Below are 57,269 nucleotides of genomic sequence, written 5' to 3'. Positions count from 1 at the left end.
CAGCTGATCAAGAAGCGGCCCAGAAAGATCCGCGCACAGATCCGCGACGGCATTCTCGATGCGCGGCCAGACGTCGTGCTTTGCAACATCGACCAGCCGCTGGCCGTGCAGGGTGAGGCAGACAATCCTGCGCCGCTGGTCATCATCCGATGGACTGACCTCGACCAGTCCCAATTCGGCCAGAAGCGACACGCTCCGCGTTACACCCGGCTGCGCGACCCCGAGGGATTGCGCCAGTTCCCCGACTGGCAGCGGGCCCAGCCTGTCGAGCGCAGCCAGCAGCGGGTACTGGCTCGACTGAACCGGCACATCGAGGCAGTCGAGCAGGCGCTGCGTATCCGCCTGCAATTGCTCGCCAATACGCTTCAGCCTGCTGCCCAGGCACAGGAAGCCAAGGGACCTTACGACGTCTTCCATAATCAACCTGCCAGCCAATTGATAACACGATATATAACATTATATGGAAATCAAGCGCCGCCATCGCACGGCCGCTTTCAAGCGTCGTCACCAGATTTGGTCGTCTTGGGTCGGGAACATCGCTCGGATGCTGGCGCTGCGTCGCCTGGGCAGGCCGTTCGGTCAGTTCCGAAGCCGATAGCCGGTCCTGAAAATCCACGCGACGATCGCTATGCAGATAAGCAGGAAAACCACGGTCATGCCGAGGCTGATGCCGATCGAGACGTCGGACTTGCCGTAGAAACTCCAGCGAAAGCCGCTGACCAGATAAAGGACAGGGTTGAACAGCGTCACCGTGCGCCAGGTGCCGGGCAGCATGTCGATCGAATAGAAGCTGCCGCCAAGGAAGGTAAGCGGCGTGATGATCAGCAGCGGCACCAGCTGCAGCTGCTCGAAGCTCTTTGCCCAGATGCCGATGATGAACCCGAACAGGCTGAAGGTCACCGACGTCAGCACCAGGAAGGAGAGCATCCAGAACGGATGCTCGATGGTCAGCGGCACGAACAGCGACGCGGTCCCCAGGATGATCAGGCCGAGTATGATCGACTTGGTCGCCGCACCCCCGACATAGGCGATGATGATCTCCAGATAGGACACCGGCGCCGACAGCAGCTCGTAGATCGAGCCGACGAATTTCGGGAAATAGATGGCGAACGAGGCGTTGGAGATCGACTGCGTCAGCAGCGACAGCATGATCAGCCCCGGCACGATAAAGGCGCCGTAGCTGATGCCGTCGATCTCGGTGATGCGCGAGCCGATGGCCGAGCCGAAGACGACGAAATAGAGCGATGTCGAGATGACCGGCGAGACAATGCTCTGCAGCACGGTCCGAAAAGCGCGCGCCATCTCCATCTTGTAGATCGCCCAGACTGCTCGCGGGTTCATGCGCCCTTCCTCACCAGGTTGACGAAGATCTCCTCGAGCGAGCTGTTTTGCGTGTCGATATCGCGGAACTGGACGCCGGCCGTCTCAAGGTCGCGCAGCAGCGAGGCGACGCCCGGCCGCTCGCTCTGGTTGTCATAGGTGTAAGTCAGTCGATCACCGTCCGGCGAAAGCTCCAGCGCGTAGCGCGACAATTTCTCGGGTATGGTGGCGAGCGGACTGCGCAATTCCAGCAACAGCCGTTTGCGGCCGAGCGTGCGCATCAGTTGCACCTTGTCCTCAACCAGCACGATCTCACCGCGATTGATGACGCCGACGCGGTCGGCCATCGCCTCGGCCTCCTCGATATAGTGCGTGGTCAGGATGATGGTGACGCCATCCTCGCGCAGCCGGCGCACCATCGCCCACATGTCCTGACGCAGCTCGACGTCGACGCCGGCTGTCGGCTCGTCGAGGAACAGCACCCTCGGTTCGTGCGACAGCGCCTTGGCGATCATCAGCCGCCGCTTCATGCCGCCGGACAGGGTGATCGCCTTGGCGTCCTTCTTGTCCCACAACGACAGGTCGCGCAGCACTTTCTCGACAAAGGCGTGATTGGCCGGCTTGCCGAACAGGCCGCGGCTGTAGTTGACCGTCGCCCACACGCTCTCGAACGCGTCGATGGTCAGTTCCTGCGGCACCAGCCCGATGAGGCTGCGTGCGGCGCGATAATCCCGGCTGATGTCGTGGCCGTCGACGCTGACCGTGCCCGACGAGCGGTTGACGATACCGCAGACGATCGAGATCAGCGTCGTCTTGCCGGCGCCGTTCGGCCCGAGCAGCGCAAAAATCTCGCCGCGCTCGATATCGAGGTTGATCTCCTTCAGCGCTTTGAAACCGGTGGCGTAGGTCTTGGTGACCCCGGAAATGGAAATGATCGATGGCATGGTTGAAAAACGGCTGCTTGAAAGGAGGTCTGTTGATTTTAGTCCGCTGAATGTCGGTGCGCGCGGCCGGAAGTCAATGGCACTCCTGACATTCTGGACATCGGCGCATCCACCGCTGCGCGGTCCTGCGGCGTTCCGCCTCGCGTGACGCCACGCCGCTTTGACCGCCTGGCGCATCCGGCCTATCTTCCCTGACATAGCAGCAGCCGGAGCCCGCCATGGACCCGCTCATCCTTTCGCGCATCCAGTTCGGCGCCAACATCTCGTTCCATATCCTGTTTCCGGCTATCACCATCGCGCTTGGCTGGATGCTGCTGTTCTTCAAGCTTCGCTACAACGCCACCGGCGATACCGCCTGGATGCGCGCCTATTTCACCTGGGTGAAGGTGTTCGCGCTGTCCTTTGCCATGGGCGTGGTTTCGGGCGTCACCATGAGCTTCCAGTTCGGCACCAACTGGCCGGGCTACATGGAAATCGTCGGCAACATCGCCGGCCCGCTGCTCGCCTATGAGATACTCACCGCCTTCTTCCTCGAGGCGGCGTTCCTCGGCATCATGCTGTTCGGCTTCCGCCGCGTTTCCAACCGCATCCACACGCTGGCAACCGTGCTGGTGGCCGGCGGCACCACCCTGTCCGCCTTCTGGATCATCGCGCTCAATTCATGGATGCAGACGCCGGTCGGCTTCGAGATGCGCGACGGCGTAGCCCACGCTACCGACTGGTGGACGATCGTCTTCAACCCGTCCATGCCCTACCGGCTCGTCCACATGCTGCTTGCCTCCGGCCTGACGGTTTCGTTCCTGATCGCCGGCGTGTCGGCGCTGCGCTATCTCTATGGCGACCGTTCGGAATCGATGTGGAAGGCCTTGCGCACCGGTGTTTTCACCGCGGCGATCCTGATCCCCATCCAGATCTTCGCCGGCGACCAGCATGGCCTCAACACGCTCGAGCATCAGCCGCAGAAGATCGCCGCCATGGAGGCCAACTGGAACACCGGCCCCAACGTGCCGCTGGTCCTTTTCGCGCTTCCCGACGAGGCGGCAAGGGAGAACAAATACGAGATCACCATCCCCGATGGCGCCAGCCTCATCCTCAGGCACAGCGCCAGCGGTGTCGTGCCGGGGCTGAACGACTATGCCGGCAACCACCCGCCGGTGTTCCCGGTGTTCTGGGCTTTTCGCATCATGGTCGGCACCGGCGTCCTGATGCTGGTCGTCTCCTGGTCGGCCGCCTTTTTCCTCAAGCGCCGGCACAGCCTGCCGAGACCGCTGGCGCTGGTGATGGTGCCGATGGCGCTGTCCGGCTGGCTGGCGACACTGGCCGGCTGGTACACCACCGAGATCGGCCGCCAACCGTGGCTGGTCACCGGCGTGCTGAAAACTGTCGATGCCGTCGGCCCGGTCGCCGGCAGCCAGGTCGCGCTGTCGCTCGCGGTTTATCTCATCCTCTATGCGCTGCTTCTGATCGCCTATCTCGGCGTGCTGGTCTATCTGGCGCTGAAGGCGGCGAAGGACGGCGATGCCTCGCCGCTGCCGGGCGTTCTCGACGCGCCGCTGTCGCAGCCGGCGGCGAAATAGCAGAACGGCGATGACCCTCGATTGGCCGACATTGCTCCCCCTCATCTTCGCCGGCCTGATGGGCCTTGCCATCCTGATCTACGTCATCCTCGACGGCTTTGATCTCGGTATCGGCATCCTGTTCGCAGCCGCCGGGGACGCCGAGCAGGACACGATGATCGCCGCAATAGGCCCGTTCTGGGACGCCAACGAGACCTGGCTGGTGCTGGCCGTCGGCCTGCTGCTGGTCGCCTTCCCGCTGGCGCACGGCACCATCCTCACCGCGCTCTACATTCCGGTCTTCCTGCTCCTTGTCGGCCTGATCCTGCGCGGCGTTGCCTTCGATTTCCGGGCCAAGGTGCCGGCCGGTCACAAGCATCGCTGGAACCGCATCTTCTTCCTGGGCTCGGTCATCGCTTCGCTGGCGCAGGGCTACATGCTGGGGATCTATGTGCTGGGCCTTGATGTCGGCCCCGGCGGCATGGCCTTCGGCGCGCTGGTGGCGCTCTGCCTTGCCGCCGCCTATGCGGCGATGGGCGCGGCCTGGGTCATCTACAAGACGGAAGGCGAATTGCAGAAGAAGGCGGTGCTATGGCTGCGCCGGGCGCTGGTGCTGACCGCGCTCGGCATGGTCGCCGTGTCGCTGGCCACGCCGCTCGCCAGTCCGCGCATCTTCGACAAATGGTTCGTCTGGCCGGCCATGCTCTATTTGTCGCCGCTGCCGGTCCTGTCGGCGGTGCTGTTCGCATGGCTGTGGCGGCAGACCTTCCATCTGCCCAAGGCCGGCGACCGCCATGCGCTGACGCCGTTCCTGACGCTGGCCGCCATCTTCACGCTGGGCTTTGCCGGCCTCGCCTGGTCGTTCTATCCCTTCGTCGTGCCCGACAGGCTGACCATCTGGCAGGCGGCGTCCGCGCCGGAAAGCCTCGCCATCATCCTGGCCGGCACGGTGGTGGTGCTGCCGATCATCATTTTCTATTCGTTTTATGCCTACCGCGTCTTCGGCGGCAAGGCGACGGATCTGACCTACGACTGACTGGCAAACCGCCGAACTGCACAATATTTAGGCAGTCGATTGCTCGGGCGGCAGCGGCTCGTGAAGACTGCCTTGCCAATCCCACCTTGCCAATCCCGCCGGGAAAGTCCGATTCGCAGCGATTTCGATGGTTTGGCATGTCTGTTGCTTTGCCCTGGCGACCAATTGGTTTTGTCCAGTCAAAGGGAAAGATAATGAACCGTCGCAATGTCTGCATGCTGGCCTTCGCCGCCGCCGTTGGAACGGCCATGGCTTCGTCTCCGCAGGCGCGGGCCGACGCCTTGAGCGACATCGCGGCGCGCGGCACCGTCCGCATCGCCGTTCCACAGGATTTCCCGCCCTTCGGCAGTGTCGGCGCCGACATGACGCCGCAAGGCTACGACGTCGACATCGCCAATCTGATTGGCGAAAAGCTCGGCGCCAAGGTCGAGATCGTCCCGGTCACCAGCGCCAACCGCATTCCCTATCTCCAGACCAACAAAGTCGACCTGGTCATTTCCAGCCTCGGCAAGAATCCCGATCGCGAGAAGGTCATCGACTTTTCCGAAGCCTATGCTCCGTTCTACAACGGCGTGTTCGCTCCGGCAGACGTCACCGTCGCAAAAACGGAAGACCTCGCCGGCAAGACCGTTGGCGTCACCCGCGGCGCGATCGAAGATCTCGAACTGACCAAGGTTGTGCCCGCGAGCGTCGAGATCAAGCGCTACGAGGACAATAACGGCACTATTTCGGCTTTCCTTTCGGGCCAGGTCGAGGTGATCGCGACCGGGAATGTCGTCGCCGCCGCCATCCTCGAAAAGAACCCGCCCAAGCGGCCGGAGCTCAAGTTCCTGATCAAGAACTCGCCCTGCTACATCGGCATGAACAAGGAGCAGCCGGCGTTGATGGCCAAGATCAACGGGATCATCGCCGCCGCCAGGTCCGATGGCGCCCTTAACGCGATTTCGCAAAAATGGCTGAAGGTGGACCTGCCGGCTGAGCTGTGATCGCCCCCGCCGCGTGTGGCTGAGGTCGGAGTGCAAGCCATGACCTATCAGTTCGATTTCGGCTGGCTGATCGGATCTCTGCCGGTGCTGCTCAAGGGCATTCGGATCACCGTGCAGCTCATCCTGATCGGCGCGGTGTTCGGCGTGGCATTGGGCATTGCCTGCGCCTGGGTGCGGGCGCTGGGGCCGAAATGGCTAAAACCCGTCGTCGCGACCTATGTCGAGCTGATCCGCAACACGCCCTTCCTCATCCAGCTGTTCTTCATCTTCTTCGGCCTGCCGTCGCTTGGCATCAGGATGTCGGAACTGACCGCCGCCAACCTCGCCATGATCGTCAACCTCGGCGCCTACAGCTGCGAGATCATCCGCGCCGGCATCCAGGCCACGCCACGCGGCCAGTTCGAGGCCGGCGCCAGCCTCGCCATGACCCCGTTCCAGACCTTCTGGCACGTGGTTCTGGTCCCGGCGCTGCAGCGCATCTGGCCTGCGCTGTCGTCGCAGATCGTCATCGTCATGCTGGGTTCGGCCGTCGTTTCGCAGATTGCCGCCGAGGACCTGACCTTCGCCGCCAACTTTATCCAGTCGCGCAATTTCAGGGCCTTCGAAACCTACATCGTCTCCGCCCTGATCTACCTGGCGCTCGCCATCCTGCTGCGCCAGCTGCTGGCCGGCCTGGGCTGGATGCTGTTCCCGAGGAAGGCGCCGCGATGAGACAGGCGCCATGACCGAGTTCAGCTTCTGGGACATCCTGCGCAACCTGCTTCTGGCCGCCCGCTGGACCGTTGTCCTCTCGCTGGTCTCCTTCATCGGTGGCGGCATCGTCGGCGCGGCCCTGCTTTTCTTGCGCATCGGCGGCCGGCGTGGGATGCAGTTTCTGTCACGCGGCTACATCCAGCTGTTTCAGGGCACGCCGCTGCTGATGCAGCTCTTTCTGGCTTTCTTAGGGCTTGGCCTGTTTGGCATCGACGTTCCCGCCTGGCTTGCCGCCTGTGTCGCGCTCATCCTGTGGACCGCAGCCTTCCTCGCCGAAATCTGGCGTGGCTGCGTCGAGAGCATTGCCAAGGGCCAATGGGAGGCGTCAGCCAGCCTCGGCATGGGTTATCTCCAGCAGATGCACTACGTCATCCTGCCGCAGGCACTGAAAGTGGCGGTGCCGCCGACCGTCGGCTTCTCGGTGCAGGTGGTGAAGGGCACCGCGCTCACCTCGATCATCGGCTTCGTCGAACTGTCGAAGGCCGGTTCGATCGTCACCAACGCGACGTTCCAGCCGTTCACCGTCTATGGCCTGGTCGCGCTCATCTATTTTGCTTTGTGCTGGCCGCTGTCGAAATCCAGCCAGCTCCTGGAAAGGAAGCTCAATGCCGCTCATCGCAATCACTGAGGTGAAGAAGCGCTTCGGCGACAACGAGGTGCTGAAGGGGATTTCCATCGACGTCGCGCCGGGCGAGGTCGTCGCCATCATCGGCAAGAGCGGTTCGGGCAAGTCGACGCTGCTGCGCTGCATCAACGGGCTGGAGACCATCGATGAAGGCTCGATCGTCGTCGCCGGCGCCCAGTTCCTGCCCGACGAGGTGCATCTCAAGGCGCTGCGCCTGAAGGTCGGCATGATTTTTCAGCAATTCAACCTGTTCCCGCATCTCACCGCCGGTGGCAATGTCATGCTGTCGCAGATGGTGGTGAAGAAGACGCCGAAGAAGGACGCCGAGGCGGTCGCGCGAAAAATGCTCGACCGCGTCGGTCTCGCCCACAAGTTCGATGCGTTGCCGGACGAATTGTCCGGCGGCCAGCAGCAGCGCGTGGCGATCGCCCGGGCGCTCGCCATGCAGCCCATCGCGCTGCTATGCGACGAGATCACCTCGGCGCTCGATCCCGAGCTCGTCGCCGAGGTGCTGGCCGTCGTCAAGGAATTGGCGGCGGAAGGCATGACGCTGGTGATGGTCACCCACGAGATGCGCTTTGCCCGCGACGTCTGCTCGCGCGTCGTCTTCATGCATCAGGGCCGCGTCCACGAGATCGGCGCCCCCGAGGACGTTTTTTCCAATCCCAGGACGCCGGAGCTCCGGCAGTTTCTGGGCGTGCAATAAGCTGTGTTGATATTCAGCCGGCCTGCAACCGGCGCTACTCGCGTACCCGAAAGTACGCTCCGTTCCGGATCTCGGAATCCACCATTTTCGGCGCGGCCTGACCTGGTACCTCACCACACTTGACGCCGACATGCGTCCATTAGGACGCACCAAGTACACACTGGCAAAAGATCAGCTCTTGTTGCCGGCCAGCACCAGCACCGGTTTTTCGCTGTAAAGATCCGGGAATAGCGTCTTCAAATTCTCGACCTTGGGCAGGTCGTTGTAGACGATATAGGGATAGGTCGGGTTCAGCGTCAAAAAGTCCTGATGATAGTCTTCGGCCGGATAGAACGTCTTTCCGGTCTCCAGCGCGGTCACGATCGGCTCTGGAAACACCTTGGCCTTGTCAAGCTGGGCGATGTAGCTCTCGGCGATCTTCTTCTGCCCGTCGGTTTCGGCAAAGATCGTCGAACGGTATTGGGGGCCGCGGTCCGGACCCTGGTAGTTCAGCTGTGTCGGGTTGTGCGCGACCGAGAAATACACCTGCAGCAACTGGCCGTAAGTGACTTTGGATGGCTCGTAGGTGATCTCGACGGCTTCGGCGTGCCCGGTCCGGCCGGTGCCGACCGTCTCGTAGACGGCGGTGTCCTCGGTCCCGCCGGCATAGCCGGAGACGGCGCTGGTCACGCCGTTGACGTGCTGGAACACGCCTTGCACGCCCCAGAAGCAGCCGCCGGCGAAGACCGCCTTGGCGGTGCCGGCGGCGGGTTTCTCGTCCATCGCCGGCGGCGGGATCACCACCGCCTCCTCGGCCGAAATTGCCGGCGTCTGCCACAAGGCGGCGCCGGCCGCCGCGAGCATCAGCGCCGCAAGCGCGCCCCTGGCGAAGTTCATCGACCGTTTCGCGGCGGTTTTTTCAATGCCGGTCATCTCTGCTCTCCCATGCGTGAGTTTACGATTATACGACAGATAGGTCCGTCGCGGTCTCACATTGCCGTGCGGGCGCGTGCATTCGGCCGCGCCCCGTTCGCGGACGCGGGCCTACTTGGCCGTCCCCATCGCGTCGCAGGCCTTGGTCGCCTCGTCCTTTTTCATCGCGTCGGTTTCCATGGCAGCCTTGTCCATGCAGTCCTTCATCTTTTCGGCCGCCATCGGATCCGCCGGCTTCATCGCGTCGGTCGCCGGCTTCATGGCGTCGGTCGCCATCGCATCGGCCGGCTTCATCGCATCTTCGGCGCGCGCAATGCCGCCAGCGAAAAGCGCCGTCGAGCACAGTGCGAAGGCAAGTGCCGGCAAGGTCAGGCGGGTGAGGTTGGTCATGATGGTCTCCAGGTTGGTGGCGCGCCGGAATGGCGATCACATCAGCTCTTCGCCGCCGCCTGGGCTTTCGTTACAGCCATCACCGCTTCGTGATCGGAAGGCTCGTTGTTTTTGCAACGCTGGATATTGGCGAAAGCGGGTGCGACATCCAATCTCCCTCCTTGTGGGGGAGATGTCCGGCAGGACAGAGGGGGGCGACGTAAAGCGCGGCGAGGCAGCCCTTGCGTGCAGTGGCCTCGCTCCCTAACGCCAGGTTAATGCATCGATAACCGGAGAGGCGGTCGAATCTCCTGGCAACAGGGGTGGATCACGGCGGCGGGATTTTCGATCTTGGCAAGGCCGCGGGACAGCGCCCCCCTCTGGCCTGCCGGCCATCTCCCCCACAAGGGGGGGGAGATTGGCAGCTCAGGCGCCTGCCCCTATTGCGTAAGCACTGTTTGCGAAGGCCGCTGATTGAAGTCGCACTTGCCGGTCACGGTGTAGAAGAAGTCGGCGTTGGACACCGGAGCCGGTACGGGATTGCCGCCGTCTTCCCAGGCCTGCTGGCTGGGTTGGCCGCACGGCACGGCGGTGAAGATGTCCACCAGTTTGCCGTTCGCGACTTCAACGCCGTCGATGTACAACCGGTTCGATGTGTTTGCGTCATTCGACTTGAGCTTGGGTGTTTGGGCCGATGGCACATCCATCTGCAGATACAGCACATCCATCAGGCTGACGTCGATCACCGCGCCGGCGCCGTTCGCGGGGTACATAGTGTTGGTGCAGGTGGTCAGGTATTTCTTGTTGCCGCTCGTCTGGGTAATCGCCCCGGTAGGCAGGCCGTTAAAATTCTGCACCGTCTTGGTCGTGCATTTCTGTTCCTGGACCTTCGTGCTCGTCGCTCCGTTGACCGTATACACTGCCGACGTGCCGTAGCCTTTCGGATCACCAAAATTGTTGTAGACATAAGTGATCTTCATCAGCGGATTGATCGCCGTCTCGGTGAATTTCGTGCCGTAGAGCGTCATTGTCTTGTTCCAATGGCCCGAAACCTTGTCGACCTTGAACGTGGTCTGCACCAGCGCCGGCCGCTTGCGCACTGCCGACGCGACGCCGATCTGCACCGTGTCGACGTGGGCGATCTGCATGAAGTTCGTCGGCATGGCAAACTTGGCCGAAGCATCGATGCTGGCGGTGCCGTCGGCGGCGACGACGAAGCTATCGAGCTTGGCGGTGCCTTGCCCGCTATTGGACGTAAACGACTCCTGCAGTTTCACCTGACGGTCCGCCAGTGACGTGCTGGTTGGCAGCGTCGTGATCGACAGCGTCGCGGCATCGAGCGCATTCTGCATCGATCCCTTGGTCGCAACGGCTGAGTTGTAGTCGATTGAAAAGCCCAGAGCGGCACACATCGGGATAAGCATGATGGCGAGTATCGGCGCGAGGGAGCCGCTCTCGGAATTGAGAAAATGACGTCCAGATTGTGGCATTGCTTGGCCCCCCAAACCGTGACAGCTCGTGGCCTGTCACGCAGGGCGCGAACTATGCCCTAATCTGATGGACCAAAGTTTAACGGCTTTGCGTCCGCTGGCGGCTTATGCGCCGCGCCCGCCGCCGCTTGCCCGGGCAAGCTGCCCCTGCTAAAGCGCGCGACATGACCACGCCGATCAAGAACATCCGCAATTTCTCCATCGTCGCCCATATCGACCATGGCAAATCCACGCTTGCCGACCGGCTGATCCAGTCCACCGGCGGGCTGGAGCTGCGCGACATGAAGGAGCAGGTGCTGGACTCGATGGATATCGAGCGCGAGCGCGGCATCACCATCAAGGCGCAGACGGTGCGATTGAAATACCGCGCCAACAATGGCGAGGATTTTATCCTCAATTTGATCGACACGCCCGGCCATGTCGACTTCGCCTACGAAGTGTCGCGGTCGCTCGCCGCCTGCGAGGGCTCGCTGCTGGTTGTCGACGCCAGCCAAGGCGTCGAGGCGCAGACGCTGGCCAATGTCTACCAGGCCATCGACAACAACCACGAGATCGTCGTGGTGCTGAACAAGGTCGACCTGCCGGCCGCCGAGCCCGAGCGCATTCGCGAGCAGGTCGAGGAGGTGATCGGCATCGACGCCTCCAACGCCGTGCTGATCTCGGCCAAGACCGGCCTCGGCATCCCCGACGTGCTGGAGGCGATCGTCAACGAGCTGCCGCCGCCGCGCGAAGGCGACATCACGGCCCCGCTGAAGGCGATGCTGGTCGACAGCTGGTACGACGCCTATCTCGGCGTCATCGTGCTGGTCCGCATCATCGACGGCGTGCTGAAGAAGGGCCAGACCATCCGCATGATGGGCACCGGCGCCAAGTATCTGGTCGAGCGCACCGGCGTCTTCACGCCGGCCCGCATCAATGTCGACGAGCTCGGCCCAGGCGAATTCGGCTTCTTCACCGGCTCGATCAAAGAAGTCGCCGACACCCGCGTCGGCGACACCATTACCGAGGACAAGCGCCAGACGGCGCAGGCCCTGCCCGGCTTCAAGCCGGCGCAGCCGGTGGTGTTTTGCGGCCTGTTCCCCGTCGACGCCGCCGATTTCGAGGATCTGCGCGCCGCGGTCGGCAAACTGCGCCTCAACGACGCTTCTTTCTCCTATGAAATGGAAACCAGCGCGGCGCTCGGCTTCGGCTATCGCTGCGGCTTCCTTGGCCTGCTGCATCTGGAAATCATCCAGGAGCGGCTGGAGCGCGAGTTCAACCTCGACCTCATCGCCACCGCGCCCTCGGTCGTCTATCGCTTGGCTCTGACCGACGGCACGACGAAGGAACTGCACAACCCGGCCGACATGCCCGACGTGGTCAAGATCCAGGCGATCGAGGAGCCGTGGATCCGCGCCACCATCCTCACCCCGGACGAATATCTCGGCGGCATCCTGAAACTCTGCCAGGATCGGCGCGGCATCCAGGCCGATCTCTCCTATGTCGGCAAACGCGCCATGCTGACCTACGATCTGCCGCTCAACGAGGTCGTCTTCGACTTCTATGATCGGCTAAAATCGATCTCCAAGGGCTACGCCTCCTTCGACTATCACCTGACCGACTACAAGGAAGGCGACCTGGTGAAGATGTCGATCCTGGTCAACGAGGAGCCCGTCGACGCGCTGTCGATGCTGGTCCACCGCACGGCGGCGGAAAAGCGCGGCCGCCAGATGTGCGAGAAGCTGAAGGAACTGATCCCGAACCATCTGTTCAAGATCCCGATCCAGGCGGCAATCGGCGGCAAGGTCATCGCCCGCGAGACGATCTCGGCCCTGCGCAAGGACGTCACGGCCAAATGCTACGGCGGCGACGTCTCGCGCAAGCGCAAGCTGCTCGACAAGCAGAAAGAGGGCAAGAAGCGGATGCGCCAGTTCGGCAAGGTCGACATCCCGCAGGAGGCGTTTATCCAGGCGCTGAAGATGGGCGATTGAGAAGCCGTCCGCGCGCAGCTGAGGGGGATCAGGCTTCGTGGCCCAGCGCTCGCGGCTTTATCAGCCGGCGCGTATCGGCTAAGGGCGGGGAGCAAAATCCCGGATTCGCCAATGACCGCCAAATCCTCCCCCCTGTTCCTCGGCATCGACACCGGCGGCACCTATACCGATGCCGTGCTGTGGTCGGAAGCCGGTGGCGCTAACGGAAAGGTTCTGGCCAAGGCCAAGGCGCTGACCACCCGCCACGATCTGGCGGTCGGCATTTCGGGCGCGGTCGATGCGGTGCTGCAAAAAGCCGCCACCGATCCGGCAGCAATAAAACTGGTGTCGATGTCGACGACGCTTGCCACCAACGCGCTGGTCGAGGGTCAGGGCGGCCGCGTCGCGCTGGTGATGATCGGCTTTTCCGAGGGCGACCTTGCCCGCGACGGGCTGAAGGCCGCGCTCGGCACCGACCCTGTGGTGTTCTGCCCGGGCGGCCACGATGTCCATGGCAATGCGGCAAAACTCGATCTGTCCGGGCTGGAGGCAGCGCTGCCGGAACTCGGCGCCTCGGTGTCCGGCTTTGCCGTCTGCGCCTATTTCGCCACTCGCAACCCGGCGCATGAGCTAAGCGCGCGGAACCTGATCCGCGGCATAACAGGCCTGCCGGTCACCGCCAGCCACGAGCTTTCGGCCAAGCTCGGCGGCCCGCGCCGGGCGCTGACGACGCTGCTCAACGCCAGGCTGATCTCGATGATCGACCGGCTGGTGGCGGCGACCGAGGGCTTTCTTGCCGCGCGCGGCATCGCCGCCCCGCTGATGGTGGTGCGCGGCGACGGCGCGCTGGTTTCCGCCGCCTTCGCCCGCCAGCGGCCGATCGAGACGATTCTTTCAGGCCCGGCCGCCAGCCTTGTCGGCGCTCGCCACATGACCGGCCTCGACAATGCAGTCGTCTCCGACATTGGCGGCACCACCACCGACGTTGCCGTGCTCGACCAGGGCCGTCCCAGGCTTGACCCGGAAGGCGCCACCGTCGGCGGCTTCCGCACCATGGTCGAGGCGGTCGCCATGCGCACCTTTGGGCTCGGCGGCGATTCCGAAGTGACGCTGGAGGACGGCGCGCTCAACCCAAGAATCCTGCTCGGGCCGCGCCGCCTGGTGCCGCTGGCGCTGGCCGGCATGATGCATGGCGAAGCGGTGACCGTCGAACTGGAACGCCAGATGCGCGCGGCCAACCCCAGCCGCATGGATGGCCGGCTGGCGGTCAGGACCGGCGTGCCGGAGCGGCTGGCTGCCGGCCTGACCGGCGCCGAGGCCAAGCTTTATGAGCTGATCGGCTCGACGCCTCTCGCCGTCGACAGGCTTTTGACATCAAACGCCCAGAACGCCACCTTGAACCGGTTGGTGTCGCGCGGGCTGGTGCATGTCGCCGGCTTCACGCCGTCGGACGCCGCCCATGTGCTGGGCAAGCAGGCCAACTGGGATGCCGCCACGGCTCGGCTCGGCGCCGAGCTGTTCGCCCGCAAGCGCGACGGCCGCGGACAGGCGATCGCCGCCACGCCGGAGGCGATCTCGGAACGGGTGCTGACCACGCTGACCCGGCTGTCGGCGGAAGTCATCCTCGAAACCGCCTTTGCCGAGGACGGGCTGGATGGCGCGGCGACCGTGGCGCACGCGCTGGTGCAGCGCGCCGTCGATTCCCATCCCGGCATCGCACGGCTGAGCGTCGCGCTCGACCGCCCGGTCATCGGCCTCGGCGCCTCGGCGCCGCTGCATTATGCCGGGCTGCCACCGCTGGTCGGCCATGACTGCGTGGTGCCCGAAGATACCGATGTCGCCAATGCGCTCGGCGCCGTCGTCGGCCAGGTCAGGGTTTCGGCGGAGGCGCGCGTCAGCCAGCCCCAGGAAGGGCTGTTTCGCGTCGCCTCAGGCGAAAGCGTGCGCGACTTCAATGACGAGGCGGCGGCGATCGCGGCAGCGGAAACCGATGTCCGCGCCATTGCCGCCGGGCGGGCCAGGGACGCCGGCACCGACAGCGCCGAAATCGAGATCGCCAGCGAATTCCGCGTCTCGACCGTCGAGGGCCAGCGCATGTTTATCGAGGCGCATGTGGTGGCCGTGGCGTCGGGCAGGCCAAGGATCGCGGTTTGAGGGAGAGCGCAATCTCCCCCACAAGGGGGAGATTGGCGGCTTTGGCCGGCGGCGAAAATGCCCTACCTTCACCCTAAGCTGAATTGACCCTGCCACCCTGACATGTCAAAGGCCCGGCCAAAGCCCTTCGTCTGGAGAAGCCCCGATGACCGATCGCGTCGAAATCGCCGGATTGCGGATTGCCCGCGAGCTTTATGATTTCGTCGTGAACGAGGCGCTGCGGGCCACCGGCATTGCAGCCGACGCCTTCTGGACCGGCTTCTCGGCCATTGTGCATGATTTGGCGCCGAGGAACCGGGCTCTGCTCGCAAAACGCGACGCGCTGCAGGGCCAGATCGACCACTGGTATCGCGACAATGGCGCGCCCGCCGACATGGAAGCCTACAAGGATTTCCTGAGGGAAATCGGCTATCTCGCGCCGGAAGGGCCGGCCTTCTCCGTCGCGACGGACAATGTCGACCCCGAGATCTCGGTGGTTGCAGGGCCGCAATTGGTAGTGCCGGTGATGAACGCGCGTTACGCGCTGAATGCCGCCAATGCGCGCTGGGGCTCGCTCTATGATGCGCTCTACGGCACCGACGCCATTCCCGAGACCGACGGCGCCGAGAGGGGCGCCAGGTTCAATCCCGTGCGCGGCGCCAAGGTCATTGCCTGGGCGAAGGGTTTTCTCGACGAATCGGTCCCGCTGACGACCGGCAAATGGGCAGGGGTGAACGGGCTTGCCGTGGCCAACGGCATGCTGCGGCTGAGCGAGGGCGCCGGCGCCACCACGCTCGCCGATCCCAAACAGTTTGCCGGCTATCGCGGCGACGCCGATAATCCCGAAGCCGTCCTGCTCACCGGCAATGGCCTGCATATCGAGATTGTGATCGACCGCAGCAACCAGATCGGCAAGACCGATCCGGCCGGCATTGCCGATGTCGTGCTGGAATCGGCGCTGACGACCATCCAGGACTGCGAGGATTCGGTAGCGGCGGTCGATGCGCAGGACAAGGTTTTGGTCTACCGCAACTGGCTCGGCCTGATGAAGGGCGACCTTGCCGAGGAGATCACCAAGGCCGGCAGCACGTTTACGCGTAAACTCAATCCCGACCGGTCGTACACCGCGCCTGATGGTGGCGCCCTGTCCCTGCCCGGCCGCTCGCTGATGCTGATCCGCAACGTCGGCCACCTCATGACCAATCCGGCGATAATGGATCGCGACGGCAACGAAGTGCCGGAAGGCATCATGGATGCGGCGATGACGGCGCTGATCGCGCTGCACGATGTCGGCCCGAACGGACGACGCGCCAATTCCCGCGCGGGCTCGATGTATGTCGTAAAGCCCAAGATGCACGGGCCGGAGGAAGTCGCCTTCGCCGTCGAGATATTCGACCGTGTCGAGGCGCTGCTCGGCATGGTGAAAAACACCATCAAGATGGGCATTATGGACGAGGAGCGGCGCACCACCGTCAACCTCAAGGAGGCGATCCGCGCCGCCAAAGATCGCGTCGTCTTCATCAACACCGGTTTCCTCGACCGCACCGGCGACGAGATCCACACCTCGATGGAAGCCGGCCCGATGATCCGCAAGGGCGAAATGAAGCAGGCCGTCTGGATTGCCGCCTACGAAGCCTGGAACGTCGACACCGGGCTGGAATGCGGGCTGGCCGGCCGCGCCCAGATCGGCAAGGGCATGTGGGCGATGCCCGATCTGATGGCGGCGATGCTGGCGGAAAAGATCGCCCATCCCAGGGCCGGCGCCAACACCGCCTGGGTGCCGTCGCCGACAGCGGCGACGCTGCACGCCACCCACTACCACAAGGTCGACGTCCACGCTGTGCAGGCGGCGCTGAAGAGCCGCCCCAAGGCAAAGCTCGACGACATCTTGTCGGTGCCGGTAGCGGTGCGGCCGAACTGGTCGCTGGAGGAGGTCCAGAACGAGCTCGACAACAACGCGCAAGGCATTCTGGGCTATGTCGTGCGTTGGATCGACCAGGGCGTCGGCTGCTCGAAGGTGCCTGACATCAATGACATAGGCCTGATGGAGGACCGCGCCACGCTGCGTATCTCCTCGCAGCACATCGCCAACTGGCTGCATCACGGCGTGTGCACCTCAGACCAGGTGATGGAGACGATGAAGCGCATGGCCGGCGTCGTCGACCGCCAGAATGCAGGCGATCCGCTCTACCGGCCGATGGCCCCTGACTTCGACAAGTCGATCGCCTTCCTCGCCGCCTGCGACCTCGTATTCAAGGGCCGGGTCCAGCCCAACGGCTACACCGAGCCGGTGCTGCACGCGCGGCGGCTGGAGCTGAAGGCGAAGGAAAGACCCTCGATAGCGCGCACAGTGTTTTAGTATAACTCGACGGATATTAGGCATCGCTAAAGCGTCATTGTCCCGGTGCATGCGATCTGCTACGACTTTATCACCGACAAACGGCTCTGGGAGGCCGTGCGTCCGACATCATGTACAAGATCAACTCAAAACCGGAGAACGGCCATGAAACGGCTTCTGACGGTCGCTGCCCTTTTGGCGGCGGGCAGTTTGTTTGCGATGCAAGGCGCAGCCGCCGATGACGCTGCGATGATCAAGAGCGCTGAGTCCGCCGCACCCCCCGCTGTGGCAAGCGGCGCTGCGATCCACGCCATGGATGACAAGGGCGCAATGCGCACGCTGCGCGAGGGTACAAACGGCTTCTGGTGCATGCCGGACCACCCGGCCACGCCTGGCCCGGATCCAATGTGTGGCGATGCCAACTCGATGGAATGGGCAATGGCGTGGATGCAAAAGAAGGAACCGCCCAAGGGCAAGGTCGGCTTCATGTATATGCTGGCCGGCGGCAGCGACGGCAGCAACACCGATCCTTTTGCGACGAAGCCCGAGGAAGGCAACAATTGGATAGAGACCGGCCCGCACGTGATGGTCGTCAATGCAATGGACATGATGCAGGGCTATCCGGCGGACCCCAAGCCTGACACGTCCAGGCCATATGTGATGTGGGCGGGCACTCCCTACGCACATCTCATGATCCCGGTTAAGTAGCTGCCGCCGAAATGACTGGCGATAGCGATCAGGCTGCGTAGCAATTCTGACGATGTGCCTTGAGATAAGGGTCATCGCAACGCCCCCGCACCCCGGTCGGTTTTGAATGTGGCAGGCCGAGCGTCTCCTCGGCGACCCCTCCCGGCCGCTTCGCGGCCACCCTCCCCTCAAGGGCCCTCAAGGGGGAGGGGAACGTCACGCCGCCTGCGCCATTCGCTCCGAACTCATGCGGTACGAAATCGCCTCGGCCACATGGATGCGGCCGACAGTCTCGCTGGCCTCGAGATCGGCCAGCGTCCGCGCCACTTTCAGCACCCGGTGATAGGCCCGCGCCGAAAAGCCGAGCTTTTCGCTGGCATCCCTGAGCAGTGACAGGCCTGATGCATCCGGCATCGCGATCTCCTCGATGACCGAGGGTGAGCAGTGCGCGTTGGTGGTGACGGAGGTCGCGCCGAGCCGCTCGAAACGTTCGCGCTGGGTTGTCCGCGCGCGGGCCACGCGCAGCGCCACATCGGCACTTTTCTCCGCCCGGTCCGGCCGGATCAGATCGCTGGCCGAGACCGCCGGCACCTCGATCCGGAGATCGATGCGGTCGAGCAGTGGGCCGGAAATGCGCGCCTGGTAGTCGGTGCGGCAGCGGTCGCCGCGCAGGCAGCGATAGCCCGGCTCGCCGGCCATGCCGCAGCGGCACGGGTTCATCGCCGCGACCAGCTGGATGCGCGCCGGATAGGTGACGCGATGATTGGCGCGGGCGATCATGCAGTCGCCGGTCTCCAGCGGCTGGCGCAGCGCGTCGAGCGCCTGCGGCGAGAATTCGGGAAACTCGTCGAGGAACAGCACGCCGTGATGGGCCAGCGAGGCCTCGCCTGGCCGCACGCGCAGGCCGCCGCCGACCAGCGCCGCCATCGAGGCCGAATGGTGTGGCGCGCGGAACGGCCGCCGGTCGGTCAGCTTGCCTTCGCCAAGCTCGCCGGCCACCGAGGCGATCATCGAGACTTCGAGCAATTCCCGCGGCGCCAGCGGCGGCAGGATCGACGGCAGCCGCTGCGCCAGCATCGATTTTCCCGATCCTGGCGGACCGATCATCAGCAGATTGTGGCCGCCGGCCGCCGCCACTTCGAGTGCCCGCTTGGCGGTCTCCTGGCCCTTGATGTCGGCAAGATCCGGCAGGTCGCGCGCCGAGGCATGAATACCGGCCTCCGGCCGCGACAGCACCTGCGTGCCGCGAAAATGATTGGCGATGGCGATCAGGCTGCGCGGCGCCAGAATGTCGAAATCCTTGCCGGCCCACGCCGCTTCCGGGCCGCAGGCGAAAGGGCAGATCAGGCCCTTGCCTTCGGCATTGGCGCCGATCGCCGCCGGCAGCGCGCCGGCCACCGCGGCGATGGTGCCGTCGAGCGACAGTTCGCCAAGCACGACGTAGCCGGCCAGCATGTCGCCTGGAATGGCGCCAAGCGCCGCCATCAGGCCAAGCGCGATCGGCAAATCGTAATGGCTGCCTTCCTTGGGCAGGTCGGCAGGCGCCAGATTGACGGTGACCTTCTTCGACGGCATCGACAGGCCCGATGCGTGCAGCGCCGCCTGCACCCGCTCCCGGCTTTCGGCCACCGCCTTGTCGCCGAGGCCGACGATGTGCATGTTGACCTTGCCCGGCGCGATCATCACCTGCACGTCGACCGGCACGGCCTCGATGCCCTGGAAAGCGACCGTGCGGACCCGCGCAACCATTTTTCTGCCCCCGGACATGGGCTCGCCCGAAGCCCATGCGATCATGCCGCGAACGGCGTCATCTGAGACAACCACAGATTTTGCGCAAAGGCAAGAACATTACGGGAACAATCGAACGTTGTGCCTTGATGGCGCCGCATCGGCTACGGATCGGAAAGCCGCTGTTCCGCCAAGCATGGACGCTACTTGCGCTTGTCCTCAACCGCATCCCAGAACAGGCTGGCGATATCGGCGCCACCAAAACGCTGCACCTCGCGCACGCCGGTCGGCGACGTCACGTTGATCTCGGTCATGTAGTCACCGATCACGTCGATGCCGACGAGGATAAAACCGCGCTCTTTCAGCGACGGGCCGATGCGGGCGCAGATCTCGCGTTCGCGCTCCGTTAGTTCCGTTTTTTCGGCGCGGCCGCCGACATGCATGTTGGAGCGGGAATCAGTCTCGGCCGGCACCCGGTTGATGGCGCCGACCGGCTCGCCGTCGATCAGGATGATGCGCTTGTCGCCGGCTCGCACCTCCTTCAGATAACGCTGAACGATGTAGGGCTCGCGGAACATCTGGCCGAACATTTCGAGCAGCGAGGCGAGGTTGCGATCGGCCTCGTGAAGGTGGAAGATGCCGGCGCCGCCATTGCCGTAGAGCGGCTTGACGATGATGTCGCCGAACTCCCTGCGGAAGGCGGCAACCTCCTGGCTGTCCTTGGTGATCAGCGTTTCCGGCATCAGGTCGGGAAACTCGGCGACGAAGATCTTTTCCGGGCTGTTGCGCACCCAGGCCGGGTCGTTGACCACCAGCGTCCTGGGATGGATGCACTCGAGCATATGCGTCGTGGTGATGTAGTTCATGTCGAACGGCGGGTCCTGCCTGAGCAGGACGACGTCCATCTCCGACAGGTCGGTCCGCACTTTCTCGCCGAGCGAATAGTGATTGCCCTTCTCGTCGCGGACCTGCATTTCCTCGACGCCGGCAAACACCTTGCCGTCGCGCAGCGACAGCCGGTCGGGCGTATAATGGAACAGCTGGTGGCCGCGCCGCTGCGCTTCCAGCGACAGCGCAAACGACGTGTCGCCGGCAATCGAGACGGTGGAAATGTGGTCCATCTGGACAGCGATTTTCAGGGGCATGGCGGATCTCCGGCGGATCGGATGGGCTGCTTGCCCTTACAACCTCCCCGGTCATCTGCCAATCGCGACATTTTGAGCATTGCCTGCTGGGCCTCGATGAGGCGCAGGCGGAGCGCCTTGTCAGTTCGGCTGCGCCGGCGGCAACGATTCCCGTTTCGGCGGGGCGGTCGGGTTTCGATGCCACGCTCGGCTAGAAATTCCCTCCGTGGCACCTTGCGCGTCAAGGCGATCTGACGAGCGACTTGTCAGACATAAGCCCGCGAATTTGTTTTTTCTCCCTTGCTCCCCCGACCGGGCTGGCTAGGATGCGCGCCGACCGAGCCTACAGCGCCGCGCGTCCTTTTGGACGCGCAAACGACGCTGTAGCACTTTGATTTTGCGCATGATCCTTTCCGTAAATCGCAACTGATTTTCGGGGTCATGCGCAGGGAGAAAAAAATGATGCCATCGGCGCGCTTTGCCGACCTTGAGGACGCTTCGGTGCTGATCACCGGCGGCGGCTCCGGAATTGGCGCGGCGCTGACCGAGGGTTTTGCCCGCCAGGGGGCAAAGGTCGCCTTCATCGACATCGCCGACGCCCCGAGCCTGGCGCTGACCGACCGCATCGAAAAGGATCTCGGCCGCCGCCCCCTCTATCTCAAGACCGACATACGCGACGTCGAGGCGCTGCGGGCTTCGGCCGCCAGGGCGGCAGAGGCGCATGGCGACGTCACCGTGCTGGTCAACAATGCAGCACTTGACGATCGCCACGCGGTGGAAGACGTCACCGTGGAGTTCTGGGACAACAACCAGGCGGTCAACCTGCGTCCGCATTTCTTCTCCGCACAGGCGGTGGCGCCGGGCATGAAGCGCGCCGGCGGCGGCTCGATCATCAACTTCACGTCGACGTCATTCCTAATCAATCACCCCGACATGCCGGCCTATACCGCCGCCAAGGCCGGGATCGTCGGCCTGACCAAGGGGCTTGCCGGCAAGCTCGGCGCCGACGGCATTCGCGTCAATGCGATCGCACCCGGCTGGGTGATCACCGAGCGGCAGAAGCAGCTCTGGGTCACCGAACAGGCGCTCGCCGCCCACGTGGCCAAGCAATGCATCAAGCAGGTGATGCAGCCGGAAGACGTCGTCGGCACGGTGCTGTTCCTGGCGTCGGACGCTTCGCGCATGCTGACCGCGCAGATGCTGATCGTCGACGGGGGCTTCCTGTGAACTCAGCGAGCAACGTGCCTTCTGTGGCCGCCGTCGATTGGGGCACCACCCGTCTCAGGGTCTGGCTGGTCGATGAGGCCGGAAACGTCCTTGCCGAGCGTCGCGGCGACGACGGGCTGATCACCGCGCAGGCGGCCGGGTTTTCGACCATCCTCGAAGGACATCTGGCGGCGATGGGCGCGCCGGAAGCGATGCCCGTGATCATCTGCGGCATGGCCGGCTCTCGCCAAGGCTGGCTGGAGGCGCCCTATGTCAGCGTGCCGGCGCCGATCGGCGCCATCCTTGCCGGTGCTGCGCGCGTTCCCGGCCAGCGCCGCGACATCCGCATCGTGCCGGGCCTTGCCCAGCGCCAGGCCGACGCGCCCGACGTCATGCGCGGCGAGGAAACGCAGCTTGCCGGCGCCGGTTTGCCGGCAACAAGCCGCCATCTCGTCTGCATGCCCGGCACCCACTCCAAATGGGTGCTGGTCGAGGACGGCGCCGTTGCCGGTTTTGGCACCTGGCCGACCGGCGAGCTGTTTTCGGTGCTGGCGGCGCATTCGATCCTGCGCCATTCGCTGGGCGAGCAGCCCAAGCCGGTTGCACCAGGCAATCCGTTTTTCCAGCGCTGGTGCGAGATCGCGCTGGCCGAGGGCGGCGATGTCACATCGAGGCTGTTCTCGATCCGCGCTGCGGGCCTATTGCAGGACCTGAAACCCGACGATGCCGCTGCTTGCCTGTCCGGCCTGCTGATCGGCGGCGAGATCGCCTCGGCCAGCCGCCGCTATCGAAAAGGCGCGGCGTCGATCGTGCTGGTCGCATCCGGCGCGCTCGGCACCCTCTACACTGAGGCGCTCGGTCTTGCCGGGCTTGCGGTGAGAGCCGTCGATGCCGACGAGGCGGTGCGTGCCGGCCTCATCGAGGCGGCGCGCAAAAATGGCATGATTACTGGAAGCGGAGTTGCCGCATGACCGAGACCGCATCGTTTCCGAAGCTCGAGCGCGGGCTTGTCGCCATCCTGCGCGGCCTCAAGCCGGACGAGGCGGTGGCCGTCGGCCGGGCGATCTTCGAGGCCGGCATCGAAGCGATCGAAGTGCCGCTCAATTCGCCGGATCCGTTTGTCTCCATCGCGAGAATTGTTGAGGCGCTGCCGGCGACGGCATTGGTCGGCGCGGGGACTGTGTTGACCGCAGCCGATGTCGACGGACTGAACAAGGCCGGCGGGCGGCTGCTGGTCAGCCCCAACATCGATACGGAGGTCATGGGTCGCGCCATGAATTACGGGATGGTGACGATGCCGGGCGTATTCACGCCGACCGAAGCCTTCCAAGCCATCCGGCTCGGCGCCTCGGCGCTGAAATTCTTCCCGGCCAGCGTGCTCGGCGCGGCCGGGATCGCGGCGATGCGCGCCGTTTTGCCGGCTGAGACGCTGGTCGGCGCGGTCGGCGGCGTGTCGGAGAAGGACTTGGCCGGCTACAAGGCGGCCGGTGTCAGCGTCTTCGGCCTCGGCTCCAGCCTGTTCAAGCCTGGTATGAGCGTCGACGAGGTGGCAACGCGGGCGCAGGCCGCAGTCGCGGCCTGGGATGCAGCGTTTGGAGCAGCGCCATGAGCGAAGCCATCGTTTCGGTTTTTTCCGACCATGTCTGTCAACTCGGCGAAGGCCCGAGCTATGACCCCGCCACCGAAACGCTCTACTGGTTCGACATCGTCAACGGCCAACTTCTGGAAAAGCCCCTGTCCGGCGGTGCCGTCAAAATCCACGAGCTTGGCCAAATGGCCAGCGCGATCGCCGTCGTCGACGACAAAAGACAGTTGATCGCCACCGAAACCGGCCTGCATGTCCGCGACGTGGCGACCGGCAAAATGACGCTGCATACGGCCATCGAGGCCGACAATCCGGCGACGCGCTCGAACGATTCGCGCGTCCATCCCTGCGGCGCCTTTTGGGTCGGCACGATGGGCAAGGGCGAGGCAAAGGCCGCTGGCTCGATCTACTGGTTCTTCAGAGGTGAATTGCGCCGGCTCTATTCAGGCATCACGGTGTCGAACTCGATCTGTTTTTCCGAAGACGGAACCGTTGCCCATTACACCGATACCAGCACCGGCCTGTTGATGCGCGTCGGCTGCGATCCGGCGACCGGCCTGCCGGCTGGCGAGCCAAAAATCTTCGTCGATCACCGCAAGGCCAAGGGCTATATCGACGGTTCGGTGCTCGATCGCGACGGTGTCCTGTGGAACGCCTGCTGGGGCGGCAGCGTCGTTGAAGCCTACGGGCCTGACGGCAAGCTCATCCGTTCGGTCGCGATGCCGGTGACGCAGCCGTCCTGCCCGGCCTTTGTCGGCAGGAATGCCGACCGGCTGGCGGTCACCTCCGCCTGGTCGGGCAAGGATGAGAAACAGCGCCTGCTGGATCCGCAAGCCGGCATGACGTTTCTGCTCGACATTCCGGTCAACGGCCGCTTCGAGCCGCGCGTGCTGATCGCCTAGGCTGACGTCGATTTCGCGAAAGCCTGATACATCCGCCATGCGATGGTAGGCAGTCGCACTGCCAGGCCCGTTCATCGCCAGGAATCGTTAATGCCATGTCAAGCCGCGGGCCGAAGCTGATCCTAGTCTACGAGCCGGAAAACGCCTGCTTCGAGCGGCTGGTTGCCGATGGCCACGTGCCGGGGCGCGCCGCCGAAATCGCCTCCTATCTGGCGCAATCGACCGACATCGCCCCTGAGTTCGACGCGCTGGCCGCAGCCTGCCAGACGCGCGGCCTGTCCTTCGCGCCGGTGGCGCTCGACGATGCCGCAAATCTGCTTGCCGGTGAGGATCCGAAGACGACGCTGGTGTGGACGCTGACTGACGGCATCGCCTATTTCCGTGGCGGTGCGGCGCCGGCGCTGGCAAGGCTGAACGGCCTGAAGCTGCTCGGCGCCGATGATGCGCTGTTTGCGCTCTGCCAGGACAAGTTCCGCTCCGGCGCCGTGCTCGGCGCACTTGGCCTGCCGGTGCCGCAATCCGGTTTGGCACGCGACGGACGCTGGCTGGTCGAGCCACCGGCTTCGCCAGCCGGCTGGTTCGTCAAGCCGAGCCGGCTCGGCGCCAAGATTGGCATCTGGCCGGATTCGCGCAGCAGAGATCTCGGCCACGCGCTTGAGCTTAGCCGGCGCGTCTTCGCTGCCTATCGCGACGATGTCGTCGTGCAGCCTTACGTCACCGGGCGCAATGCGCGCGCCAGTTTTCTCGGTCTGAAGCCGGACACCGGCGTCGAAGCGCTCGGCATCGTCTTTGTCGAGTCGGGAAGTGATTTCCAGACAATGGAAGACAGCCTGGCGCTCTACGGCGACACCGGCGAGGCTGCCAGGGCGGCGGGAACATATGCCGAGCCGGTGCTGCTGCCGGTTGCCGCCAGCCAGCCGCGAGCCGATGCAAGGATCCGACGGATCGCGCAAAGCCTGATCGCCGGGCTTGGCCTGCGGGATGTGTTTTCCGTCGATTTCCGGATCGAAGCCGACGATAGCATCCACCTCATCGAGTTCGAGGTCTGCCCGGGCCTGCCTTGCTTCGATTTCCGCGCCTATTGCCGCACGCAATGGCAGATGGGCCTCGCCGATGCGATGGCCGCGACCGCCGCGAGCCGTTTTTTCGCCTCGCCCACGAAATGAGCAGCGCCCGCGTACGCAGCCGCGCCGACGGGCCAGGACCGTGCCTCGACAAACGGCTTGCGTTCCGACATTTCACTTAATAGGGTGTTAAGTGAAGGAGGCACTCGGTGAAAGTCGACCCTGCGACATTCCCGGAGGTAGCCGCGCTGGCGACGACGGAAGCGGGCAAGGCCAAGCATGTCGGCGGCCGGATCAAGGCCATTCGCATGGCCCGACGCATTTCGCTTCGCCAGCTGGCTGACATGGTCGGCACGACGGCGAGCTTCATCAGCCAGCTCGAGCGCAATCTGAGCGGCGCCAGTGCCAGCACCTTGATGCGGATCGCGGCAGCCCTGGATCTCGGCATCAACGAGCTGTTCGAGCAGACTGAAGGTGGGTTCCACAAGGTGCTTACCAGAGCCGACCGCCCCCTGCTGCCGATCAGCCACGGTTGCCGAAAGACGCTGCTGTCGCGTCGGCCGATCCATGAATTCGAGGTTTATTCGGGGGAGTTCGACGTCGGCGGCTCGACCGGCGACGAAGCTTACACGCATGGCGGCAAGCACGAGATGTTCGTCGTCCTGAAGGGCACTGTCGAGCTGACGCTGGCAGACGAGCGCTTCGTCATGAACGAAGGCGACAGCATCGAATACGCCACCTCGACGCCGCATCGTACAGAGAATATCGGCAAGACGCCGGCGCAGGTGCTCTGGATCATAGCCCCTCCGACCAGTGGCGCGGCGGAACTCAATCGATACACGCCCGGACAAGGCTCGCAGCCGGGCGGACCGAAGTAATGCGGGTGCACATAAATGGGAGATAAAACATGAAGACCAAGATCGGACAGGTGGCCGCGCTCGGGCTGCTGATGATCACCACAGCAGCGCTTGCGCAGAGCAAGCCGGTGGCGGGCGAGGTGGCAGAGGGCTCGCTGAAGGGCAAGACGCTTACCTTCGTCTCGTATGGAGGCATTTATCAGGATGGTCAGATCGCCGCGCTGAAAGAGTTCGTCGACAAATCAGGCGTGACGCTGCTCAGCGACGGGCCAACCGAGATCTCGAAATTGCAGGCGCAGGTCGAGTCCGGCAATGTCACCTGGGACGTTGTCGATACCGGCGATTTCCCACCCTATGTCTATTGCGGCAAGCTGTTCCAGAAGCTGGACTTCTCAAAGATCGATACGTCCAACATTCCGGAGGGCCAGACCAGCGAATGCAGCGTGCCGGCCATGAACTATGGCGTGGTGCTGATGTACAACACCGAAAAGTACAAGGATAACCCGCCCAAGAGCTGGAAGGATTTCTTCGACATCGAGAAATTCCCGGGCTCGCGCGCCCTGGAGGGCAGCGGCGATCTGTCCGGCGGCATGATCGAGCAGGCACTGCTCGCCGCCGGCGGGTCGGTCGAAAACATGACGGTGGCCGATATCGACAAGGCTATCGAGAAGGTGAAATCGCTTGGCCCGGACACGATCTTCTGGAAGACCGGCGCCGATTCCCAGCAGCTCGCCGAATCCGGCGAAGCCGACATGATCGCGATGTGGACCGGACGTGCCATGACCGCGGTGAAGAACGGCGCGAAGTACACGCCGGCGTGGCAGGACTGGCTGGTGGTGATGGATCAGATGACCATTCCGATGGGCGTCAAGGACCCCGACGCGGCGCATGCGCTGATCAACGCCTATCTTGGCAAGAGCGCGCAGGAGACGCTTGCAAAAACCACCTCGTATACCCCGATCCACAAGGACGCGAAGCCCGAAGTGGACGAGATCACCGCGGCGTTCATGACCAACACGCCGGACAAGCTGAAGCTTGGCTATCAGCAGAACATCAAGTTCTGGGTGGAGAACTTCGAGGTGGCGAACGAAAAGTGGAATGGGTTGATGGCCGGCAATTAGGTCCGCCGCCGTGGCAACGAGAGCAATCGACAGCCGGGACACTGTTCCGGCTGTCGCGGCAGACGACCGGCGGCGCTGGTTTCGTGGACAGGCTTTCTGGCTCGTCGCGCCGGCGCTGCTGCTGCTCGTCATCTGCCTGGGCCTGCCGCTCGCCATCGTCACCTTGCGCAGCTTTTCCGAGCCGCAATGGGGATGGCAGAACTATGCCTGGTTCTTCGGCACACCGGTCAATCTGACCGTGCTTCAGCGGACCTTCGCGATCTCCGCCTGGGTGACGCTGGTATGTCTCATTGCCGGCTATCCCTATGCCTATGTGATGACCGCGGTCGGACCCAGGATGCGGCTCATCCTCATCCTGTGCGTGCTGGTGCCGTTCTGGGTGAGCGGCGTCGTGCGCACTCTGGCATGGGTCATCCTGCTGCAGGATTCCGGCGTGATCAACTCCGTCATCAGGGCAGTCGGCCTCAGCCCGGTCAAGCTGATCCGCACGCAGACAGGCGTGGTGATCGGCATGGCGCAGGTGCTGTTGCCGTTCATGATCCTGCCGCTCTATTCGGTGATGAAGACGATCGACCTGCGGCTCATGCAGGCGGCACGGAGCCTCGGCGCGAGCCCGGCGCGCGCCTTTGCCCAAGTCTATCTGCCGCTCTCGCTTCCGGGCGTCTACGCGGGCGCCATCATTGTCTTCATTCTTGCACTCGGGTTCTACATCACCCCGGCGCTGCTCGGTGGTCCGCGGTCGACCATGCTCTCGACCCTGATCCAGAACCAGGTGCTCAGCCTGCTCAACTGGGGCCGCGGCGGTGCGATGGGTGTGGTGCTGTTGATCGCCACCTTCGTCCTGCTCGCGCTCGCAGCACCGCTGTCGCGTCAACCGCACAAGATGGGCTCGAGACGCTGATGAAACAGCCCGGTCGAATCCTGCTCGGTCTGTACTGCCTGCTGGTCGCGGTCTGGCTGGTCGCACCGACAATCGTCGTCGTGCCAATGTCGTTCAACGACAAGAAGTCGCTGGCCTTTCCGCCATCCGGCTTTTCCTGGCAGTGGTACCAGAACTTTTTCACCAACCCCGAATGGTCGGCGAGCCTGGTCGGCTCGCTCAAGGTCGCCGTCGTCACGGCGCTGTTCGCCACCGTCATCGGCACGCTGGCGGCATTCGGCCTCGATCGCATGAAAAGTCGCGTCAGCGGCGTGCTGCGCGCGCTGCTGATCACGCCAATGGTCGTGCCGGGGGTGGTGCTCGCCGTCGGAATCTACGCGGTCTATCTCGATACGCGGTTGGTCGGCACCATGACCGGCTTCGTGCTGGCCCACACGATGCTCGCCGTTCCTTTCGTCATCATCGCCGTCTCCGCCAGCCTGGAAGTCTTCGACAAACGGCTGGAGACTGCTGCGGCCAGCCTCGGCGCGACCCGGCTGACGGCGTTCAGGACGGTGACCTTGCCGCTGATCGCGCCGGGCATCCTGTCGGGACTGCTGTTTGCGTTCGTGACCTCATTCGACGAGATCATCGTCGCGCTGTTCATCACCAGCCCGTATCTGAAGACACTGCCGGTCCAGATATTCTCGAGCATCACCCGGGACGCCGACCCCACCGTTGCGGCAGTGGGCACGCTGCTCTTCATCGTGACGTCGCTGGTGATCGGGGCGGGGCTGCTGATCGGTTCGAGACAGGGGAAACGTTGACATGGCCTCACCATCGACCCGCGGCGCAGCCATAGATCTCAAATCCGTCAGCAAACACTATGGCAGCTTCATCGCCCTCGACAAGGTCTCGCTGCGCATCGAGCCGGGGGAGTTCATGACGCTGCTCGGACCCAGCGGTTCGGGCAAGACGACCACACTCAACGTCATCGCCGGCTTCACCGAAGTCAGCTCGGGTTCGCTTGATGTCGGCGGCAAAAGCGTCATCGGCGTACCGGCGCACAAACGCAATATCGGCGTCGTCTTCCAGCACTACGCGCTGTTCCCGCATATGACGGTGAGCAGGAACGTCGCATATCCGCTGACCCTGCGCGGCATCGCCAATCCCGATCGCGCGGCCCGGGTGCGCAAGGCGCTGGACATGGTGAGGATGGCCGATTTCGGCCACCGCTTCCCCAGCGAGCTCTCCGGCGGACAGCAGCAGCGCGTCGCGCTGGCCCGTGCCATCGTATTCGACCCGCCGCTGCTCCTGATGGACGAGCCGCTCGGCGCACTCGACAAGAAGCTGCGTGAATGGCTGCAGCTCGAGATCAAACGGATCCACAGGGAATTGGGCACCACCTTCGTCTACGTCACGCACGATCAGGAGGAGGCCCTGGTCCTCTCGGACCGCATCGCCGTGTTCAACCAGGGACGCATCGAGCAGATCGGCACCGGTCGCCAACTCTACGACGAGCCCGAGACGTTGTTCGTCGGAAAGTTCGTCGGCGACTCGACGATACTGCGTGGTGCAGCCTCCACCTCCGGCAACGAGACCGCCATCGACGTAGCCGGACGGAAAGTGGCCGCCGCCAAACGCCTTGCCGACGGCGCCAAGCCGGTGATGCTGCTGCGGCCGGAGAAGCTGAGCCTCGCCAGGCGGGGAAAGGGCGGACAAGATCGAAACACCCTGCCCGGGCGCATCGGCGAGGCCATCTATCTCGGATCTGGCTCCAAATACGAGGTCGTGCTGGCCGACACCTCGAAGGCGATCGTGCGCTCGACGCTGGAGGCCGAAACCTTCGCCATCGGCGACGAGGTCGACCTCGTATTCGCGGGCAACGACGTGAAGCTGCTGGCCGACGACGAGAATGCCGATTTCACGCTGACCTAAAATCCTGTCTGGGAAAAATCGCGACAATGGACGTGAAGAAGAACGGCGACGTTTCATTCTGGTATGCCGACATCGGCGGCGTGCCCGGCTATCGGCCGCCGCTGCAGGGCGATATCGTGGCCGACGTCTGTATCGTCGGGGCCGGCTACACCGGCCTTTGGACCGCCTATTATCTGAAGCAGGCAGCCCCGCATCTCAATATTGTCGTCATCGAGAAGGAGTTCGCCGGCTTCGGTGCTTCGGGGCGCAATGGCGGCTGGCTGTCCGGCGGCTTCTCATGGTCGCGCGAAAAATATGAGGAGGCAACCTCGCGCGCTGGAGTCATCGCCATGCAGGCGGCAATGACGGGCACAGTGAACGAGGTCATATCGGTTGCGGAAGCTGAAGGCATCGACGCCGACATTCGTCGCACCGACGAACTGCTGGTCGCAACCAACGAGGCGCAGGAGCAGCGCGCCAAGGCGATGTATGCCCATGCCAGATCCTGGGCGCTGACCGACGAGCGCGTCGGGTATATCGATGCAGCCGAGATGCGTCGGCGCATAGCGGTACACAACGCCCGCGGCGCCTTCGTCATCAAGAAGGTTGCGCGGATTCAGCCCGCAAAGCTGGTGCAGGGGCTCGCCAGGGCAGTGGAGCGGCTCGGCATCCCGATCTACGAACAGACGACCGTGCTGTCGATCGAGAGCGGCAAGGTCGCAACCAACCGGGGCGTGGTGCGGGCCGAAAAGATCGTGCGGGCGACCGAGGGTTTTACCGCGGGAATCGCCGGCCACGAAAGACTGTGGTTGGCGCTCAACAGCGCCATCGTGGTCACCGAGCCGCTTTCCGACAAGCTGTGGAGCGAAATCGGCTGGGATTGCTACGAGGTGCTCGGCGACGCCGCGCACACTTACTGCTACGCCCAGCGCACCCGGGAAGGACGCATTGCCATGGGCGGGCGCGGGGTGCCCTATCGGTTCGGCTCGAAGACCGACGTTCGAGGCGTCACCCAGCAGGCGACGATCGACAATCTGCATAAAATCCTGACGACGCTTCTGCCGCAGACCAAGGGGCTCAAGCTCGACCATGCGTGGTGTGGAACGCTGGGCGTGCCGCGCGACTGGTGCACGACGGTGGGCTTTGACAGGCAGACCGGAATAGGCTGGGCCGGCGGTTATGTCGGCCTCGGCGTTTCCACCTCGAACCTCTCGGGGCGCACTCTGCGCGATCTGCTGCTGGGCAACGACACCGAGTTGACGCGGCTTCCCTGGGTCAATCGAACCGTGCGCAAGTGGGAGCCAGAGCCGCTGCGCTGGCTTGGCGTCCATTCGATGTATCAGCTCTATCGAATTGCCGACGAGCGGGAAGCAAAGGGGCTGCCGCGCACGTCGCGGCTGGCCGCCCTGGCCGATCGCATCACCGGGCACTGACCCGCATCACTTCGAGGATTTAGCAATGATCGACTTCAAGACCTTCGCCCACCTGGCGCATATCGACCTCGGTGAGCCCCAGCCGAAGCCCACCTCGCTGGAAGGCGATCAGATGGAAGCATCCAACACGCTTTGGACTTCCGAGGATGGCAAGATCGAAGTCGGTGTCTGGGAATGTTCGCAAGGCCGGTTCACCGCGCGCCGTGACACGAATTCCGAGATTTGCCACATCGTGTCCGGCCGCGTGACGCTGCACGGTCCTGGTGGCGCAGCCAAAGATGTCGGACCCGGCGAATTGCTCGTCCTGCCGCTTGGCTGGGAGGGCGAATGGACCATCCATGAGAAAACGCGCAAGCTTTACATCCTGCATTCGATCTGAACGCCGCGGGCACGTTCGCGACGGTACGGCAGTGGCCGCTGAACTAAACTAGACCCCTTCGACCAGCACGATCTCGCCGTCGGCCACCCTCTGCCGGATCGCGACGGCGCGCTGGTATTCGGGCGAGCGATAGCAATCGTGCGCCGCAGCCAATGACGGAAACTCGATGATCACGTTGCGGTCGCGGCCCGGCCCTTCTGCTTTTTCATGCGCACCGCCTCGTGCCAGGAAAACCGCGCCGAAACGATCGAAAGCCGGTTTGGCGGCAGTGACATAGTCCTTGTAGCCTTCCGCATCGCGCACATCGACGCGGGCGATCCAGTATCCCTTCGGCATGCTTGTTCTCCGAATTGTTAGGCCGAGCGCATTTCGTCAAGAATTGCTTCCGCGACCGCTCGCCTGTCGGCGGCGCTGACGATCGGCCGGCCGACGACGAGATGGCTGGAGCCGTTGCGGATCGCCTGCGCCGGCGTGACGACGCGTTTCTGGTCGCCATGGTCGCTGCCCTTGGGCCGTATCCCCGGCGTGACGACGGCCATGTTGGGGCCGACGATCCGGCGCACCGCCTCCGCTTCCTCGGCCGAGCAGACGATGCCGCCCATGCCGGCATGCAGCGCCTGCTCGGAGCGCCTCAGCACCAGCGTATGCGGGTCATGCTCATAACCGGCGTCGATCACGTCCCGCTCGTCCATCGAGGTCAGCACGGTGACGCCAAGCAGGCAGAGATCGCTGCCCCTGGCGGCCGCGACCGCTGCCTTCATCGTCTTCGGATAGGCGTGCAGCGTCAGCATGGTCATGCCCATCCTGGCAATGGCCTCGACGCCCTTGGCTACCGTGTTGTCGATGTCGAGCAGCTTCATGTCGAGGAAGATCCTGGTGCCGCCGCTGGCGAGCTCGCGGGCGAAGTCGAGGCCGCCGGCGAAGGCGAGCTGATAGCCGATCTTGTAGAAGGAGACGACCCCGTCGAGCTCGCGCACCACCGTCTCGGCGTCCTTCAGCGTCGGCACGTCGAGGCCGACGATCAGCCTGTCTTGCATGGTGCTGGCGCGCTTCCGGATCACGCCTCGATCCGCGTCGACAGCAGGCGCGAGGTTTCGATCAGCGTGCGGCATAGGTGCTCCATCGATCTGTGCAGTCGCTCGTCCCTGAAATTCCCGTCCTCGTCGAAGGCGTTGCCGCCCTCCGGGACAGAGCACTCCGGCGTCACCACCTCCATCTGGCAGCGCACCAGCACGGCGCGCAGGTGGTTGATGCAGCGTACCCCGGCGAAATGTCCTTTGGAAGACGAACAAAGGCCGGCGGGCTTGCCGGTGAACGGCCTGAACGACCGCCCGCCATCCGTGCGCACCCGGCTCACCCAGTCGATGGTATTCTTGAGCAGCGGCGGGATCGAGCCGTTATATTCGGGCGTCGCGATCAGCAACCCGTCATGGGCGACGATTTGCCGGGCAAGCCTGATGGCGTTCTCGGGAATGCCTTTCTCCTTTTCCAGATCCTCGTCGAGGATCGGCAGCGGATAGTCGGCAAGCGAGATGCGGGTCACCTCGGCGCCCTGCAGGGCGAGTTCCTTCTGCGCCACATCGGCGGTCCTGCCGCTGTAGGCGCCAGAGCGAATCGAACCGGCGAAGACGAGAATTTTCGCGATCACTGCCATCGGCCCCTTGTTCCCGGACAGGTACAGCCAGGGATCTGTCAAATCAACGCACCGGCGCAAAAATCGAAAAGGGATCTTGGGGGCACATGAGTGAAGGGTGTGTTGAGATTCAGGTCAGGCCGAGCCGAAAATGGTTGGTTCCGAGAACCGGAGCGGAGCGTACTTGAAGTACGTGAGCACCGGAAGCGCAGGAAGCTGCCATTTGCAGGCCGGTCTCACCTGAATATCGGCACACCCTAATGCGCCCCGCGCCGGTAGATCCAAAGCTGCGTTGGCGGGATGTTGCGGATGACGAAATGGAAATGCTCGACCGTGTAGTCGCCGCGGCCGGGCGGGATCGGCGACAGCGGGCCGTAGGTCAGCTGCACGACCGGGCGGCCTGTCGGGATGCGGTCGAGAAGGCTTTCGACGTAGGCGACGCGCTGTTCGACCGGGAAATTGAGCAATGGCACGCCGGAGATGACAGAATCGAAGGTCAGGCCGCTCTTGTCGCCGAGCGTCGCATCGAGATTGAAGGCATCGCCCTCAATGACGTTGACGCCGGGATAGAGCTGGCGCAGATGGCGCACGAAATCGGGGGAGTATTCGACTGCGTAGAGATTTTCAGGCTTTACGCCGTGGGCGAGGATGGCTCGGGTGATGACACCGGTGCCGGGCCCGACTTCGAGCACCGGCAGGCCCGACATCGGGTTGACGACGGAGGCCATCTTGCGGGCCGTGATGGAACTGGTCGGCACGATCGAACCGACCGCCTTCGGCTTGTCGATCCAGCCCTTGAAGAACTTCAGTTCGTCGTCGAACTTCTCTGCCAGCGTCTTTCGCAGTCCGGGACCATGTGCCATGCAAGTTCTCCTGAACGGTCCCCCGAGTGGCTACTTAGCAGCTACGGGCTTCAAGGCAAGGCGGACGCCGGTATAAGGTGTTGATGACGCTAGGGGAGCTTCCGCTCGGTTGTATTCTACATCCGATTGGCGAGAGTCGCCATCAGCGCTCGCTGAAGGTCTCGAAAAAGTCCTTCATGCGGGCGAAAAAGCCGCTCGACTGCGGCGAATTATCCTTCGAGGAAAGCTGCTCGAACTCCTCCAGCAGCTCGCGCTGGCGGCGGGATAGGTTCTGCGGCGTCTCGACCGCGGTCTGGATGTAGAGATCGCCGACATTGTGCTGGCGCAGCACCGGCATGCCCTTGCCCTTGAGGCGGAACTGGCGGCCGTTCTGGGTGCCTTCCGGCACCTTGACCTTCGTCTGGGTGCCGTCCAGCGTCGTCACCTCGAAGGAACCGCCAAGGGCAGCCGTCGTCATTGAGATCGGCACCTTGCAGTAGAGATCGGCGCCGTCGCGCTGGAAGAATTCGTGCGGCTTGACCGCCAGGAAAATATAAAGATCGCCCGACGGGCCGCCGCGCAGGCCGGCCTCGCCCTCATTGGCAAGGCGGATGCGGGTGCCGTCCTCAATGCCGGCCGGGATGTTGACCGACAGCGAGCGCTCCTCGGTGACGCGGCCCTGGCCGGCGCATTTCGCGCACGGCTCCTTGATGGTCTGGCCACGTCCCTGGCATTGCGGGCAGGTGCGCTCGATCGAGAAGAAGCCTTGCGTGGCGCGCACCTTGCCGTGGCCGTTGCACATCGAGCAGGTGACGGGCTGGGTGCCGGGCTTGGCGCCGCTGCCGGAGCATTCCATGCAGGAGATCGAGGCCGGCACGTGGATCTGCGCCGTCTTGCCGGCAAACGCCTCCTCCAGCGTGATTTCCATATTGTAGCGCAGGTCTGCACCGCGCTCGCGTCCGCCTGACGAGCGGCGCTGGCGCCCGCCCATCATGTCGCCGAAAATATCCTCGAAGATGTCGGCGAAACCGCCGGCGCCGAAGCCGTGTGCGCCGCCGTTCATGCCGCCCTGTTCGAAGGCGGCGTGGCCGAAACGGTCGTAGGCCGCCCGCTTCTGCGGATCCTTCAACGTCTCGTAGGCTTCGTTGATTTCCTTGAACTTGTGCTCGCAGGCATGATCGCCGGGATTGCGATCGGGGTGGAACTGCATGGCCAGCTTGCGGAAAGCGCTCTTGAGCTCCTTCTCGTCGGCCCCCTTTTGCACGCCCAGCGTTTCGTAGAAATCAGCTTTCATCTTTTCCCGCAGTCCGGATATTCAACGTCTTGAAGCACTTTGCGTCGTTCGCCGGCACGCTGTTCCGATTTAGGTGCGATGGAGCCGGGATGCCAGTGTTGACACGGGCTTGCCCGCACTTTTTCGATCAGGCACGCACTTTTTCGGCCAGAGTGGCAAAAAAGCCCGGCTTTACGCCGGGCTTTACTACAGCGCCGCGCGTCCTGTTGGACACGCAAAGGACGCTATAGCACTTTGATTTTTGCGCATGATCCTTTCCGGAAATCGATTCCGATTTCGGGGTCATGCGCCTAAACCTGCCGGCAGGCCGCTTAGGCCGACTTCTTCTCGTCGTCGTCCTCGTTGATTTCCTCGAAGTCGGCGTCGACCACGTCGCTGTCCTTGGCGGCGTCCGCCTTGGCGTCAGCTTCCGCGGCTTCCTTCTGCGAAGCCTCATACATGGCCTGGCCGAGCTTCATCGAGGTTTCGGCGAGCGCCTGCGTCTTGGCTTCGATCTCGGCGGCGTCGTCGCCTTCGGCAGCGGTCTTCAGCGCCGTGATCGCATCGGCGATCGCCGTGCGGTCGGCCTCGGAAACCTTCTCGCCATATTCCTTCAGCGACTTTTCCGAGGAATGCACCAGCGCCTCGGCCTGGTTGCGGGCCTCGACCAACGCGCGCCGCTTCTTGTCGGCCTCGGCATTGGCTTCGGCGTCCTTCACCATCTTCTCGATGTCGGCGTCCGAAAGGCCGCCAGACGCCTGAATGCGGATCTGGTGCTCCTTGCCGGTGCCCTTGTCCTTGGCCGAGACGTTGACGATACCGTTGGCGTCGATGTCGAAAGTGACCTCGATCTGCGGCACGCCACGCGGCGCCGGCGGAATGCCGACCAGGTCGAACTGGCCGAGCGCCTTGTTGTCGGCGGCCATTTCACGCTCGCCCTGGAAGACGCGGATGGTCACGGCCGATTGTGAATCCTCGGCAGTCGAGAACACCTGGCTCTTCTTGGTCGGGATCGTCGTGTTGCGCTCGATCAGCCGCGTGAACACACCACCCAGCGTCTCGATGCCGAGCGACAGCGGCGTCACGTCAAGCAACAGCACGTCCTTGACGTCGCCCTGCAGCACGCCGGCCTGGATGGCGGCGCCCAATGCGACGACCTCATCCGGATTGACGCCCTTGTGCGGCTCCTTGCCGAAGAACTGCTTCACGATCTCCTGGATCTTGGGCATGCGGGTCATGCCGCCGACCAGGACGACCTCGTCGATTTCGCCGGCCTTCAGGCCGGCATCCTTGAGCGCCGCCTTGCAGGGTTCGATCGTGCGCTGGACGAGATCCTCGACCAGGCTCTCGAACTTCGCCCGCGTCAGCTTCAACGTCAGGTGCTTGGGGCCGGTGGCATCGGCGGTGATGAAGGGCAGGTTGATCTCGGTCTGCGTCGTCGACGACAGCTCGATCTTGGCCTTTTCGGCCGCTTCCTTGAGGCGCTGAAGCGCGAGCTTGTCGCTGCGCAGGTCGATGCCCTGTTCCTTCTTGAACTCGGCCGCCAGATATTCGACCAGACGCATGTCGAAATCCTCGCCGCCGAGGAAGGTGTCGCCATTGGTCGACTTCACCTCGAACACGCCGTCGCCGATTTCGAGCACCGAAATGTCGAACGTGCCGCCGCCAAGGTCATAGACGGCAATGGTCTTGCCTTCCTTTTTGTCGAGGCCGTAGGCAAGTGCGGCCGCGGTCGGCTCGTTGATGATGCGCAGCACTTCCAGGCCGGCGATCTTGCCGGCATCCTTGGTTGCCTGGCGCTGGGCGTCGTTGAAATAGGCCGGAACGGTGATGACCGCCTTCTCGACCTTCTCGCCGAGATAGGCTTCCGCCGTTTCCTTCATCTTCTGCAGGATCATTGCCGAGATCTGGCTGGGCGACTGCTTCTTGCCGCCGGCCTCGACCCAGGCGTCGCCATTGTCGCCCTTGACGATCTGGTAGGGGACAAGCTTCTTGTCCTTTTCCGTAACCGGATCGTCATAGCGGCGGCCGATCAGGCGCTTGACCGCGAAGATGGTGTTTTCAGGATTGGTGACCGCCTGGCGCTTGGCCGGCTGGCCGACGAGGCGCTCGCCGTCGCTGTTGATGGCGACGATGGATGGGGTCGTGCGCGCGCCTTCCGCATTCTCGATGACCTTCGATTCCTTGCCGTCCATGATGGCGACGCAGGAGTTGGTGGTCCCCAGATCGATACCGATTACTTTTGCCATTTTTCTAATCTCTCCGCTAAGCAGGCTCTCAGGACCCGTACAGGCGTTCCGACGAAAGCCCCTGTTCACAAGAAATTCCGCTTCGGCAACCGGCATTCCGGCGCCGAACGGCTTGGCGCGTATATAAGAACAGGCTGCGCGGCGCGCAAGCATTCTGCGCAAGGCATCCAACACATCCTTTTCTCGGCCCGGCCAGGGTTCTCCGGCCCATGAACCTTTCAGCGTCGGTTCGCACTGACACCCAGATGCGCTGCGTGGTGCGGCCCTGGAAAGGAAAGGCCATGACTGGAAATCCAGTCTCAGCGCGACCACCGCTTTCGGGGTGGGGTCGCTATGCCAGGCGTTCCGCTGGTTCCGTTGACCATGCGTAAGAGCCGGCATATCGTGATCACGAGGAAAGCAGACAAATTCGATCAGGGAAAACGTGCCGGAACGTCGCGCCTTGCCCTGGTTTGCGCGGAAACACCGGATGTTTCTCCCGTCGCCCGCGGGGGGAATTCCATGTCTTGCGACCACGGCGCGTTCGTACGCTCTCGTGCTGGCCGTTTGCGCCGTGCGATGCAAACAGCCAGCGGCTTTCCGGCGTTGGCGCTCGCCATCATCCTGTGGCTTGGCGGTGCCGTGCAGGCGCAGGAAACGCAGATCATCTATCCAGGCTCGATGGCGGTGACCGGATTTTCCGGTACCGTCATTCGTGATCCTGAGGAGGGCCTGCCGCCCAGCGTCGACCCGGTCGACGAGACCTTTATCGACACGACGCGCGCAACCTTGCGCGTCTTTGACGTTTCAAGGCTGGGCGGGCGGGCCTCCGGCCAACTCGTCTTCACGCCGCCGCCCTTCGAAGTGACGGCCGGGCAGATCGGCCAGGTGTTCGGCATCACCTATGACGACGGGGTACGCGACGGTGCTCCCTCGGGCATTGCGAACCTCTATGCCGGCGCCACCTCGCTGCATGGCGCCCGCATCGTCACGTCAGACGAAGATGCGGACGGTCGTCCCGAGCGGCAGCGTCATGGTGCTGCCGGCGCCACCTTCATGGACGGCCAGTTCGGCACCGAGAACGGTGGCGGACCGGGCACGATCTGGAAGATCGACGGCATCACCGGCCAGGTCAGCAAATTCGCCGACCTCGAAACCAACAGCGGCCCTGGCATCGGCGACGTCACCTTCGACACTATCCGCCGCCAGTTCTTCGCCAGCGACCTCGACACCGGTCTCATCCACCGCATCGACGCCAACGGCACGCTGGTCGACAGGTTCGACCATGGCGTTGCCGGACGCCCGGCGCACGGGCTGGCCCCGCTTGCCGACGATGGCTTGGTGATGGACATCGAGGATGCTGCCTTCGACAGCGAGGACCCCGACAGCTGGGGTTATACGCAGGATGAGCGTCGCGTCTGGTCCGTCGCCTATCACGGCGGCCGCCTCTATTATTCCGTCGCTGAAAAGGCCGATCTCTGGTCGGTGGGCGTTGCCCGCGACGGCAGCTTTGCTGGCGACCCGCGCTGGGAATTGACGGTCAAGGCCGACAACGGCCACGCCGTCACCGACATCGCTTTCGACATCAGCGGCTTCATGTACCTGGCCCAGCGCGGCCCGGTGGAAAACCGCTACGACTACAGCCGGTTCGCCGATACCGGCACGGGTGAGGTCTTCCGCTACGGGCGCGAAAACCCGGACGATCCGGCGACGGAATCAATCTGGGTGGAAATGCCGCAGGACTATGCGGTCGGCTTCCCGCAAGACAACCGGCAGTCGGCTGGCGGCCTCGACCTGCAATATGGCTATGACGCCGACGGCAATCTCGACGCGAGCATCTGCACCGAGACGCTGGTCAAGACCGCAGACAAGTTGCGCGACAACCCCGCGCTTGCCGAACGGCTTGCCGGCGGCGGGCCGCTCGCCGTGCACGGTGTGCAGATCACGCCGACGGCGCTGGTCAAGCCAGCCAACGTGCCGCCTTTCGGCGCGTGGTTCGTCGACTTTGACGGCTATGTCGAAGACCCCGAGGTAGAAGGCCCTGAGGCAGAAGGGCATGTCGGCGACGTCGAAGTCTGGCATCCCTGCGAAGGCCGTGCCGGCTACAATGAGCAGATACCGGGCGGCGGTTACCTGCCGCCTTTCTATCCGCCTGATTTTCCGCGGCCCGGCGGCATGCCTCCTTGCCTCGACAACGACCGCGACTGCGCCTCGATCCCGATCTGCCGGCGTGGCGACCGGGGCCGCGACTGCCGGCCGCCGGTGGAAAAGAAGGTCGATTTGATCCTGAAGAAGCGTGCCCGCACCCCGGTCTGCACGGCAGATGGTGTCTGCACCTTCGTGATCGATATCATCAACAACGGCAACGTCCGCTACGACGGGCCGCTGACGGTTACCGACACCTATCCGGGTGGCGTGCCGGCATCGTCGAGCTTCGGCCCGATCCCGCCATGGACATGCGGACCGAACGGCCCCGGCCAGTTCCGTTGCGACAATGCCGGCATCGTGCTCTCGCCGGGCGCCTCGACGCCGATCTTCGTCAAGGCGGTGATGCCGGCCGGTTACCGGCCAAACACGGTCGAGAACTGCGCCGAGGTGAAAGCCATCCCCGGCGAGAACAACCTCACCAACAACAGGGCCTGCGCCAGGCAACGCATCCGTCATCCCGACAGCGGCAAGCCGGCCATGCGCATCACCAAGATGTGCAGGGGAGCGCTGGCCGGTGCTGCGGCCGTCACCTGCCGCATCACCGTCATCAGCACCGGCACCAGTGCCCCCACCGGTCCGGTTTGGGTCAACGATGCCGCCACGCTGGTGGCTGGCGGCGCGCCCGTCCAGATCCAGACCGTCACTCCCGACGGCGCGGAATGGACGTGCGGACCGGTTCCGGCAAATGCGTTGTCGTGCCAGATTCCCGGCGCCGTCATGACGCCCGGAACCAGCCGCCACTTCGACGTGGCGCTTGCGGCGAATGGCGTGTTCGAGAACTGCGCACGCGGTTCCTACGGTCCGGCGCCAGGAGACGACATCGTCCATCCGATCGGCAGGGCCTGCGCCAAGGGTGGCGGCGCCTCGAGCATCCGTGTCGAGAAGACCGGCGATGCCGAGTGCCGGATCGGCCAGCCCTGCTCGTTCGAGTTGACCATCGCGAATGATGGGAAAAACGCCTTCTCCGGTCCGGTTCGCATTGGTGATGCGATCGGTGTCGAAGGCCTCGGCCGGCTGGAAGGCGTGGCGATCATCTCGATCGACCCGCCCTTCGGCTGTGCGCCGGAACCGGCGACCTTGCCGGCATCCTGCATCGCCAACCTGACGCTCGGCGCCGGGGAAAGCCACGTTCACCAAGTGACTGTGATCATTCCCGACGACGGCCGCCTGGCCAATCTGCAGGGCACCGTCAGCGGCCAGAACTGTGTCGGCGTGCTGTCGCCCGATACGCCGGTGCGAGGTGCCGGCAAAATGCTCTCCCGCGAGTCGGCCAATGTGCAGGGCGATCGCGGCAAGGCCTATGCCTGCCATCCCTTCACCATCAAGAAACAGGTGAAGAAGGCGTGCTCGCAGGGCCTCGTCATGAACGACGCCGGCCGCTGCGTCTGCCCGCAAGGCACCACTTTCCGCAACGGCCAGTGCTCGTCGGCTGGCGGCACGGTCATCATACCGAAGCCGAAGGAGCGCTGCGTGCTGCTCAAGGGCCAGATCCGTACCTCCGACGGGCGTTGTGTCTGCCCGCGCGGAACCGAGCTGGATAACCGCAGGTGCGTGTCGACCGACGAGCCGCCGGCACGCCTGTGCAAGCTGCTGCCTGGCCAGATCCGCACCAAGAGCGGCGATTGCGTCTGTCCGAGACGGACGGAACTGAGGGGCAGGGCCTGCATGCCGATCGTCACGAAGCCGACCGTTGAACAGTGCACCATCCGCGGCCAAGTTCACAACAAACGTGGCGCCTGTGTCTGCCCGCGCGGGACCGAGGTGATCAGAGGCGCATGCCGCCGGGCACAGCTGGAGTGCGCGCCTGGCTCCGGGCTGATCAACGGCCGGTGTCAGCCGATCATCAGGCGGCGCTGCCCGGTCGGGACAGTCGGACGGTACCCAGACTGCACTCCGATCCGCAGGGCGCCGACGCTGCAGATTAATCCGAACCTGCTGCTGAACCCGAGCATCCTGCAGCAGCCGAGGCGCAGGCCGCGGGCTCTCCAGTAGGGTCCCGGGCTCAGCCCAGCACCAAGACCTCGCCCGAGCAATCCGGCGGGGTCTTTTCGTCCGTCGGACGTGTTTCAGCCGCTGCGTGAACCTTATCGCCGCAGTCGGCGACAAACTCCCCGAAGCAACATTTCAGGGAGAGAGAAAATGTCTTCAGCCAAACATGCTTTCCGCAACACGGCAGCGGCCGCTGCCCTGATCGCAGCTGCGCTCGCCACCACGCCGGCCTTCGCCAAGCAGGCGAACATCAAGTCAATGTCGTTCAACACCGAAAGCGCCAACACGACAATCCATGTCGGCTCGAGCGACAAGCAAAAATGGGACACGCTGAAAAGCGGCAACGTCCAGTTCTGGGGCCACATGAAGCTCAACACACGGTGGCCAGGCTATGTGCAGGACGTCGGCGTGGCGCTCGGCGTTTGTGGACCGGGCCAGTGCGGCGCGTTTCCTCCGATCTGGAGCGCCTCGCCTGTCAGCCGCGACTACGATCACCAGCAAAATTTCTCCTTCGACCCCTCAATCATGCCGCTGTCCTCAGATAGCGGTATCGCCGTCGTGCCTTACGGCGACCAGATCATCGCCAGGTGCAACCAGCACCTCCAGCCCGATGGGCCGACAAAATCCTACTCGTTCACGCACAGTTTTCATGCGAGCTTCTCGGCACTCACCGACACGGCGCTCGACATGGACAATGCGGTCAGCGAGGCCCAGGGCGGCAGCTGGCCCCATCCGCTGTACGACTCGCACTATGCCGAGCATGGCTCGTTCGACGTCCAAATCGTCTGCGACCCCGTCATCAAGCCGCCGGTTCAGGACGTCGCCAATGATTTCGGCAAATTCGACGTCGAAAACGTCAAGCTGTTCCTGACCACCTACCAGTCGAACCAGGCCGGCTCGACGCCCGGTACGGTCTGCCCGTCGTTGAAGGTCAGGAGCCGGGCGCAGGCCAACCAGGCCGGGCCGGTGTCGATGCGCATCTGGCGCCAGAAGAACGACGGGCCGATCACCTCCGAGGTGCAGCAGGCGTGGGCGTCATACGACGCGACCAAGAATGGCTATTTCGCCACCTATGAGAAATGGGAGGACGTCGGCGCCACCGCCTATTTCCAGTACAAGACCGAGATCATCGGCAACGGCCCGTTCGAACCTTTCGACGGCTGGAAGGACATCACCGTCCATTGCACCGGCGCGGGTGGGGGCGGCTTCACCGACGCACCTCAGGATAACCCCGAAAACCCGCCGGCGCATTCGGACTGGCAAGGCGAGGTCACCGTCTCGGACAGCGCTGGCTTCAAAAAACTCTGCCCGCGCAAAGGCCAGGTGGCGTTCGAGGTCGAGCGCGATGCGCCGGGTGCGTTTCACTACCGCATCAGTTGCTCGAACGGCGCATTCTTCACCGGCACGACAGCCGCCTTTAACAATGGCGGTGTGTTCAAGGCGAGTGCCGCACACGAACTCAGCATCGTCAGAACCCGCTCGATCCAGTGCACCCTGCAGGAGATCAAGCAGAACGGTTCGATCGCCACCGTCGACAACAGCACGGAGGATTTTACCTGCATCAAGCGCAATTTTGATCCGAATGTCGATGGTCTGGCGGTCGATACACGACCCAATCCCGGCAAACCGCAACTTCCGCCGGTCGTCATCGATGCCGGCCGCACATGCCTGCCGAGCCAAAGGCTGATCCGTGGCAAATGCGTCGACAGGCCGGTCGTGGCTGCCTGCCGCAGCACCGAAAAGCGTGTCGACGGCAAATGCGTTGGGGTCAGCATCCACTGCCTGCCCGGTCACCATCAGGTCGGCCTGAAATGCGTGCGCAATGCAGTGATCGCCGACAGGTGCAAGCGCGACGAACAGCGCATCGATGGGAGATGCTTGCACAAGCCCTCCATCATTGTCGATTGCAAGCGCGGCTATCATCTGGTCGGCAATGCATGCGTCAAGAAGCCGGTGATCGTCACCGCCTGCCGGGCAACCGAAAAACTGCTGCGTGGACACTGCGTGCCCAAGCACCCTGTGAAGAAGCTCAACCTGCAGAAAGTGAAGCAAGGCAGCGGCAAGGTGTTGCCGCCACGACCGGCCAGGCCGCGGCATCCCGTGAACTGAAATCTCGACGCTTGAACAGGGAGAGAGGTGGCCGATGCTGCCTCTCCTTTCGCGCGGGCACCGGATTCCTGTCGACAAGCAGCGCTGAGACGATTACGGCGAAGACGGGCTCGAGAACGGGAAGCGAACATGGCTCAAAAGACCCTGATCGCGCCATCGGTGCTGGCGTCGGATTTTTCGAAGCTCGGCGACGAGGTCGAGGCGGTGGTGGCGGCCGGCGCCGACTGGATCCATCTCGACGTCATGGACGGGCATTTCGTGCCCAACATCACCTTCGGCCCGCCGGTGATCAAGGCGATCCGCAACCGCACCAAAACCTTTTTCGACTGCCATCTGATGATCGCGCCGGCCGATCCCTATCTGCAGGCGTTCGCCGAAGCCGGCTGCGACGGCATGACGGTGCATGCCGAGGCCGGGCCGCATCTCGACCGTTCGCTGCAGACGATCAGGAACTTGGGCAAGAAGGCCGGCGTGTCGCTAAACCCGGCGACGCCGGAAACGGCGATCGAATACGTGCTCGATCGGCTCGATCTGATCCTGATCATGACCGTCAATCCGGGTTTTGGCGGCCAGGCCTTCATCCCGGAGGTCGTCGACAAGGTGAAGCGGGTGAAGGCGCTGATCGGCAATCGGCCGATCCGGATCGAGATCGACGGCGGCGTCTCGCCCGAAACCGCGCCACTGGTCACCGCCGCCGGCGCCAGCGTGCTGGTCGCCGGTGCGGCTATCTTCAAGGGCGGCAGCGTCGAAGCCTATCGGGCGAACATCGAGGCGATCAGGACAGCGGCCGACCAGGTGGCCGGCTGACGCTGCCGGCGCGACGTCATCGGCACGCGCTGTTCTCCCCAGCCGGTCAGGAATTCGTTGGCCGACGCCGGTGCGCCTGCGCTCGTGACATGCGATCCCCAGCCAAAATGGCCTTGTCCATTTTTGCCGATTTTATTGGCATATCCAAAACTACCATCCATATTCTCTGTCTCACCCTGATGCCTCTCCGGACCCTCCCGCAGGCTTCCCTTCGACGGTCGGATCGATGAATCGCAGCCCCTTCTTCGCTGACCTGCTGAACACCATCGCCGACCGCGGCCGGATGATGCTGAACCTCGTGCGCGGTGACGAGCCGGTTTCGGCCGACAGCCTGGCACGTTTGTGCGTCCGTCTGCTTTCCAGCCAGGGGGAGGCATCGGGCGTCGCCTATGCAAGAGAAATACTCGATCGCTGGCGAACTCTCGGCGCCGATGGCAGGCTGGCTTTCCTGCATGTACTGCGCGATCGTTTCGGCACCGATCACACCAGGCTTGCCGCCGCGGTGGATGCCTATCGCGCCGCGCCGGACGATCGTTCGGCACTTGCCCTGCACGACGCCGCCGAGCCGGCCAGGCAGGAGCTTTTGCGCCGCCTGAACCTGGCGCCCGGCGGCATCGAGACGCTGGTGCGCATGCGCGAGGATCTGCTTGCCCGGCTGCCCACATTGCCCGATCTCGCCATCGTCGATGCCGACTTCACGCACCTGCTGTCGTCATGGTTCAACCGCGGCTTCCTGGTGCTGCGGCGGATCGACTGGTCGACGCCGGCCAACATCCTGGAGAAAATCATCCGCTACGAGGCGGTGCATGCCATCCACACCTGGGACGATCTGCGCCGCCGGATCGAGCCCGCCGACCGGCTCTGCTATGCGTTCTTTCATCCGCAGCTCGGCGACGAACCGCTGATCTTCGTCGAGGTCGCACTGACCCGGGCGATGCCGACGACGATCGCCGAGCTGCTCGCCGACGAGCGGCCGCCGGTGCCGCCCCGGCAGGCCACGACGGCGGTGTTCTATTCCATCTCCAACTGCCAGGAGGGCTTGCGCGGCATCTCCTTCGGCAATTTTCTGATCAAGCAGGTGGTCGAGGATCTGCGCCGCGACCTTCCCGGCCTGACCGATTTCGTCACGTTGTCGCCAGTGCCGGGCTTTGCCCGCTGGCTGGCCGAGCAGGCCGAAACCATCCCCTCCGCCGCTGAAGTGTTGGACCTCGTCGCCGACGAGGGTTGGCATGCGGACGCTGCCGCTCGCGACCGCGTCGGCCGGGCGCTGCTTCCTCTTGCGGCACAGTATTTCCTCGAATCCCGCACCGACTCCGGCAAGGTGATCGACCCGGTCGCCCGGTTCCATCTCGGCAATGGCGCGCGGCTGGAGCGCATCGACCTTTTCGGCGATCTGTCGCCCCGCGCCTTGCGTCAGGCGCATGGCCTGATGGTCAATTATCGCTACAAGCTCGACGACATCGAGAAGAACCACGAGCTGTTCGCCGCCAGGAACGATGTGGCGGCCGCGCCGGCCGTGCGCCGCCTGCTGCCGAAACCGGCGAGACCGGCCGCGTCGCGGCTTCCGGCGCCAGCCCAGGTGATTGGGGACAAGAGGGACACTTGAACAACCACCCGCTTAAGGCTGCGGGCCGAACGGCTGATACCTTAGGCGCCCTTTGCGACACCGACGTCGAAAACCCTCTTGCCTTCTATCCAGACGCCCTTGACGTCCAATTCGTCCGACAGCGCAACGATATCGGCAGCGGTGCCGTTGGCGAACCGCCCGAGCCGGTGTGATTGGCCGATCGCCTGCGCCGGATAGAGCGAAGCCATGCGCAGCGCCTCCGACAGGTCCAGCCCGACGACACGGTGGACGAAGCGGACAGCGGCGATCATGTCGAGATCGGCGCCGGCCAGCGTCCCGTCGGCAAGCCGCAGGCTGCCGTCCCTGCGGTAGACGGCGCGGCCGTTCAGCGTGAATGAGGTCATGTCGGTGCCGATCGTCGCCATGGCGTCGGTGACCAGGAAAATCCTTGCCGGGCCCTGCTTGGCGCGCAAAGCGATGGCCATGGTGGCGGGATCGACATGGATGCCGTCGGCGATGATGCCGGCAAACAATGTGCCGGTACCGATGGCGGCACCTGCCAGGCCCGGCTCGCGGTTGCCGATCTGGCTCATGGCGTTGAACAGATGGGTGACGATTGTTGCGCCGGCATCGGCGAACGCGCGCGCGTTGGCATAACCGGCGTCGGAATGGCCGAGGCTGACGACGATGCCGGCCTCGACCAGCGCCGAAACCCTCGCCGGCTCCACCGATTCCGGCGCTACAGTCGTCAGCAGCACCGGCAGGGTTTTTCGCGTCGCAACCAGCATCGCCTGGTCGGCATCCAGCATCGGCCGGATCAGCGCCGGGTCATGCGCGCCCTTGCGGGCGATCGACAGATGCGGGCCTTCGAGATGCAGGCCCAAAAAGCCAGGCACCTTTTGCCTTGCGGCCTCAGCCCCGGCGGCAACCGCCGCTGCGGTGATGGCAGGCGTCTCGGTGATCAGCGTCGGCAGCAGCGCCGTCGTGCCGAACGGCGCGTGCGCCCGACAGATAGTTTCGATCGAAGCGACATCGGGATGGTCGTTGAGCATGACGCCGCCGCCGCCATTGACCTGCAGGTCGACGAAGCCCGGTGCAAGCATGCCGCCGCCGGTTTCGATACGCTCGAGGCCGGACGGAACGGCTCCGGTGGCGACGATCGCCTCGACGAGGCCGTCTCGCACGACAAGGGCAGCGTTGTCGTGCCAGTCGTCGCCGTCAAAAATCCGGGCGCCAGTCAGGGCAAAACGGTCGCTCATATGGTTTCCGTCACCTTGCGCAGATTGGGCGGCGTGTCCGGATCGAGACCGCGATGGCGGGCAAAGGCCTCGACGAAGCCATAGAACGACACGATCAGCGCCAGCGGGTCGGTGAGTGGATGGCCGGTGGCGACATGCGGCAGGTGCTGAGCGCTTGTCGCCTTGTCCGAAGTCACGAAGACGGCCGCGCCCTTGCTCGCCAGGCTGTCGGCGGCCTCTGCGACCGACGGCTCGGAAGCATCGCGGGCGGCGAGCGCCAGTACCGGAAAATCAGGCCCGACCAGCGCCAGCGGGCCATGCATGACTTCGGCAGCGCTATAGGCCTCGGCATGCATGGCGCAGGTTTCCTTGAATTTCAGCGCCGCCTCATTGGCGATCGCCGCGGACGGACCACGACCGAGGATGAACAGAGACTTCTGCGTCTCAAGGGCGCTGGCCAGCGCCATCCAGTCGCAGGCGATCGCCTTGCGGAAATGTTCCGGCAAACGGGCAAGTGCTGCCAGCAACTTGTCGTCACCGGTGCTATGCGCCATCAAGGCGAGGCCGGCGACGGCTGAATTGACGAAGGTCTTCGTCGCCGCGACGCTACGCTCCGGGCCGGCCAGGATGTCGATGGCATAGTCGCAGGCCCGCGCCAGCGGCGAATCGGCGGTGTTGGTGATGGCGACAGTCAGCGAACCGCCGGCTCTCGCGGCTTGCGCCATGGCGACGATGTCCGGGCTCTTGCCCGACTGCGAGATCGCCAGGCAGGCCGAGCCGCCCAGCCTGAGCCTGGCGCCATAGATCGAAGCGATCGACGGGCCGACCGACGCGACGGCAAGGCCGGCGGTCAGTTCCACCGCATACTTCATGAAGGTGGCGGCATGGTCGGAGGAGCCGCGCGCAACGGTGACGACGAAGTTTGGATCGCGCTCGCGAATGCCGCGCCCGGCCTCGGTCAGTACCGCCGCCGAGCCGTCGAGCAGGCGCGCGGTCGCCTCCGGGATCTCCTCGATCTCGCGCCGCATATGGGTATTCCCCATTTGGGTGTTTACTGTGCTCATGGCCGGCCCTCTTCGCCCGGCCCGCTCAGCCGGAGCTCGGCGACGAAATCATAGGCGTCGCCCCTGTAGATCGAGCGGGTGAATTCGATCACCTTGCCGCTCGCCAGATAGGAAATACGCTCGATGTGCAGGCCGGCAATACCAGGCGGCACTTCGAGCAGCCGCGCGTCGTCGCCACCGAGATTGGCTGCGGAAATGCGCTGCACGGCCCGTACCGGCCGCAGTCCGGTCGTTTCCAGTGCAGCGTAGAGCGAGGATCCAATTCCTGCCGGGTCGGGCAGCACGCTGGCAGACAGTGCCGCGCGCTCGATCGCCAGCGGCGTTTCGTTGGCGATGCGCAGCCGCGCCACCCGCGCCACCAGTTCGTTCGACGACAGGCCGAGCACCATCATCTCGTCCGGCGAGGGCGCATAGAGGCCGCGGTCGAGCCAGGCCGAACGCACCGCCATGCCGCGCCGCGCCATATCCTCGGTGAAGGACGTCAGCCGCGACAGCGACTGCTCGACTCGCTCCATCCGCGGCGCGACGAAGGTGCCGGAGCCGTGACGCTGGACAAGGATGCCGCCCTTGACCAGATCCTGCACCGCCTTGCGCACGGTGACCCGCGAAATGTCGGCCTTGCTGGCGATGTCGCGCTCGGACGGCAGCGCGTCGCCCGGCCCGATCAGGCCGCGATTGACCGCATCCTCGATGCTCTTCCTGAGCTGCAGATAGAGCGGCGCGCCGCTCTGCGCCGACTGTTTCAGCGTGGCGAAGATCTGGTCGGCGGCCTCGCTCATCGCGCCGCCTCCGCCGCTTTGGCGAAGACACGCGCCGCCATCTGCACGGCGCCGCCCAGCGCGTCGTCGAGCGGCGGCTTCAGCAGCGCCCGGTAGCGCGCCGTCAGGCGTGGTGCATAGAGCGGCGCCAGCCCGCCAAGCAGGCAGAGCGGATCGTCGTCGCCGAGATCGAGCACGCCAAGTGCTGCCTCGACGTCGGCGATTGCCTTGTCGAGGATCCAGTTGGCGACGGCGTCGCCCTTTTCGGCATGCTCGAAAACCTTGGGCGCGAAGCCACCGAAATCGCCGGGTTTTGCGTTGGTGGTGAACTCGACCAAATCCTCGGGATTGTCGCGAAAGATGGCGAGCATGGCCTGCGTCAGCGGCGATCCCTGGCGGATGCCGTCATAGGCGAGCAGCGTCTGCTCGAGCAGGTCGCGGCCGATGCGGGCGCCGCTGCCCTGGTCGCCGACCTGGAATCCCCAGCCGCCGATGGCGCGCGACTTGCCGTTTTTGCGCGCCATATAGGCGGTGCCGGTGCCGAGGATGGCCATGGCGCCGTCACCGGAGCCGACCGCGCCTTCCAGGGCGATCTCGGCGTCGGTCTCGACACGGTTTTGGCTGAACGGCAGGATCGCTTCGAGCTGCTGCCTGTAGGTGCCGACATTGGCGCCGGCGAGGCCGAGGATGGCCGGCGTCAGCGGGATCAGTTCGGGGTCCTGCCCGGCGGCGACAAAGGCCTGCCGCGCCGCCTCGACGATGTTGGCCCTGGCGCCGGTCAGATCGGTGCGGATGTTGGCCGCACCGCTCTTGGCGCGGCCGACGACAGTGCCGTCCGCCGTTGCAAGGGCCGCCCTGCAGCTGGTGCCGCCGCCATCGATGCCAAGCACGAATTTCACACGATTTTCTCCTCCCGGCAGATAATACCAATAAAATACCAATAGCCAAGGATTAATTTCCGTTTCAAAAAGATTAAGGCGTATTTTATTGAAAAACCTAGGCATTCTGACGAAAAGCCATTTCCGAGGCAGGGAAGTCGCTAATGCATGTGGACAAGTGGTATTTTTTTGGTATTGTTTTGCGGATTGGAGGGAAAGCGGATGGCCGAAACGCGCACCGAAGCGCTTCACCAGAATGCCGAGGGGCTGGACATCCAGGCTCCGGACGCCATCCTTTCCTTTTTGGCCAATGCGCAGATCGAGGCCGCCAAGGCGGTGCGCGGCGCCATTCCCGCCATCGCCAAAGCCGCCGAGATCATCGCCAGCCGGCTGAACAGCGGCGGCAGGCTCGCTTACGCGGCGGCCGGCAGCTCGGGCCTGATGGCGCTCGCCGACGCGCTGGAACTGCCTGGCACCTTCGGCATTCAGCGCGACCGTATCGCCATCCTGATCGCCGGCGGCGACGATGCCTTCAAGGCACTGGCCGGCGGGCCGGAGGACGACACCGACGAAGCCTCGGCAGCGGTTGCCGCTGCCGGCATCGGCGAGGGCGACTGCCTGATCGCGGTCTCGGCCAGCGGCTCGACACCCTATGCGGTCAGGGCGATCGAGGACGCCAGGCGCCGCGGTGCGGCGACCATCGCCATCGCCAACAACAAGGATGCGCCGCTGCTTCGGCTGGCCGACATCGCCATCCTGCTCGAAACACCGCCGGAGCTGATCGCCGGCTCGACGCGCATGGGCGCCGGCACCGCCCAGAAGATCGCGCTCAACATGCTGTCGACGCTGGCCGCCATCCATCTTGGCCATGTCCATGACGGCTACATGGTCAACCTCACGGCCGACAACATCAAGCTGCGCGACCGCGCCGCCCGCATCGTCGCCGCCATCAGCGGACGCGACAGGGACGATGCGGCGCGCCTGCTCGAGAACAGCGGCGGCGCCGTCAAGACCGCCATTCTGCTCGCCGCCGGCGCCGCCAGCGCCGATGCGGCGCAGAAGATACTGGAACGCACCGGCCACAAGCTGCGCCCGGCGCTTTCCGCGATCGAGGGGAGCATGGGGCGGAAAGCCTCTGTTCTCAAAACCGAACCTGAAAAAGGTCAACAGGGAGACTGAGCATGACAACCAAACTACTGACGGCACTGCTTCTCGGCACCAGCATTCTCGGCTCGGCCGGAATGGCCTATGCCCAGGACGTAACGCTCAACATCGAAAGCTGGCGCGGCGACGACCTTGCCATCTGGAAGGACAAGCTGATCCCGGCTTTTGAGGCCAAGAACCCGGGCATCAAGGTGGTGTTCGCGCCGTCGGCGCCGACCGAATATGACGCAGCACTCGGCGCCAAGCTCGCCGCCGGCTCGGCCGGCGACCTGATCACCTGCCGCCCGTTCGACAAGTCGCTGGAACTGTTCAAGAAGGGCAATCTTGCCGATATCTCGACGCTGCCCGGCATGGAGAATTTCTCCGACGTCGCCAAGGCCGCCTGGCAGACCGACGACGGCAAGTCGAGCTTCTGCGTGCCGATGGCTTCCGTCATCCACGGCTTCATCTACAACAAGGACGCCTTCGACCAGCTCGGCATCAAGGTGCCGACGACCAATGAGGAGTTCTACGCCGCCCTCGACAAGATCAAGGCCGACGGCGCCTACATCCCGATGGCGATGGGCACCAAGGATCTCTGGGAAGCCGCGACCATGGGCTACCAGAACATCGGCCCGAACTACTGGAAGGGCGAGGAAGGCCGTTCGGCGCTGATCAAGGGCGAGCAGAAGCTGACCGATCCGCAGTGGGTTACGCCGTTTGCCGAACTCGCCAAATGGAAGCCCTATCTCGGCGACGGCTTCGAGGCGCAAACCTATCCGGACAGCCAGAACCTGTTCACCCTCGGCCGCGCCGCCATCTACCCGGCCGGCTCGTGGGAGATCGGCCTGTTCAACACCCAGGCGCAGTTCAAGATGGGCGCGTTCCCGCCGCCGGTGCAGAAGGCCGGCGACACCTGCTACATCTCCGACCACACCGACATCGGCATGGGCCTCAATGCGGCGTCGAAGAATGCGGATGCGGCCAAGACCTTCTTGACATGGGTCGCCTCGCCGGATTTCGCCACCATCTACGCCAACGCGCTGCCGGGCTTCTTCAGCCTGAACAACACCCCGGTGAAGATGGAAGATCCGCTGGCCCAGGAATTCGTCTCCTGGCGCGACAAGTGCAAGTCGACGATCCGCTCGACCTACCAGATCCTGTCGCGCGGCACGCCGAACCTCGAGAACGAGACGTGGGTTGAATCGGCCAACGTCATCAACGGCACCGTCACGCCGGAAGCTGCCGCCAAGAAGCTGCAGGACGGCCTCGACAGCTGGTATAAGCCGGCGAAGTAAGTGCGAGCGCTGTCTCCCCCCTCGAGGGGGAGATGTCGCCGGAGGCGACAGAGGGGGTCGGTAAAGGCAGGGCGCGGCTTCGTCGTTGCCGGGAGGCGCGGTCGAAGTCACGATGGCGCTGCCTTAGCCGACCCCACCCGCCTCGCTTTGCGAGGCACCCTCCCCTCGAGGGGAGGGAGGCGCCGCGCCCTTCGGCGGCAATTGCAAGAACCTGATCGGCGGGGACCGAACGCATGGCCGCAGCACCGAAACGACCGTTCCGCTGGCATATCGTCGTCTTCCTGGCGCCGGCGGTGCTGGTCTATACGGCGATCATGATCCTGCCGCTGGCCGGCACGCTGCAGCTCTCGCTGTTTCGCAACATCGACCAGGCCCAGGTCTTCGTCGGATTGGAAAACTTCCGCAGGCTGTTCGGCGATCCCAACTGGTCGGTCAATTTCTGGAACGCACTGCGCAACAACGTCTGGTTCTTCATCATCCACATGATCGTGCAGAATCCGATCGGCGTGCTTTTGGCCGCACTGCTGTCCAGCCCGCGGCTGAGATTCTCTGCCTTCTACCGCACCGCGATCTTCGTGCCGACGATCCTGTCCTTCGTCATCGTCGGCTTCGCCTGGAAGCTGATCCTGTCGCCGCTGTGGGGCGTGGCGCCGAACCTGATGGATCTTGTCGGCCTCAAAAGCCTGTTCACGCCGTGGCTCGGCAAAGAAGAATATGCGCTGACCACGCTCAGCCTGATCTCGGTGTGGCAGTTCGTCGGCATCCCGATGATGCTGATCTATGCGGCATTGCTGTCGATCCCAGAGGAGGTGATCGAAGCCGCCGAATGCGACGGCATCACCGGCATGTCGCAGTTCTGGAAGATCAAGCTGCCGCTGATCCTGCCGTCGATCGGCATCATCTCGATCCTCACCTTCGTCGGCAATTTCAACGCCTTCGACCTGATCTACACCGCGCAAGGCGCGCTGGCCGGCCCGAATTATTCGACCGATATCCTCGGCACCTTCCTCTACCGGGCCTTCTTCGGGTTCCAGCTGCAGGTCGGCGATCCCAACATGGGCGCGGCGATCGCCACGATGATGTTCCTGATCATCCTTGGCGGCGTCTGCGTCTACCTGTTCCTCGTCCAGACGCGCCTGCGTCGCTATCAGTTCTGAGGGGCCAGACATGAGCACGGCGACCCACTCCCTGCCCCGCACCATCGGCGCCCATGCGGTGCTGTTGACCTACACGGTGATCGCGCTGTTTCCGGTGATCATCGTCATCATGAATTCATTTAAATCCCGCGCCGGCATCTTCGGCGCGCCGCTGACGCCGCCGACGCCGAAAATCTTCGACCTGATCGGCTACACCACCGTCATCGGCCAGGGCGATTTCATCCACTATTTCCAGAACAGCCTTGTCGTCACCGTCGCCTCGCTGTTCTTCGTGCTGCTGTTCGGCGCGATGGCCGCCTTCGCGCTGTCGGAATACCGCTTTCGCGGCAATTCGCTGATGGGGCTTTATCTCGCCCTCGGCATCATGATCCCGATCCGCCTCGGCACCGTCGCCATCCTGCAATTGATGGTGGCGAGCGGGCTGGTCAACACGCTGACGGCGCTGATCCTGGTTTATACAGCGCAAGGCCTGCCGCTCGCCGTCTTCATCCTGTCGGAATTCATGAAGCAGGTGTCCGACGATCTGAAGAATGCCGGACGCATCGACGGTCTGTCCGAATACACCATCTTCTTCCGGCTGGTGCTGCCGCTGGTGCGGCCATCGATGGCGACGGTCGCCGTCTTCACCATGATCCCGATCTGGAACGATCTGTGGTTTCCGCTGATCCTGGCGCCGTCGGAGGAGACCAAGACGGTGACGCTCGGCGCCCAGCTGTTCCTCGGCCAGTTCGTCACCAACTGGAACGCCATCCTGGCCGCGCTGTCGCTGGCGATCATGCCGGTGCTGATCCTCTACGTCATCTTCTCGCGGCAGCTGATCCGCGGCATTACTTCGGGAGCGGTCAAGTGAGTTCGGAAAAACCTCTTCGCGTCGTCGTAGCCGGGCTCGGCAATATGGGCCGCAGCCATGCGCTGGCCTATCACACCAATCCGGGTTTTGAGATCGCCGCGCTGGTCAACCGTTCGGACGTGCCGCTGCCGGCCGGGCTTTCCGGCTATGGCATCAGGCGCTCCTTCGACGAGGCGCTGCGCGACGAAAAACCAGATATCGCCTGTATCGCTACTTATTCCGACAGCCATGCCGACTATGCCGTCAAGGCATTCGAGGCCGGCTGCCATGTCTTTGTCGAAAAGCCGCTGGCGACGACGGTGGCGGATGCCAAACGTGTCGTTGCCGCAGCTAAGGCCAACGGCAAAAAACTGGTAATCGGCTATATCCTGCGCCATCACCCGTCCTGGATCAGGCTGATCGCCGAGGCGCGCAAGCTCGGCGGTCCTTACGTGTTCCGCATGAACCTCAACCAGCAATCCTCCGGCCATAGCTGGCAGACGCACAAGCAGTTGATGCAGACGACGTCGCCGATCGTCGATTGCGGCGTGCACTATCTCGACGTGATGCTGCAGATCACCGACGCCAGGCCGGTCGAGGTGCGCGGCATGGGGCTGCGGCTGAGCGACGAGATTGCGCCCACGATGTACAATTACGGTCATCTGCAGGTGCTGTTCGACGATGGTTCGGTCGGCTGGTACGAGGCCGGCTGGGGGCCGATGATCTCGGAAACCGCCTTTTTTGTGAAGGACGTGATCTCGCCGAACGGCTGCGTGTCGATCGTCATGAAGGAGGGCGTCAGATCCGACGACATCGACACCCACACCAGGACCTCGACCATCCGGCTGCACAGCGCGGCGACCGGCGCGGAAGGAAAATTCGCCAAGCCGGATGAGATACTGTCGATGGAAGGCGAACCCGGCCATCAGGAACTCTGCGATCGCGAACAGGCCTTTCTGCTCAAGGCGGTCCGCGAGGATATTGATCTGACCCGCCACATGGACGACGCCGTGAAGTCGCTCGCCGTCTGCCTTGCCGCCGACGAAAGCGTCCGCAGCGGGAAGGCGGTGCGATTGTGACAGGGGAAATTTCGTCAGGGATAGCGCTCTACAGCGCCCCCAGATTCCAATCCGGAGGAACGCCGTGGGCTCGCTGAATATCGAGAATGTGAAGAAGGCGTTTGGGCCGGTCGAGGTGCTGAAAGGCATCAACCTCGAAGTGACCGATGGCGAATTCGTCGTCTTCGTCGGCCCCTCCGGCTGCGGAAAATCGACACTTCTCAGGGTCATCGCCGGGCTGGAGGATTCGACCTCGGGGCGTGTGGTCATCGACGGTGCGGACGTCTCCGCCACCCCGCCGGCCAAGCGCGGCATCGCCATGGTGTTCCAGACCTATGCGCTCTACCCGCATCTGACGGTGAAGAACAATATGGGCCTTGGCCTCAAGCAGGCGGGCACGCCAGCGGCCGAGATCGACCGCCGCATCGGCATCGCATCGTCGATGCTGTCGCTGGAGCCCTATCTGGCCAGGCGGCCGGCCGAGCTTTCCGGCGGCCAGCGCCAGCGCGTCGCCATCGGCCGCGCCGTGGTGCGTGAGCCCAAGCTTTTCCTGTTCGACGAGCCTTTGTCCAACCTCGATGCCGCACTGCGCGTCAACACCAGGCTGGAGATCGCGCAACTGCATCGCCGGCTGAAGGCGACGATGATCTACGTCACCCACGACCAGGTCGAGGCGATGACGCTGGCCGACAAGATCGTCGTGCTCAACGCGGGCAAGATCGAGCAGATCGGCGGACCGATGGAGCTCTACAATGCGCCGGCGAATGAATTCGTCGCCGGCTTCATCGGCTCGCCGAAGATGAATTTCGTCGACGGCGCCAGGCTTGGCGAGACGGCGAAAACCATCGGCGTCCGGCCAGAGCACCTGACCGTCGATGCGAAATCCGGCGCCTGGAAAGGCACGGTCGTCCACGCCGAGCATCTCGGCGCCGACACCAATCTCTATCTCGACTGCGAAAAGGCCGGCCTGATCACCGTGCGCATTTTTGGCGTCTACAACGCCGAGCCTGGCGCCACGCTCTACGCGACGCCGGATCCGGCGAAGACTTATCGGTTTGGAGCGGATGGCAAGGTGCTGAAGTAGCGCCCCTTTTTCCTTCTCCCCCTGTGGGAGAAGGTGGCCGAGCGAAGCGAGGTCGGATGAGGGGTGTTCCAGCCTGGCACCGACGGCGATCCTTCCAACACCCCTTGTGTCTCTAGAATCATGCATG

51 protein-coding genes (1 of these 51 running past the window's edge) are annotated in these 57,269 nt (G+C 64.0%); 33 read left to right on the top strand and 18 right to left on the bottom strand.

Annotated elements, in window-relative coordinates; all coding sequences use genetic code 11:
• From AC0L28_RS30780 to AC0L28_RS30770, 3 genes are all read right to left on the bottom strand, one after another.
• Positions 1-417, bottom strand: partial view of a MarR family winged helix-turn-helix transcriptional regulator gene (locus AC0L28_RS30780; protein ID WP_473482054.1) — the 5' portion only. It extends 75 nt beyond the left edge of the window; 417 of the gene's 492 nt are visible here — the first part of the coding sequence; the start codon lies at positions 415-417; the stop codon falls past the left edge of the window.
• Between the two features lie 162 nt (positions 418-579).
• Entirely contained in the window at positions 580-1,341 is a 762-nt protein-coding gene (locus AC0L28_RS30775) for an ABC transporter permease (RefSeq protein WP_128245696.1), read from the bottom strand.
• On the bottom strand, positions 1,338-2,264 hold the full coding sequence (locus AC0L28_RS30770; RefSeq protein ID WP_128169311.1) for an ABC transporter ATP-binding protein: 927 nt from the start codon (positions 2,262-2,264) through the stop codon (positions 1,338-1,340). Before AC0L28_RS30770 ends, AC0L28_RS30775 begins: the two co-directional genes overlap by 4 nt.
• Here AC0L28_RS30770 and AC0L28_RS30765 point away from each other — a divergent pair.
• The 7 genes from AC0L28_RS30765 to AC0L28_RS30735 all read left to right on the top strand — a co-directional run bounded on the left by AC0L28_RS30765 (position 2,251) and on the right by AC0L28_RS30735 (position 7,926).
• Positions 2,251-2,412: a hypothetical protein gene (locus tag AC0L28_RS30765; RefSeq protein ID WP_156941598.1), complete on the top strand. Its 162-nt coding sequence runs from the start codon at positions 2,251-2,253 to the stop codon at positions 2,410-2,412. The genes AC0L28_RS30770 and AC0L28_RS30765 overlap by 14 nt on opposite strands.
• 70 nt (positions 2,413-2,482) lie before the next feature.
• A complete protein-coding gene (locus tag AC0L28_RS30760; RefSeq protein ID WP_473482051.1) occupies positions 2,483-3,841 on the top strand; it encodes a cytochrome ubiquinol oxidase subunit I in 1,359 nt (452 codons plus the stop codon).
• Between the two features lie 10 nt (positions 3,842-3,851).
• On the top strand, positions 3,852-4,856 hold the full coding sequence (locus AC0L28_RS30755) for a cytochrome d ubiquinol oxidase subunit II (RefSeq protein WP_287066694.1): 1,005 nt from the start codon (positions 3,852-3,854) through the stop codon (positions 4,854-4,856).
• Positions 4,857-5,050: 194 nt separating this feature from the next.
• Positions 5,051-5,842, top strand: a complete 792-nt coding sequence (locus AC0L28_RS30750; protein ID WP_473482049.1) for a transporter substrate-binding domain-containing protein — start codon at positions 5,051-5,053, stop codon at positions 5,840-5,842.
• Positions 5,843-5,881: 39 nt separating this feature from the next.
• Positions 5,882-6,553: an amino acid ABC transporter permease gene (locus tag AC0L28_RS30745; protein WP_473482047.1), complete on the top strand. Its 672-nt coding sequence runs from the start codon at positions 5,882-5,884 to the stop codon at positions 6,551-6,553.
• 10 nt (positions 6,554-6,563) lie between these two features.
• Positions 6,564-7,223: an amino acid ABC transporter permease gene (locus AC0L28_RS30740; RefSeq protein WP_473482045.1), complete on the top strand. Its 660-nt coding sequence runs from the start codon at positions 6,564-6,566 to the stop codon at positions 7,221-7,223.
• On the top strand, positions 7,201-7,926 hold the full coding sequence (locus tag AC0L28_RS30735) for an amino acid ABC transporter ATP-binding protein (protein WP_473482043.1): 726 nt from the start codon (positions 7,201-7,203) through the stop codon (positions 7,924-7,926). Before AC0L28_RS30740 ends, AC0L28_RS30735 begins: the two co-directional genes overlap by 23 nt.
• Before the next feature lie 171 nt (positions 7,927-8,097).
• Here AC0L28_RS30735 and msrA read toward each other — a convergent pair whose 3' ends face one another.
• The 3 genes from msrA to AC0L28_RS30720 form a co-directional block, all read right to left on the bottom strand.
• Complete coding sequence (msrA, locus tag AC0L28_RS30730) at positions 8,098-8,838, bottom strand: peptide-methionine (S)-S-oxide reductase MsrA (RefSeq protein WP_473482041.1); 741 nt, start codon at positions 8,836-8,838, stop codon at positions 8,098-8,100.
• A gap of 111 nt (positions 8,839-8,949) precedes the next feature.
• Positions 8,950-9,228: a hypothetical protein gene (locus tag AC0L28_RS30725; RefSeq protein ID WP_128245691.1), complete on the bottom strand. Its 279-nt coding sequence runs from the start codon at positions 9,226-9,228 to the stop codon at positions 8,950-8,952.
• 419 nt (positions 9,229-9,647) lie between these two features.
• Complete coding sequence (locus AC0L28_RS30720) at positions 9,648-10,697, bottom strand: TadE/TadG family type IV pilus assembly protein (protein ID WP_473482039.1); 1,050 nt, start codon at positions 10,695-10,697, stop codon at positions 9,648-9,650.
• 164 nt (positions 10,698-10,861) lie between these two features.
• On the opposite strand from AC0L28_RS30720, the gene lepA reads away from it, so the two are divergent.
• The 4 genes from lepA to AC0L28_RS30700 all read left to right on the top strand — a co-directional run bounded on the left by lepA (position 10,862) and on the right by AC0L28_RS30700 (position 17,825).
• A complete protein-coding gene (lepA, locus tag AC0L28_RS30715; protein ID WP_473482037.1) occupies positions 10,862-12,667 on the top strand; it encodes a translation elongation factor 4 in 1,806 nt (601 codons plus the stop codon).
• A 111-nt stretch (positions 12,668-12,778) separates the two neighbouring features.
• Entirely contained in the window at positions 12,779-14,800 is a 2,022-nt protein-coding gene (locus AC0L28_RS30710) for a hydantoinase/oxoprolinase N-terminal domain-containing protein (RefSeq protein ID WP_473482034.1), read from the top strand.
• Positions 14,801-14,945: 145 nt separating this feature from the next.
• Complete coding sequence (locus AC0L28_RS30705; protein WP_473482033.1) at positions 14,946-17,138, top strand: malate synthase G; 2,193 nt, start codon at positions 14,946-14,948, stop codon at positions 17,136-17,138.
• 144 nt (positions 17,139-17,282) lie between these two features.
• Entirely contained in the window at positions 17,283-17,825 is a 543-nt protein-coding gene (locus AC0L28_RS30700; RefSeq protein ID WP_473482031.1) for a hypothetical protein, read from the top strand.
• A 195-nt stretch (positions 17,826-18,020) separates the two neighbouring features.
• On the opposite strand, the gene AC0L28_RS30695 is transcribed toward AC0L28_RS30700, so the two are convergent.
• Positions 18,021-19,553 (bottom strand): YifB family Mg chelatase-like AAA ATPase, encoded by a 1,533-nt coding sequence (locus tag AC0L28_RS30695; RefSeq protein ID WP_473482030.1) that lies wholly within the window; start codon positions 19,551-19,553, stop codon positions 18,021-18,023.
• A gap of 182 nt (positions 19,554-19,735) precedes the next feature.
• Entirely contained in the window at positions 19,736-20,677 is a 942-nt protein-coding gene (gene gshB, locus AC0L28_RS30690) for a glutathione synthase (protein ID WP_473482028.1), read from the bottom strand.
• 438 nt (positions 20,678-21,115) lie between these two features.
• On the opposite strand from gshB, the gene AC0L28_RS30685 reads away from it, so the two are divergent.
• From AC0L28_RS30685 to AC0L28_RS30630, 12 genes are all read left to right on the top strand, one after another.
• Complete coding sequence (locus AC0L28_RS30685) at positions 21,116-21,883, top strand: SDR family NAD(P)-dependent oxidoreductase (protein ID WP_473482026.1); 768 nt, start codon at positions 21,116-21,118, stop codon at positions 21,881-21,883.
• A complete protein-coding gene (locus AC0L28_RS30680; RefSeq protein ID WP_473482024.1) occupies positions 21,880-22,833 on the top strand; it encodes a 2-dehydro-3-deoxygalactonokinase in 954 nt (317 codons plus the stop codon). The genes AC0L28_RS30685 and AC0L28_RS30680 overlap by 4 nt, the downstream gene beginning before the upstream one ends.
• Positions 22,830-23,471, top strand: coding sequence for a 2-dehydro-3-deoxy-6-phosphogalactonate aldolase (locus tag AC0L28_RS30675; RefSeq protein ID WP_473482022.1), 642 nt, complete (start codon positions 22,830-22,832; stop codon positions 23,469-23,471). The genes AC0L28_RS30680 and AC0L28_RS30675 overlap by 4 nt, the downstream gene beginning before the upstream one ends.
• Positions 23,468-24,349 (top strand): SMP-30/gluconolactonase/LRE family protein, encoded by an 882-nt coding sequence (locus AC0L28_RS30670; RefSeq protein ID WP_287206359.1) that lies wholly within the window; start codon positions 23,468-23,470, stop codon positions 24,347-24,349. The genes AC0L28_RS30675 and AC0L28_RS30670 overlap by 4 nt, the downstream gene beginning before the upstream one ends.
• A 95-nt stretch (positions 24,350-24,444) precedes the next feature.
• Positions 24,445-25,515 (top strand): D-alanine--D-alanine ligase family protein, encoded by a 1,071-nt coding sequence (locus AC0L28_RS30665; protein WP_473482020.1) that lies wholly within the window; start codon positions 24,445-24,447, stop codon positions 25,513-25,515.
• Positions 25,516-25,622: 107 nt separating this feature from the next.
• On the top strand, positions 25,623-26,291 hold the full coding sequence (locus tag AC0L28_RS30660) for a helix-turn-helix domain-containing protein (RefSeq protein WP_473482018.1): 669 nt from the start codon (positions 25,623-25,625) through the stop codon (positions 26,289-26,291).
• 29 nt (positions 26,292-26,320) lie between these two features.
• A complete protein-coding gene (locus AC0L28_RS30655) occupies positions 26,321-27,391 on the top strand; it encodes an extracellular solute-binding protein (protein WP_287176117.1) in 1,071 nt (356 codons plus the stop codon).
• 10 nt (positions 27,392-27,401) lie between these two features.
• Positions 27,402-28,292 carry an ABC transporter permease gene (locus tag AC0L28_RS30650; RefSeq protein WP_128169330.1) on the top strand — a complete coding sequence of 297 codons (891 nt, stop codon included), beginning with the start codon at positions 27,402-27,404 and terminating at the stop codon, positions 28,290-28,292.
• Entirely contained in the window at positions 28,292-29,077 is a 786-nt protein-coding gene (locus AC0L28_RS30645) for an ABC transporter permease (protein ID WP_027154694.1), read from the top strand. The genes AC0L28_RS30650 and AC0L28_RS30645 overlap by 1 nt, the downstream gene beginning before the upstream one ends.
• A 1-nt stretch (position 29,078) precedes the next feature.
• Positions 29,079-30,188 (top strand): ABC transporter ATP-binding protein, encoded by a 1,110-nt coding sequence (locus tag AC0L28_RS30640; protein ID WP_236370805.1) that lies wholly within the window; start codon positions 29,079-29,081, stop codon positions 30,186-30,188.
• A 26-nt stretch (positions 30,189-30,214) separates the two neighbouring features.
• Entirely contained in the window at positions 30,215-31,600 is a 1,386-nt protein-coding gene (locus tag AC0L28_RS30635) for an NAD(P)/FAD-dependent oxidoreductase (RefSeq protein ID WP_473482015.1), read from the top strand.
• Between the two features lie 25 nt (positions 31,601-31,625).
• Positions 31,626-31,979: a cupin domain-containing protein gene (locus AC0L28_RS30630; protein ID WP_473482013.1), complete on the top strand. Its 354-nt coding sequence runs from the start codon at positions 31,626-31,628 to the stop codon at positions 31,977-31,979.
• A gap of 48 nt (positions 31,980-32,027) precedes the next feature.
• On the opposite strand, the gene AC0L28_RS30625 is transcribed toward AC0L28_RS30630, so the two are convergent.
• From AC0L28_RS30625 to dnaK, 6 genes are all read right to left on the bottom strand, one after another.
• Positions 32,028-32,315, bottom strand: coding sequence for a DUF1330 domain-containing protein (locus AC0L28_RS30625; protein WP_473482011.1), 288 nt, complete (start codon positions 32,313-32,315; stop codon positions 32,028-32,030).
• Positions 32,316-32,332: 17 nt separating this feature from the next.
• Positions 32,333-33,016, bottom strand: coding sequence for an orotidine-5'-phosphate decarboxylase (pyrF, locus tag AC0L28_RS30620; RefSeq protein WP_128174823.1), 684 nt, complete (start codon positions 33,014-33,016; stop codon positions 32,333-32,335).
• A 20-nt stretch (positions 33,017-33,036) separates the two neighbouring features.
• On the bottom strand, positions 33,037-33,633 hold the full coding sequence (locus AC0L28_RS30615; protein ID WP_128169335.1) for an NADPH-dependent FMN reductase: 597 nt from the start codon (positions 33,631-33,633) through the stop codon (positions 33,037-33,039).
• Between the two features lie 236 nt (positions 33,634-33,869).
• Positions 33,870-34,475: a phospholipid N-methyltransferase PmtA gene (gene pmtA, locus AC0L28_RS30610; RefSeq protein ID WP_027154687.1), complete on the bottom strand. Its 606-nt coding sequence runs from the start codon at positions 34,473-34,475 to the stop codon at positions 33,870-33,872.
• A 142-nt stretch (positions 34,476-34,617) separates the two neighbouring features.
• Positions 34,618-35,748, bottom strand: a complete 1,131-nt coding sequence (gene dnaJ, locus AC0L28_RS30605) for a molecular chaperone DnaJ (protein WP_023801455.1) — start codon at positions 35,746-35,748, stop codon at positions 34,618-34,620.
• A gap of 311 nt (positions 35,749-36,059) precedes the next feature.
• On the bottom strand, positions 36,060-37,976 hold the full coding sequence (gene dnaK, locus AC0L28_RS30600) for a molecular chaperone DnaK (RefSeq protein ID WP_473482008.1): 1,917 nt from the start codon (positions 37,974-37,976) through the stop codon (positions 36,060-36,062).
• Between the two features lie 558 nt (positions 37,977-38,534).
• Here dnaK and AC0L28_RS30595 point away from each other — a divergent pair.
• The 4 genes from AC0L28_RS30595 (at position 38,535) to AC0L28_RS30580 (ending at position 46,674) form a co-directional block, all read left to right on the top strand.
• Complete coding sequence (locus AC0L28_RS30595; protein WP_473482007.1) at positions 38,535-42,155, top strand: hypothetical protein; 3,621 nt, start codon at positions 38,535-38,537, stop codon at positions 42,153-42,155.
• Positions 42,156-42,302: 147 nt separating this feature from the next.
• Positions 42,303-44,261 carry an EB domain-containing protein gene (locus tag AC0L28_RS30590; RefSeq protein ID WP_473482005.1) on the top strand — a complete coding sequence of 653 codons (1,959 nt, stop codon included), beginning with the start codon at positions 42,303-42,305 and terminating at the stop codon, positions 44,259-44,261.
• Positions 44,262-44,390: 129 nt separating this feature from the next.
• On the top strand, positions 44,391-45,068 hold the full coding sequence (rpe, locus tag AC0L28_RS30585) for a ribulose-phosphate 3-epimerase (protein ID WP_023801459.1): 678 nt from the start codon (positions 44,391-44,393) through the stop codon (positions 45,066-45,068).
• A gap of 226 nt (positions 45,069-45,294) precedes the next feature.
• A complete protein-coding gene (locus AC0L28_RS30580) occupies positions 45,295-46,674 on the top strand; it encodes a malonyl-CoA decarboxylase (RefSeq protein ID WP_473482003.1) in 1,380 nt (459 codons plus the stop codon).
• A 41-nt stretch (positions 46,675-46,715) separates the two neighbouring features.
• Here AC0L28_RS30580 and nagA read toward each other — a convergent pair whose 3' ends face one another.
• The 4 genes from nagA to AC0L28_RS30560 are packed head-to-tail and all read right to left on the bottom strand — an operon-like array spanning position 46,716 to position 50,594.
• Positions 46,716-47,894, bottom strand: coding sequence for an N-acetylglucosamine-6-phosphate deacetylase (gene nagA / locus AC0L28_RS30575; RefSeq protein ID WP_473482001.1), 1,179 nt, complete (start codon positions 47,892-47,894; stop codon positions 46,716-46,718).
• Entirely contained in the window at positions 47,891-48,901 is a 1,011-nt protein-coding gene (locus AC0L28_RS30570; protein ID WP_473482070.1) for an SIS domain-containing protein, read from the bottom strand. The genes nagA and AC0L28_RS30570 overlap by 4 nt, the downstream gene beginning before the upstream one ends.
• A 32-nt stretch (positions 48,902-48,933) precedes the next feature.
• The gene (locus tag AC0L28_RS30565) at positions 48,934-49,716 is read right to left on the bottom strand and encodes a GntR family transcriptional regulator (RefSeq protein ID WP_287120255.1); all 783 of its coding nucleotides are present in this window, start codon (positions 49,714-49,716) and stop codon (positions 48,934-48,936) included.
• Complete coding sequence (locus AC0L28_RS30560) at positions 49,713-50,594, bottom strand: glucosamine kinase nucleotide-binding domain-containing protein (RefSeq protein ID WP_473481999.1); 882 nt, start codon at positions 50,592-50,594, stop codon at positions 49,713-49,715. The genes AC0L28_RS30565 and AC0L28_RS30560 overlap by 4 nt, the downstream gene beginning before the upstream one ends.
• Positions 50,595-50,795: 201 nt before the next feature.
• On the opposite strand from AC0L28_RS30560, the gene AC0L28_RS30555 reads away from it, so the two are divergent.
• The 6 genes from AC0L28_RS30555 (at position 50,796) to AC0L28_RS30530 (ending at position 57,142) form a co-directional block, all read left to right on the top strand.
• Positions 50,796-51,752, top strand: coding sequence for an N-acetylmuramic acid 6-phosphate etherase (locus AC0L28_RS30555; protein ID WP_473481997.1), 957 nt, complete (start codon positions 50,796-50,798; stop codon positions 51,750-51,752).
• A gap of 2 nt (positions 51,753-51,754) precedes the next feature.
• Positions 51,755-53,014, top strand: a complete 1,260-nt coding sequence (locus AC0L28_RS30550) for an ABC transporter substrate-binding protein (RefSeq protein ID WP_473481995.1) — start codon at positions 51,755-51,757, stop codon at positions 53,012-53,014.
• A gap of 233 nt (positions 53,015-53,247) precedes the next feature.
• A complete protein-coding gene (locus tag AC0L28_RS30545) occupies positions 53,248-54,171 on the top strand; it encodes a carbohydrate ABC transporter permease (protein ID WP_473481993.1) in 924 nt (307 codons plus the stop codon).
• 10 nt (positions 54,172-54,181) lie between these two features.
• Positions 54,182-55,021 (top strand): carbohydrate ABC transporter permease, encoded by an 840-nt coding sequence (locus tag AC0L28_RS30540; RefSeq protein WP_473481991.1) that lies wholly within the window; start codon positions 54,182-54,184, stop codon positions 55,019-55,021.
• Positions 55,018-56,079: a Gfo/Idh/MocA family protein gene (locus AC0L28_RS30535; protein WP_128174766.1), complete on the top strand. Its 1,062-nt coding sequence runs from the start codon at positions 55,018-55,020 to the stop codon at positions 56,077-56,079. Before AC0L28_RS30540 ends, AC0L28_RS30535 begins: the two co-directional genes overlap by 4 nt.
• A gap of 64 nt (positions 56,080-56,143) precedes the next feature.
• A complete protein-coding gene (locus AC0L28_RS30530; RefSeq protein ID WP_128185661.1) occupies positions 56,144-57,142 on the top strand; it encodes an ABC transporter ATP-binding protein in 999 nt (332 codons plus the stop codon).
• The last annotated feature ends 127 nt before the right edge of the window (positions 57,143-57,269 follow it).

Source organism: Mesorhizobium sp. WSM4847, from assembly GCF_055811335.1.
The sequence above is the reverse complement of the archived record's forward strand: the minus strand, read 5'-3'. Positions and strand labels throughout refer to the sequence as shown.

Bases quoted from the DNA above. Each gene is read 5' to 3' on its own strand.
- AC0L28_RS30720 (WP_473482039.1), bottom strand. From the start codon at position 10,697: ATGCCACAATCTGGACGTCATTTTCTCAATTCCGAGAGCGGCTCCCTC.
- AC0L28_RS30705 (WP_473482033.1), top strand. From the start codon at position 14,946: ATGACCGATCGCGTCGAAATCGCCGGATTGCGGATTGCCCGCGAGCTT.
- AC0L28_RS30665 (WP_473482020.1), top strand. From the start codon at position 24,445: ATGTCAAGCCGCGGGCCGAAGCTGATCCTAGTCTACGAGCCGGAAAAC.
- dnaK (WP_473482008.1), bottom strand. From the start codon at position 37,976: ATGGCAAAAGTAATCGGTATCGATCTGGGGACCACCAACTCCTGCGTC.
- dnaJ (WP_023801455.1), bottom strand. From the start codon at position 35,748: ATGAAAGCTGATTTCTACGAAACGCTGGGCGTGCAAAAGGGGGCCGAC.
- AC0L28_RS30695 (WP_473482030.1), bottom strand. From the start codon at position 19,553: ATGGTTGCGCGGGTCCGCACGGTCGCTTTCCAGGGCATCGAGGCCGTG.
- AC0L28_RS30635 (WP_473482015.1), top strand. From the start codon at position 30,215: ATGGACGTGAAGAAGAACGGCGACGTTTCATTCTGGTATGCCGACATC.
- AC0L28_RS30750 (WP_473482049.1), top strand. From the start codon at position 5,051: ATGAACCGTCGCAATGTCTGCATGCTGGCCTTCGCCGCCGCCGTTGGA.
- AC0L28_RS30615 (WP_128169335.1), bottom strand. From the start codon at position 33,633: ATGGCAGTGATCGCGAAAATTCTCGTCTTCGCCGGTTCGATTCGCTCT.
- AC0L28_RS30685 (WP_473482026.1), top strand. From the start codon at position 21,116: ATGATGCCATCGGCGCGCTTTGCCGACCTTGAGGACGCTTCGGTGCTG.
- AC0L28_RS30745 (WP_473482047.1), top strand. From the start codon at position 5,882: ATGACCTATCAGTTCGATTTCGGCTGGCTGATCGGATCTCTGCCGGTG.
- AC0L28_RS30590 (WP_473482005.1), top strand. From the start codon at position 42,303: ATGTCTTCAGCCAAACATGCTTTCCGCAACACGGCAGCGGCCGCTGCC.
- lepA (WP_473482037.1), top strand. From the start codon at position 10,862: ATGACCACGCCGATCAAGAACATCCGCAATTTCTCCATCGTCGCCCAT.
- AC0L28_RS30710 (WP_473482034.1), top strand. From the start codon at position 12,779: ATGACCGCCAAATCCTCCCCCCTGTTCCTCGGCATCGACACCGGCGGC.
- AC0L28_RS30640 (WP_236370805.1), top strand. From the start codon at position 29,079: ATGGCCTCACCATCGACCCGCGGCGCAGCCATAGATCTCAAATCCGTC.
- AC0L28_RS30655 (WP_287176117.1), top strand. From the start codon at position 26,321: ATGAAGACCAAGATCGGACAGGTGGCCGCGCTCGGGCTGCTGATGATC.
- AC0L28_RS30555 (WP_473481997.1), top strand. From the start codon at position 50,796: ATGGCCGAAACGCGCACCGAAGCGCTTCACCAGAATGCCGAGGGGCTG.
- AC0L28_RS30670 (WP_287206359.1), top strand. From the start codon at position 23,468: ATGAGCGAAGCCATCGTTTCGGTTTTTTCCGACCATGTCTGTCAACTC.
- AC0L28_RS30765 (WP_156941598.1), top strand. From the start codon at position 2,251: ATGATCGATGGCATGGTTGAAAAACGGCTGCTTGAAAGGAGGTCTGTT.
- AC0L28_RS30545 (WP_473481993.1), top strand. From the start codon at position 53,248: ATGGCCGCAGCACCGAAACGACCGTTCCGCTGGCATATCGTCGTCTTC.
- pmtA (WP_027154687.1), bottom strand. From the start codon at position 34,475: ATGGCACATGGTCCCGGACTGCGAAAGACGCTGGCAGAGAAGTTCGAC.
- pyrF (WP_128174823.1), bottom strand. From the start codon at position 33,016: ATGCAAGACAGGCTGATCGTCGGCCTCGACGTGCCGACGCTGAAGGAC.
- gshB (WP_473482028.1), bottom strand. From the start codon at position 20,677: ATGCCCCTGAAAATCGCTGTCCAGATGGACCACATTTCCACCGTCTCG.
- AC0L28_RS30755 (WP_287066694.1), top strand. From the start codon at position 3,852: ATGACCCTCGATTGGCCGACATTGCTCCCCCTCATCTTCGCCGGCCTG.
- AC0L28_RS30770 (WP_128169311.1), bottom strand. From the start codon at position 2,264: ATGCCATCGATCATTTCCATTTCCGGGGTCACCAAGACCTACGCCACC.
- AC0L28_RS30565 (WP_287120255.1), bottom strand. From the start codon at position 49,716: ATGAGCGAGGCCGCCGACCAGATCTTCGCCACGCTGAAACAGTCGGCG.
- AC0L28_RS30735 (WP_473482043.1), top strand. From the start codon at position 7,201: ATGCCGCTCATCGCAATCACTGAGGTGAAGAAGCGCTTCGGCGACAAC.
- AC0L28_RS30550 (WP_473481995.1), top strand. From the start codon at position 51,755: ATGACAACCAAACTACTGACGGCACTGCTTCTCGGCACCAGCATTCTC.
- AC0L28_RS30595 (WP_473482007.1), top strand. From the start codon at position 38,535: ATGCAAACAGCCAGCGGCTTTCCGGCGTTGGCGCTCGCCATCATCCTG.
- AC0L28_RS30580 (WP_473482003.1), top strand. From the start codon at position 45,295: ATGAATCGCAGCCCCTTCTTCGCTGACCTGCTGAACACCATCGCCGAC.
- AC0L28_RS30675 (WP_473482022.1), top strand. From the start codon at position 22,830: ATGACCGAGACCGCATCGTTTCCGAAGCTCGAGCGCGGGCTTGTCGCC.
- AC0L28_RS30740 (WP_473482045.1), top strand. From the start codon at position 6,564: ATGACCGAGTTCAGCTTCTGGGACATCCTGCGCAACCTGCTTCTGGCC.
- AC0L28_RS30700 (WP_473482031.1), top strand. From the start codon at position 17,283: ATGAAACGGCTTCTGACGGTCGCTGCCCTTTTGGCGGCGGGCAGTTTG.
- AC0L28_RS30760 (WP_473482051.1), top strand. From the start codon at position 2,483: ATGGACCCGCTCATCCTTTCGCGCATCCAGTTCGGCGCCAACATCTCG.
- AC0L28_RS30725 (WP_128245691.1), bottom strand. From the start codon at position 9,228: ATGACCAACCTCACCCGCCTGACCTTGCCGGCACTTGCCTTCGCACTG.
- nagA (WP_473482001.1), bottom strand. From the start codon at position 47,894: ATGAGCGACCGTTTTGCCCTGACTGGCGCCCGGATTTTTGACGGCGAC.
- AC0L28_RS30630 (WP_473482013.1), top strand. From the start codon at position 31,626: ATGATCGACTTCAAGACCTTCGCCCACCTGGCGCATATCGACCTCGGT.
- AC0L28_RS30645 (WP_027154694.1), top strand. From the start codon at position 28,292: ATGAAACAGCCCGGTCGAATCCTGCTCGGTCTGTACTGCCTGCTGGTC.
- msrA (WP_473482041.1), bottom strand. From the start codon at position 8,838: ATGACCGGCATTGAAAAAACCGCCGCGAAACGGTCGATGAACTTCGCC.
- rpe (WP_023801459.1), top strand. From the start codon at position 44,391: ATGGCTCAAAAGACCCTGATCGCGCCATCGGTGCTGGCGTCGGATTTT.
- AC0L28_RS30625 (WP_473482011.1), bottom strand. From the start codon at position 32,315: ATGCCGAAGGGATACTGGATCGCCCGCGTCGATGTGCGCGATGCGGAA.
- AC0L28_RS30775 (WP_128245696.1), bottom strand. From the start codon at position 1,341: ATGAACCCGCGAGCAGTCTGGGCGATCTACAAGATGGAGATGGCGCGC.
- AC0L28_RS30570 (WP_473482070.1), bottom strand. From the start codon at position 48,901: ATGCGGCGCGAGATCGAGGAGATCCCGGAGGCGACCGCGCGCCTGCTC.
- AC0L28_RS30540 (WP_473481991.1), top strand. From the start codon at position 54,182: ATGAGCACGGCGACCCACTCCCTGCCCCGCACCATCGGCGCCCATGCG.